This window comes from Roseibium denhamense, assembly GCF_009711415.1.
Taxonomy (GTDB): Bacteria; Pseudomonadota; Alphaproteobacteria; order Rhizobiales; family Stappiaceae; genus Roseibium; species Roseibium denhamense.
Window position 1 is genome coordinate 1 of record NZ_SMLZ01000093.1, and the last position, 57,671, is coordinate 57,671.

Sequence of the window (57,671 nt, forward strand, 5' to 3'; positions counted from 1 at the left end):
TCGTACCGAACTGCCTACCCGTGCATCTTCGCGCCTTTGGAAATCTTGTCCGCGATCTTCTTGTCCGTGTGAAATGCGATGCCAACGACTTTCGCATTCTCCGGACTATGCTCTTTAAAGACCGCCCGGTTGGCACTGTCGTGACCGGTTGAGAACATTTCTTCGATATAAAGGCTCGATTGGACTTGCCGCTGGAGCGTGCGTTGGTGGATTTTCATTAGTTTATCCGCATTGGCAGCCAAAACGATCACGGGCTGGACACTCATCGGATGATAAAGATTGCCGTCCGCATCTTGATAAGGCATTCCGATTATGTCGGGCTTGGCGGCGGAAACGCCGGTGGACAGAAATGCTGTGACGTTGAGCTTCTGCCACATAGCGAGGTCGTCGCGGACTACGATGACAAATTTGGTATCGAACATGAATGAAAATTCCATCATGGGATTTGAGGAAAGGTGCGAGATAGCCAGCCTAAGTGGGGCGGCCGAAAATGGTCTTGAACGTTTGTGCAAAATAAGCGGCGACGGTATTCGCTCGGCGCCTACCGAAGCCGGGATCGAGCGGATCGAAGCGAACTTCCAGGGCAACGGCTTCTCGCCTCATCGGCATGACACCTATGCCATCGGCTTGACACTGCACGGTGTTCAGCGGTTCAAATACCGCGGTTCAGAGCGGGCTTCATGCCCCGGACAGGTAATCGTCATACACCCGGACGAAGTCCATGATGGCGGGGCCGGGACAGAAACCGGCTTGCGTTACCGGATGATGTATATTCCGCCGGAGATGATTGCGCAGGCTCTTGGGCGTAGAACGCTTCCCCACGTATGTAGCCCGGTGCTGACGGATCCAGTGTTTCGAAAAAGCCTGATCGAGGCTTTGCAGGATCTTGAGGCCGAGATGGGCGACTTAAGGGTCTTCGATAGTCTTGCCGAGTTGGCTGCGTGTCTGAACCGGTTTTCAGATGATGCACGACCGATGGGGCGGGCCCTTGATTGGCCGGTATTGAAACTCTGTGCCGATTTTTTGAGAGAACATGCTGCAGATCCGATTGGATCTGCCGATCTGGAGGCAGTCTCGGGTCTGGACCGGTTTTCCCTTTCACGCCAGTTCCGGGCGGCCTTTGGAACAAGCCCGCACCGGTATCTGGTGATGCGCCGTTTGGAGCGGGTAAAGATTGGACTTGCGGACGGCGAATGCCTGGCCGGTGCAGCAACGGCAAATGGTTTTGCAGACCAGAGCCACATGTCCCGTCATTTCAAACAAGCGTTTGGTATGTCACCTGGCAAATGGCGGCAGCTGAACGCCGCCATCGCTTAGAGGCTTTTCGGTCCAAACCTGTTTGACCGGGGGAAACCAGCCGGGGGCAGGCGGCCGGCCTGGCCGCGGTCGCCGAGCCACTCGGAAAGCTCCTCCAGCGAGCGCGTGAAGCTGCGCCCCGAACTGTCGGTCCAGGTGAGACCCTCTTCGCCCTTGAAGACCCTTATGTCGGAGACACTGCCATCGCGGTAGCGCTGCAGGCGCACACCGCGGCCCCGGCCCATCTGTGCGATTTGGGCAAGCGGGAAGACCAGCAGCTTGCGGTTCTCGCCGATAATCGCAACATGGTCCCCGGTCGCATCCACACAGAGCGAGGCTTCGGCCGGTGCGCCCAGATTGAGCACCTGCTTGCCCTTTCGGGTGTTCGCAATGACATCATCCTCACAGACGACAAAACCTCGGGCCTCATTGCTGCTGAGCAGAAGATTGCGCCCCGGCTTGTGAACGAAGGCGCTGACAACATCTTGGGCCTCGTCCATCTCCACCATGAGGCGGATCGGTTCGCCGTGCCCACGCCCTCCGGGAAGCCGGTCTCCCCCAAGGGTGAAGAACTTGCCGCCGGTCGTAAACACGATGATCTTGTCCGTCGTCTCGGCATGGAAGGATAATTTGAGCTTGTCGCCTTGCTTGAAGGAGAGGGTCGACAGGTCAGCCTGATGGCCTTTCAGCGCCCGGATCCAGCCCTTTTCAGAGATGATGACGGTGATCGGTTCCTTTTCAATCATCGCCTGCTGGATGTCGACAAGATCGGCCTCGGGCGCTTCGGACTTGTCGGTGCGCCGTTTGCCAATCTCCGTTTCCGGACCGTATGCTTCTGAAATTTCGCTGATTTCCCGGGAAATCTTGGTCCACTGCCGCGCTTCCGAACCGAGAAGCTTGGTCAACTGATCCTTTTCATCCGAAAGCTTTTCATGCTCTTTTCGGATTTCCAGTTCCTCAAGCTTGCGTAAGGAGCGCAAGCGCATGTTGAGGATTGCTTCGGCCTGAACATCGGTCAGCTCGAACGCCGCGATCAGGGAGCCTTTGGCATCGTCTTCCTCGCGGATGATCCGGATGACCTCATCCAGGTTCAGGTAGGCAATGAGATAGCCTTCCAGAACTTCAAGCCGATGATTGATCTGGCCAAGCCTATGTTCGGACCTGCGGATCAAGACCTCTTTGCGGTGATCAAGCCATTCTCTGAGAACCTGCTTCAGCCCCATCACCATGGGGACCTTGCCCATGGAAAGCACGTTCATGTTGAGCGAAAACCTGTTTTCCAGGTCCGTCAGCTTGAAAAGGGATTCCATCAGGAGGTTGGCATCCACGTTTTTAGAGCGTGGCACCAGAACGATGCGGATGTCTTCAGCGGACTCATCCCTGACATCGTCCAGAAGCGGAAGCTTCCGGGCGGTCAAGAGTTCCGCGATCTTCTCGATCAGCCGCGATTTTTGAACCTGATAGGGGATCTGGGTAACCACAATGGCCCATTGGCCTCGCCCAAGATCCTCTATTTCCCAACGCGCGCGGATGCGGAAGCTGCCCCGTCCGGTCGCATAGGCTTCGCGAATGGAACCTTGGTCCGACACAAGAAGGCCACCTGTTGGGAAATCCGGGCCCTTTATGAATTCTAGCAGAGCATCGACATCGGCATCCGGGTTCTTGATGAGATGAAGACAGGCTTCGCACAGTTCATGGGCGTTGTGCGGCGGAATGGATGTTGCCATGCCAACTGCAATCCCGGACGATCCGTTGCCGAGAAGGTTTGGGAAACCGCCCGGCAGCACAATCGGTTCGCGATCTTCGCCATCGTAAGTCTCACGAAAGTCGACCGCATTTTCGTCCAGACCGTCCAAAAGCCGTTTTGCCGTGTCGGTCATGCGGGCTTCGGTGTACCGCATGGCGGCGGCGTTATCGCCGTCAACATTGCCGAAGTTGCCCTGTCCGTCGATCAGCGGGTACCGCTGGGCAAAATCCTGTGCAAGCCGGACAAGGGCGTCATAAACCGCCTGGTCGCCGTGCGGGTGATACTTACCGATGACGTCACCCACGACACGCGCGCATTTTTTGAAACCCTGGCCTGGATCGAGCTTCAAAAGGCGCATGGCGTAAAGAAGCCGCCTGTGCACAGGCTTCAAGCCATCGCGCACATCGGGAAGGGCCCGGTGCATAATGGTTGACAGCGCATATGCGAGATAGCGCTCTTCCAACGCGTCCTTGAGGTTTACGCCTTCAGTGCCGCTGGGCGGTGGTGTCGTCTCTTTTCCCATAAATGCTAGCTATCGGCTCAGCGGGGCAAAGGCAATTGGCGCTCTTGCCAGACCGGTGCGATCTGGCCGATTTTCAACGGATTTCCGGCAGTTTCCAACAGATTTGCGGATTTTGCCTTGGCCACATGAGCCGCGGAGCAGCGAACAAACCCTACGGACAGAAACTTTCCGGAAGAAGCGATTTAAACGCAAAACCATCAAGATTTAGATGTCCGGTTTAAAGGTCTTGCAACGAGATTTCCGTAAGGGTTGGACCTCTGGGAATTTGATCTTCTTGCGGCTGTTGGGCGGATAAACAATTGCATGAATAGCCAGTCTAAAATCTCTGTTATAAAGTTGTTCAACCGGTTCTTTGTTGATGAACGCAATGATCTCGACCTTGCACGCGCGCAATTCGACTCTGTCGTAAGGCAGCTCCCTTTCCTCCATGGCATTTGTCTTATCGGCGGTTGGATTTTGTCGCTAGGCCATTGGTCGGTCGCACCAATTTGGGCAACACTCTACCTTCCACTTGCCATTACCCTCATTGCCGTGCCGCGCATCATCATGTTGTTGCGCGCGGATTGCACAGAAATGAACGATCTTGATCTGCGGCATTGGCAGGTTCGAACTACGGTTATCGCGGCCCTTGCACCAGTTGTTTATGCAGTTTGGGCTCTTGTGCTCTTCGCCTATGGAGATGTTCAGCAACAGACTTTGGTGGCGTTCACTATCGGCATCATCAACTTGGCCTGTATGTTTTGTATGATGCATTTACGCGTGGCCATGGCCTCCAATTTAGTCGCGTGCAATACAATCTACCTTTCCTTCTTCGTTGTGCACGGTGATCCATATTTTATCTTGTTTGCGGTGTGCAGCCTGCTGGTCAATCTAGCGGCATTCATGGTTTTAACCAGCTACTATAGAGACTTCATCACACTTGTTGAAGCGCGCCGCGACTTGCAAAACACTGCAGTCGCGCTTCGGGAAAAGCAGCGGGAAACCCAAAATCTAAGCGATATGAATCTTCATATCGCCAATCATGACGCGATGACTGGTCTTCCAAATCGCCGTTGTTTCTTTGAGACCCTTGAGGACCGTTTTGTAGCGGCGGTCGAGAATAAGACGCGCATTGCGGTGTGTATCTTCGACCTCGGAGGTTTCAAACCGATCAACGATGTGTACGGGATCGAAATCGGGGACAGCCTCTTGCTTGAAGTGGTCAAGAGGACTTTGCGAGCGATCCCCGAAGATACATTTGTTGCAAGGCTTGCCGGCGACGAATTCGGCATAATCCTTAAGGGTAACCATGACCGGATTGAGCTCAAGGATCTCATGGACAAGGTTGCCTCGATCTTCCAGGTGTCCTTCCCTCTACCCGAGGGCAACGTCAAGCTGGGCGGGTTTGTAGGCGGGGCTTTGATGTCGGAAAGTTCAACAACTGCAACGGAACTTTTCGAGCAGTCCCTTTTCGCGCTGCAATCTGCCAAGAAGAGCGTGACCGAGCGCGTCGTGATGTTTGGCGAAGCTCAAGAAGCGGAAATGCGGCAATCCATTCAAATTACTCGTGCGTTGCAGGCAGACAATTTGGAGGATCAGCTTTCTGTTGCCTTTCAGCCCATCATTGATATCCGCACGCAGACTGTCGCCAGTGTTGAATGCCTGGCGCGTTGGCATAGTCCTGAGCTTGGCAACGTTCCCCCGGCCGTTTTCATACCGGCTGCGGAGCGCTCCGGTCTGATCAACCGTCTGTCTCTGATCATCTTGGACAAGGCCCTTTCGGCCACAAAGACCTGGCCTGAAAATGTGCGATTGTCATTCAATCTGTCTGCCTCAAACCTTTCTTCGAAAGGGTTCATTCTCGAGTTTTTGCAGAAAGTCGAGAATCATAGGTTCGATCCGAGCAGGCTTGATTGCGAGATCACCGAGACAACCGTGATGTGGGATTTCAACGAGGCTTGCCGCGCGATTGATGTTCTGAAAGAGACTGGAATTGGCATTTCCCTGGATGATTTTGGTACAGGCTATTCAAGCCTGTCGCATGTCCACCAGTTGCCATTGGACCGGATCAAGGTCGATCGCAGTTTCGTGACGGGTATTCAGCCCGATTCTGTCGGTTATGGGATTGTAAAATCTCTTCTGGCATTGAGCCGAGACATGGGGATTGCCTGTGTTGTAGAGGGCGTTGAGACTGACCAGGAATTACGAGTTCTGGAGGGGTTGGGCACCTGTCACGTGCAGGGCTACCTGTTTTCAAAGCCCTTGCCGGCGCGTGAGTTGCCGGACTTTTTCCAGTCATTTGATACCTCCGGCGCCCAGGCGTTTCCCTCTGATGCCGCTTGAGTGTTGAGAATTTAGAGGTTGCGCGAATCTCACGCGAAATTCCAGGGAAAAGCGTCCCGGTATTCCTTTTGCAAAGCGGCACAGAGCTGAGACCGTGTGTCCGCGCCAGATGGCTTGCCGTGTTCCTGGCTGTATCGGTCCAGAAAAAAACCCGTCAGGCGGAACCCTTCATCTACATCTTTCCAGGTGAGTTCACTGCCCGCCTGGCGCTGGCCGGGCAGCAGAAAGCTTGGAAGCGGCAAAAGCTTGTCATGGTAGGGTGCGCCCGCATCGCGGCTCACGGCACGGGCGGAGCGCGGCGAGACGTAAGCCAGATCATCCTGCGTTCCGGTGGCCGCACAGGACTGAAAGTCGAGGCCGGCGCCAAGATCCCGCAGCACTTCCAGTTCAAAGCGTATCAGGAGGGCCGCGGACGTATCCGGTTCGGTGATGTGGTTCAAGACAACCTCCAGCGCACCGAAGAGCCGGGGGTAGGGGTGCCGCTCCGGCATCATGCGTAAAAGCACGGCAAGATGCTGAAGACCGGCAAGTCCGATCCCGGACAGCATGAGATCGCCCGCACGCAGGTTGGACGGTTCGATCTGAAACTGGCCAAGATGGTCAGACAGGCGGGCCTTCCAGGTCAAAAACAGTTCGTTTCCGGGCTGTAAAATGGGCCGCTGGCGTTTTGAGCGGCCGCCACGCACCAAGCCGAGATGGCGGCCATGATCCTCGCTCATGACCTCCAGTATCACATCGGCTTCGCCATGTTTGCGGGTGGTCAGCACCACACCGCGGCCTGTCCATTCCACGCCGCTACCTCGTTTGACCAGTCAGCTGAATGATGACGGATTCGGCGCCCGAGGCAATTATTTCGGAAACTCCAGACCCATTTCGCGGTAGCGTTCCGGGTCGTCTGCCCAGTTTTCGCGGACCTTTACAAACAGGAAGAGGTGCACCGGCGCGTCGATGATGTCCGAGATTTCCTGCCGAGCTGCCTGCGATATGGCTTTGACAGTTTGCCCGCGCTTGCCGAGCACGATGCTTTTCTGGCTGTCGCGTTCGACATAGATGGTCTGCTCGATCCGCGCGGAGCCGTCCTTGCGGGCCTCCCATCGTTCGGTTTCCACCGTCGAAATGTAGGGCAGCTCCTGGTGAAGGCGTTCGAAAAGCTTCTCGCGTGTGATTTCAGCCGCCAGAATGCGCAGCGGCAGATCCGAGGGCTGGTCGGCCGGATAAAGCCAAGGGCCGTCGGGAACCTTCCCGGCAAAATGATCAAGGATTGTGCTGGTCCCGTCGCCGGTCAGCGCGGAAACCATGAAGGTTTCTTCAAACTCAATATGGGCATTGGCCGCTTGCGCCAGATCCAGAAGCTTCTCCCGCTTGGCGACATCGGTCTTGTTCAGGATCAGAACCTTCGGGGCCGACTGGCCCTTCAGCCGCTTCAAGATGCTCTCGACTTCCTCATCTATGCCTTTGCGGGCGTCGATCAGAAGCGCAATCAGATCGGCATCCCGAGCGCCGCCCCAGGCCGTGTCCACCATGGCGCGGTCCAGCCGCCGTTTCGGTTTGAAGATCCCGGGCGTGTCGATGAACACCAACTGCGCGGCGCCGTGCATGGCCACCCCCCGGATGATCGACCGGGTTGTCTGCACCTTGTGCGTGACAATGGAAACCTTGGTGCCGACCAACTGGTTGATCAGGGTGGACTTGCCGGCATTCGGTGCGCCGATCAGGGCAATAAAACCGGCCTTTGTGCCGCCTTCAGGTGCCTCAGGCAATGGTGCCGGCAGCGGGATGTCGAACCGGCCGGACGGGGGAATAAACCCGGTTTCGTTATCATCATCCGGGTCGTTGAAATGGGAGTCGTCGCTCACGTGTGGCCTATTCTTTCCAGACGCCTTCCCGGCGCAAAACAGTTTCCGCAGCACTTTGCTCGGCAATGCGTTTGGAGCCGCCGCTGCCTTCGCCTTTTTTCAGACCTTGAACGATGACGGCAACGGTGAAGCTCGGCGCATGATCCGGTCCGCTGCGATCCATAACCTCGTAACGCGGGGTTGGCAGGCTTTTGGATTGCGCCCACTCCTGCAGCGTTGTCTTCGCATCACGCAGCGGCCCGGACCAGGATAGCATACGCGGCTCCCACAATCGCTTGATAAAGCGCTCAGCTGCCGGGAAACCGCCGTCCAGATAGATGGCTGCGATGATCGATTCGCAAATATCGGCAAGCAGGGCGGTTTTTTTCCGCCCGCCGGTCTGGGCTTCCGCCTGGCCAATGCGCATGGCGTCACCAATGCCGAGTTCCTGCGCGATTTCGGCGCAGGTCTCCCGCTTGACCATGTGATTAAAGCGTCTCGCCAGCTCGCCTTCATCCGCCTTCGGATAGTGTTCATGCAGCATGGTGGCGATGGCCAGTCCCAGAACCCGGTCCCCCAGAAATTCCAGACGCTGGTAACTTCCGGAGACCGTCTCTGACGGATCGAGTGCGCTTGCATGGGTCAAAGCAACCCGCAGCAGCTCCAGATCCTGGAACTCGTGGTCCAGAGCCTTTTTCAGCGCCGCAACGGGACTTTCTCTTCTTGGTCTATTCTGCATCCAGCTGACTCATGCCGCTACGCTGCTGCGCAGCGTTCGCTCAAGGGGCCCGCCCGATGCGATTCCAGCGGACATCCGTCGGCCACGACCAAATGTGCCAGGCAGGTGTTTCGTTCTTGATGGAGAAGAAAATCAGGTCGGCGCGCCCGATAAAGTTTTCAAACGGGACGTACCCGACCTTGCCCAGAACGCGGCTGTCGGTGGAGTTGTCCCGGTTGTCGCCCATCATGAAATAATGGCCTTCCGGAACGTTGTATTCACGGGTGTTGTCCAGCCAGCCGTTCGTCGTTTCGTCCAGGGTCTCATAGCTGACCCCATTGGGCAAAGTCTCGCGGAAACGCGGGATACGCACAACGGCGCCGGATGGAAGAGTTTCGATGTAATCATCGATTTGCTCGCGCTCGACGGCCTGGCCATTGATGTAGAGTGCACCATTGCGCATCTGGACCGTGTCGCCGGGCATGCCCACGACCCGCTTGATATAGTCGGTGGCGTTGTCTTCCGGTGTCTTGAAGACCGCAATGTCACCGCGCTCGGGCTCATCGGCCCACACACGGCCTGAAATCGGGGCAAGCCCGAATGGGAACGAATACCGCGAATAGCCGTAGCTGTATTTGGACACAAACAGGTAGTCACCGATGAGTAGGGAATCCATCATCGAGCCGGAGGGGATATTGAACGGCTGAAACAAGAAGGTTCTGACGACCAAAGCGATGACGAGGGCCTGGACGATGATCTTGACCGTCTCGTAGACGCCGCCTTCCTTATCTTGCTTGTTGTCTGTCACGCTCATGTTGTCCCTACGTTGTCCGGTCAGTGGCTTGCTCTGAAAATTTCCAAAGTACCGCCGGACTCATAGCTGCTTGCGGCGGGCGAAGCAATCTGTGGAGGGGCGGATAGCCCCGGCTTTATTTCTGCTGTGCGGAAGGCGGTTGCGGCCAGTCGGCAGGCCATGCGCTTATAACGACAAAAGCTTGCGCCAAAGGGAAATCGTCGGTGATGGTAAGATCGATCGCGGGCGTGAACCCTTCGGGCGTCATGGCTTTCAGTCTTTCTGCTGCCCCGCCCGTTAGCACGATTGTCGGTTTTCCTGACGGCAAATTGACCACGCCCATTTCCCGCCAGGCGACACCCATACGGATGCCGCTGCCGAGCGCCTTCGACACAGCCTCTTTGGCGGCAAAGCGTTTTGCGTAAGAGGCTGCCCGTTCCGCCCTTCGGTCCGACTTGGTCCGCTCGACCTCGGTGAACACGCGATTGGTGAACCGCTCGCCAAACCGCTCAAGCGTCTTTTCAATTCTACGGATATCGATCAGGTCGCTTCCGATGCCAAGGATCATGTCATTTCTGCCCAGAAAAGCCGTCGTGCAAGGCACCTACATGGCCATCTGGACCACATGGTTCAAGCATGCGGGTCATCTTCCATCGCCCGCGCGGGATGGGGAAACAAGCGCCGCTTCTTCTTCTCAATGGTACGTTTGCGCCGCCGCTGATAAACCTCGACGCTTTTGTAAACCGCAAAATAGGAGACGGTAGCGAGCACGAGACCTAGCGGAATTGCGCCGATAAACATGGGTTTCAGCATGGGCCATAGCGCGTCGAACGATTTTTCAAAAAGCCCGTGCTGAAACTGCTGGTGCACTTCCTGCGGACCAGCGTCCGATGTCCGGCCATGCAACACCCACTGGCCAATCTTGAAGGTGACAGCCCAGATGAACGGAAACGTGATCGGATTGCCAATCGAAGTGCCGAGCGCTGCGGCAATCATGTTGCCGCGCATGAGGTAGGCGACCGCAAACGCTGTCAGGAAATGAAAGCCGATCAACGGGGTGCAGGACGCAAAGGCTCCGCATGCAAATCCGATGGCAATCGCATGCGGAGTGGCCGTCAGCCGGAGGACGCGCTTTCCAAGATAACGTGTGGATCGTGACCAGCTGTGCCGCGGCCAGACAGCAACCCGCATGCGCTCAAGGCGCGTGGGACTATGGCGGCGGCGGAACAACATATGTTTGCGGTATCCCGGTTGGGTTAGCTGAGGCCGCGGCTTCCCGGCTTGACGGCCGGAAGAGACGCGAGCTCTGGTGGCAAATTGTCCGGTTCGTATGCCGGAACCTTGTATTCTGTCAGAGCGACCAGTGGAACGCCCGTATCAGCTTCGCCGCCCGACCGATCAATCAGGCAGCAAACAGCCACCACTTCAGCACCAAGAGATTTCAGTGAAGTTACCGTTTCCCGGCAGGACAGGCCTGTGGTTACGATATCTTCGACAATAACCACCCGAGCCCCTTTTGGCATCTCAAACCGGCGCAGGCGGAACTCGCCGTCCTCGCGCTCCACCCACATTGCCGGGACACCAAGGTGCCGTGCCGTTTCATAGCCGGGAATGAGACCGCCGAGCGCGGGGGACACGATATAGTCGATTTGTCCAAGGCCCGCTTGCGCAATCTTGTCCGCCAGCGCCTTGCAAAGCTTCTCGGTCTTGTCCGGATACATGAAAACACGGGCTTTTTGCAGAAAGACCGGGCTCCGCAGGCCGGAGGTCAAAATGAAATGCCCTTCAAGAATGGCGCCTGCTTCTCTGAAAACGGTAAGGACCTCGTCACGGGTCATCTTAAACATCCTTTCATCTCGCACGTACTCAACCGTTTACACGCGAGACGCTTGAAACATTGGGCTTGGTTCGCAACTGATTGATAATCCGGTTGAGGTGTTTCAGGTCCCAGACTTCAAGGTCAATAACCATCTGGTGGAAGTCCGGAGCTCGCTGCACCATTTTCACATTGTCTATGTTTCCGCTGTTCTCACCGATGATTTGCGCAATTGCCGCAAGGGAGCCGGGCTCGTTTGCAGCGGAAATGTCAAGGCGGGCGGGAAACCGTTCCGGGTTGTTGATGTCGATATCCCAGCGCACGTCCACCCATCGTTCGGTCTGGTCATCAAACTCCTTCAACGAAGGAGATTGTATCGGATAGATGGTCAGCCCCTCTGAGGGGGTCAAGATGCCGACAATGCGGTCTCCGGGAACAGCGCCGCCGTCTGGGGCGAAGGACACCGGGATGTCGCCGGACAAGCCGCGGATTGGCAATGCCGGGCCGCTTGCATCACCATCTGGTGAAGAAACGTTCGCGCTCTCGTCCGAAAGTCCACTGGGCGGTATGCGGAACTTGAGGCCGTACCCCTGTTTCAGGCCGAACCAGCCCTCCTCGGATGGCGGGCCTGGAACTGCAACCCGCTCGTCCTGATAGTCCGGGTGGGCGGACTTCAGCACATTTTGCGCTGTGATATCACCGCGGCCGACAGCCGCCAGCAGATCGGCGACACTGCTCACGCTGTGCTCGTTCAAAACTGCTTCCAGCAGGTCCTCAGAATAGACCTTGGACGCCCGGTCAAAGGCGCGTTTTAGAATGTGCTCGCCGAGCGCACCATATTGCTTTCGAACCGATTCCCGCGTCGCCCGCCGTATCGCCGCCCTGGCCTTGCCTGTGACTGCGATGGCTTCCCAGGCAGGCGGGGGTGTTTGCGACTGCGAGCGGATAATGTCGACTTCATCGCCGTTATGAAGTTCCGTTACAAGCGGCATGATCTTGCCGTTGACCTTGCAGCCAACGCATGTGTTGCCGATGCCGGTGTGAACGGCGTAAGCAAAGTCGATTGGCGTGGCGCCGCGCGGCAGCGCGATCAACCGGCCTTTCGGCGTAAAACAGAAAACCTGATCGTGGAAAAGCTCGAGTTTCGTATTCTCAAGAAACTCTTCCGGCGTGTCGCCCTGGGCAAGCAGCTCCGTGGTCCGGCGGAGCCATTCGAAGGCGCGGCAGTCCTCGCTATGACGGGCAATGTTCCGGCCGCCAAACTCGCCGTCCTTATAAAGAGCATGCGCCGCGATGCCGTATTCGGCAATCCGGTCCATGGTGATGGTCCGGATTTGCAGTTCAACACGTTGCCGCGATGGTCCTACAATCGTGGTGTGGATCGACTTGTAGTCGTTCTGCTTGGGCGTTGAGATGTAATCCTTGAACCGGCCTGGCACGGTCGGCCACGTTGTGTGAATAACACCGAGAACCCGGTAACAGGCCTCCATGGTCCCGACCGTGACCCGGAAGCCATAGATGTCTGACAGCTGTTCAAACCCGATCGCCTTGCGCTGCATCTTCCGGAAGATGGAGTAGGGCCGCTTTTCCCGGCCCTTGACCAAAGCTGCCATGCCGCGATCCGAGAGGCGCTCGGTGAGCGTCTGTTCAATGCTTGCAATCAGATCCCGGTTGCGTTCCCGCAGGTCCGCCAGGCGTTCTGTGATCGTCTCGTAGGCTTCGGGATTGAGTGTGCGGAAGGAGATGTCCTCCAGCTCCTCGCGCATGTCATGCATGCCCATGCGGCCGGCAAGTGGCGCATAGATCTCCATGGTCTCTTCAGCAATGCGGCCACGTTTGTGCTCCGGCATATGCCCAAGGGTGCGCATGTTGTGCAGGCGGTCCGCGAGTTTGACCAAAAGCACGCGCACATCATCTGCAATCGCAAGCAGGAGTTTGCGGAAATTCTCCGCCTGCTTGGCCTTCTGCGACACCAGATCCAGCCTTTTGATCTTGGTAAGACCATCCACGAGCTTTCCGATTTCCTCGCCGAACAAGGAATCTATCTCGGTTCGCGTTGCGTCTGTGTCTTCAATCGTGTCGTGGAGCAGGGCGACGGCAATCGTGGCATCGTCCAGCCGTAGATCGGTGAGGATCGCCGCCACTTCGAGGGGATGGGAAAAGTAGGGGTCGCCAGAGGCCCGCATCTGGGAGCCATGCTTTTGCATGGCATAGACATAAGCCTTGTTGAGCAAGGCTTCATCAGCATCTGGATTGTAGCGCGTTACCCGTTCGACGAGTTCGTACTGACGCATCATCGCCGTGATCGTCTCATGCTACCGGCTGGTTGGCTGCGGTAAAGAAATAAAGCACCAGAGCGCGGTCGGTGTCCCGGCGCGCTCTGGCATAATCTACAAGCCGGTTGACGCTTAGATGTCGTCGGTGCGCTCCGGCGGCACGAGGCCTTCCAGGCCCCGCAGAAGGTCTTCCTCGGACATGCGGTCGAATTCGACAGCGCTGTCATCCACATTGTTGACCTGGGTCGCCTGGTTCTGTTGGCCAACGGCAACGACAGGAACGGCCTCAGCCTCAGGCTCATCCACTTCAACATATTTTTGAAGCGAATGAATGAGGTCTTCCTTCATGTCTTCCGGGCTGACGGTCTGCTCGGCGATCTCGCGAAGAGCAACGACAGGGTTTTTGTCGTTGTCCCGATCGATTGTCAGCGGAGAACCGCTCGAAATCATGCGAGCGCGGTGCGCAGCAAGCAGCACCAGCTCAAACCGGTTTTCGACCTTGTCGATGCAGTCCTCGACGGTCACGCGCGCCATACGACGTCTCCATAAGCTTAAATGAACTTGAAAGATCAGCGTATAGAGACCCGGCCGGTAAAAAGCAAGCCCCTGTCAGAATTCGGAAAGGACCATATCTAACACTGGAAATCGCATGGTTTTTGCCGTTCGAGCCAGCTTTTGCGTTGCAGCTGTATCACAGAATGGTGTACGCCCATTGCATGGTCTAAAGAAGAATCTAAATGACCGCAGGGAACAATGAAAACAATAAGCTGTTTGTTGAGGTCAAACAAACTACAACCAAACAGCAACGTATGCGTTAAAGCCAGTTGATTGCGTTGTGATTTCGTTGGTGGGTATTCGAAGTCCGTTTTGCAAATCTGTGATCAGCGCATACTACTTGGAAAGGTTTCAGTAAAGATGTTTGATGCGCGCGAAAAAGTTGCTTTGTTTATTGATGGGGCAAATCTTTATTCGACCGCTAAGGCAATCGGTTTCGATATCGATTACAAGCGGCTCTTAAAAGAGTTCCAAGGGCAGGCATATCTTCTTCGGGCTTATTACTACACCGCTCTTATTGAAGATCAGGAATACTCTTCCATTCGTCCGCTGATCGATTGGCTAGACTATAACGGATACAAGGTTATCACGAAGCCTGTTAAGGAGTTCGTAGACAGCGCCGGTCGCCGTAAGGTCAAAGGCAATATGGACATCGAGTTGGCTGTTGATGCGATGGAGCTTGTTGATTCCGTCGACCATGTGGTCCTGTTTTCCGGCGACGGCGATTTCCGGTCGCTTGTGGAAGCACTCCAGCGCAAGGGCCGCAAGGTTAGTGTCGTCTCAACGCTCAAAACACAGCCCCCAATGATCGCCGATGATCTGCGCAGGCAAGCCGACCATTTCATCGACCTTGCAAGCCTTGCGAACAAGATCGGCCGCGACCCGTCTGAACGTCCCGTCCGTCCTCAGGCACCGTCTCAGATGGATGATGACGAAGACGACGACGATTACTAATACGAGCACGAATTCGACGGCTGCCGATATGCATGACATTCAGCCGACAGAGCCGCCGGTGGATTGCCAGGCCTGTGCGAGGCTCGTTGACTTGAGGCGTCAGCTTCAGGACCAGTTTCCCGATTGGCACAACGCTCCAGTTCCGACCTTCACAGCGCCGGAGCCAAGTCTTCTCGTTGTCGGTCTTGCGCCTGGAATGAAGGGAGCCAATTGCACGGGCCGCCCCTTTACCGGCGATTATGCCGGTGACCTTCTCTACAAGACAATGCTTGAATTCGGCTTTGCGGAAGGCGTTTATCAGGCCCGGCCGGATGACGGGCTCGTTCTGAAAGACGCCATGATTACCAATGCGGTCCGGTGTCTTCCGCCGCAAAACAAGCCGACTGGCGAAGAGATCAAGAATTGCCGCCCGTATTTGCTCGCAACACTTGACGCGAACCCGTCGGTGCGGGCCGTTCTCGCGCTTGGACGGATCGCTCACGATACTTTTTTGACTGCGCTGAACCTGCGTAAAGCTCTTTTCCCCTTCGCTCATGGGGCCGCTCATAAGTTGCCCGGCACGAACCTTACCATGTTCGATAGCTATCACTGCTCACGATACAACACGAATACCGGCCGGTTGACCGAAGACATGTTCCGGTCCGTGTTCAATGGGATCAGGGAGCATATTCCGCACGAGTGATTGCGGGACTTGGGCGTTGGGGCTGGTCCGGTTTACTCGACGGGCACGACCCATCCGTTCGGGCCGAGATGCTCTTGCGGTTTGAAGCGGGACTTGTAGGCCATCTTCTGGGACCCATCGACCCAATATCCCAAATAGACATAGGGAAGCCGCATCTTCTGGGCGCGCACGATATGGTCCAGAATCATGTAGGTCCCAAGCGGCGTATCCTTGAAGGCCGGGTCATAAAAGGAATAGACCATCGACAATCCGTCGGAGAGCTGGTCGCTCAACGCTACGCCGAGCAGGGACCCGTCGCCTATACCCGTTATGAAACTGTCGGGACCGCGCCTGCGGTACTCCAGGACGAGTGTTTCGACATGGGTGTCCTCGACCATCATGGCATAGTCGAGAATGCTCATCTCCGTCATTCCGCCATCCTCGTGGCGGGTCAGGAGATAATCGCGGAACAGATCGTATTGTTCGGCTGAGGGGCTGGCCGGAAGGCGGGCGCCGACAATGTTCGCACCGTCTTTCCACACGCGTTTGAGGGATTTTGTCCATTTGAAATCGTGGGCGCGCACCCTGATCGAAATGCAGGACTGGCAGTTTTCGCAGGCCGGGCGGTAGGCAATGTTCTGACTGCGGCGGAAGCCGCCCTGGGTCAGCACTTCATTGAGGGCAGGGGCGCCATGGCCAACCAGGTGCGTGAAGACTTTCCGCTCCTGTTTGCCCTCAAGATAAGGGCAGGGCGCAGGTGCGGTCAGATAAAATTGCGGATGATCCGTCGGATGCCGTGTCACCTTTTAATCCCGCAGCGCATCAAACCAAGTCTCACAGTCCATAGTACCATGGAGCGACTAGTGAGAACGTCAACCATAAGATAAGAGCAAGCGGGACGCCAGCCCGGACAAAATCAATGAAACGATAGTGTCCGGGGCCCATCACGATGAGGTTCGTTTGGTATCCGATGGGCGTTGCAAATGATGTATTGGCCGCAATGATGAGGCAAACGACGAAAGCTTCGGGGGATTGCCCTATCTGGTCTGCAAGATTGATTGCAACCGGTGTGAACAGAACGGCTGCGGCATTGTTGGATAGGAAGTTCGTGAGGATCATCACAATAAAGAACAAAGCCGACAGAATGACCGGCGCGGAGGCGCCGTCAAGCATAAAGGCGAGGCCAGAGGCGATCGCTGTGGCACCGCCGGTCGATTCGAGGGCAACCGCAGCGGCTAGAGATGCCCCGATCAGCATGAAGATCCTGCTGTCGATTGCGCGCATTGCCTGCCGGATGTTGAGGCAGCCCGAAGCGATCATGGCAAAGGTTCCCGCGACTGCAGTCGAGACGATCGGGACCAGCCCGCTGGCGGCAAGCGCCACGACGCAGGTGAAAATCACCAAGGCTCGGGGCGCATAGCGTTTTCTGGGGACTTCGGTCATCGACCAGTCGAGAAGAAGGACATCGCGGTTGCCGCGCAAGCGCGCAATTTCCGCCTCGCTTCCCGCGACCAGCAAGACGTCGCCAGCCTCCATGCGGATGTCGTTCATAGCCATGCGCGGCATGCGGCTGCGGCGCTGGATGCCCATCACCAGACATCCGGTCTCGGTATAAAAACCCGATTGCGGCAACGTCCGGCCCATGAGCCGCGAGGCCGGGGCGACAACCACTTCGGCGAGACTTATTGTGCCGGGGGCTGGGGGCGCAGCTGTTGCCTCTCTTGCGTTGCCATTTGTGTCTGTGTCCGCCTCCATCAGCGGCTGCCGCCGGGCAAGCGCGTTGGCAAGAGCGGTCCTGGTCGCTGCAACGATAACCGTGTCGCCGGGCTTCAAGGTGACATTCTCAAACGGCGGGAGGAGCGGTTTTTGGCCCCGCTGAACCAGCCGGACGGTCATGTCCTTCAGCTGCGGGAACATGCCCGAGACGGCTTCGACGCCGCTCAGCGGGTGGCCATAGGTAATTTCGATCTGGGCGATAAACTGTTTGCCCGACGTCGACTGAAACTCCTCTGCCATTGTTTTGCGTGGCTTCAGGAACTTTGGCATCACAAACAGCACGTAGATCGAGCCGACCGCGGCCAGGATGAGGCCGATAGGTGTGAAGCTGAAGAATGTCAGTTTCAGATCAGAGCTTTGTGCCGCAAAATTGGCAACCAGCAGGTTCGTCGACGAGCCGATCAGCGTCGTCATACCACCGAGGATCGCAATGAACGAGAGCGGCATCAACACCCGCGACGAGGATTGACCGATCGTGGCCGCAACAGCGGTCAGGATCGGGAGAAACATGACGACCACCGGCGTGTTGTTCAAAAACGCACTTAAAACAGCGACCACGATCAGGATCGGGACGGCTGCGTGTTTGGACCGCCCTCGGGTCCATTTCACAATGGTTTTGGCAGGCGCCTCTAGCGCATCGGTTTGAAACAGGGCCTGTCCGATGATCAACAAGCAGATCACCGTGATTAGCGCGGGATTTGCAAATCCGGCAAGAAACGCGCCCGTCGTGACCCGTGCCCCATCCGCGTCCATGATTGGAATGACGGAAAATATGGCAATGAAGGCAGTCACCGACCCGAGCGCAATCGTCTCAATCGCATAGCGCTCAAGCGCGTACAGGATAACGGTCGATGCGATGACCACGAAGGTCAGTGCCATGGCAATATCAACTGAGTGCATTCACCCGCCTTGTCCCACCGAAGCCGGTCCCAGGAACGCGCACCTTAGAACAGGCGGGCGGAGGATTGAAAGAGCAAAGACTGGCCCGGTTGCCGCTTATGCGGCGCTATCATGTTGATAACCGGGCTTTTTCAGATCCAGAATGCCAATGGACTGAAACAGTGGGCCGAGGTTCACGATTTCCATGAAAAAACGGCACTAACCCAATGGGCTATAAGCCGGAAACCGCGCGCCCGTTTCCCGAAGAAACAAGCTGAGGCAAGTGCCTGAGGCCGTTTAGGCGGGGCGCGCGGAGAATTCGCGGTGATAGGCGGAGTTGATCACCACGGTCCCCAAAATGAGGTCATGAAGCAAGCGCTTGCGGTCCGAAAACAAGGAGACCAGTAGAACCAGCGGCGTGAGAAACGATACTGAGAACCAGAATAGGATCGCATGAACGGCCGCCAGGAGCGGGTAGGGTTTGGCGCCGTACCACAAACGCATTTCCAGCCCCATGGCTCTCATGCCCAGGGTTGAGGCCGACGGGCCGCCAAGCGTCATGGCAACGTAGATCAACGCAACAGCGGTGGGCAGGATTGCATAAAGCAGAAACCCAAGGCCTAGTGTGAACACGCCCAGCACGAAAACGAGGATCCCCGCGCCGAAGGTCAGAAGGGCGATAACGATCAGATCGATCAGAAAGGCAAACATCCGCCGGCTGCGCACTCCGCTGAACAGTTCCGGGTTCAAGGCCGGGTCAAAGGCGTTCTGACGGCTGTGGTTGCTGGCGGTATCTGCTGACATTGTGGTCTTGTCCTCACTCATCTTGCCCATGGATGTAGGAGCGCCGGACGGGTTTCGCAATCTTCTGCCCGTGCTCCCTCATGGTGTCCAAAGGCAGGAGGCTCCTATTGATCGCCTGCAAGCATCTCCGCAACAGCAGGCGCAAAATAGGTCAGGATGCCATCAGCGCCAGCCCTCTTGAACGCCAGAAGGCTCTCAAGCATCGCACGGTCATGATCCAGCCACCCGTTGCCGCTGGCCGCCGCAATCATCGCATACTCGCCGGACACCTGATAAGCGTAGGTTGGGACCTGAAACTGGTCCTTGATGCGCCGGACAATGTCCAGGTAGGGCATGCCCGGTTTCACCATCACCATGTCGGCGCCTTCCGCAATGTCGAGCTCGGCTTCCCGGATCGCCTCATCGGTGTTGGCCGGATCCATCTGGTAGGTCCGTTTGTCCCCCTTCAGCGTGCCGGACGATCCGACCGCATCGCGGAACGGGCCGTAAAAGGCCGAAGCGTATTTCGCGGAATAAGCCATGATCTGCGTATCGCGATGGTTTTGGCTGTCCAGAGCCTGGCGGATTGCGCCAATACGGCCATCCATCATGTCCGACGGCGCAATAACATCGGACCCGGCATCGGCTTGCACAAGAGCCTGCCGGCACAACTGATCGACCGTTTCGTCGTTCAAGATCGTGTCGCCTTGCATCAGGCCGTCGTGTCCATGGCTTGTGTACGGATCGAGCGCGACATCGGTCATTAGGCCGACATTCAGTTGCTCGCTCTTGATTGCCCGCAGCGCGCGGCACGTCAGATTGTCCGGGTTAAGAGCTTCACTGCCGGTCTCGTCGCGCAGATCCGGGTCCGTGTAGGGAAAGATGGCCATCGCCGGTATGCCCAGCTCAGCTGCCCGGTTTGCCTCCCGCACCGCCTCGTCGACGGACAGCCGGAACACGCCGGGCATGGACGGTACCGCCTGGCGCACGTTCTCACCGTCGGTCAGAAAGACCGGCCAAATTAGATCATCAACGGTTAGATGATTTTCACGGACGAGTCGGCGTGTCCAATCCGTTTGCCGGTTCCGGCGCATGCGAGTGCCGGAGAGCAGGGTATCCATATGGGCGGGGGTAATCGGCGGAAGAGCTTTCGACGGCATGAAAAGGCCTGCAAGTCTGATGAGCGCTGTTTGGAGTATCAGCTGGTTGGGATCGCGAAAATCTAGCACGCATGTTCGTTCATTCCAATTGCCTGAAAAATAACTGAAAATAATGAAGAAAAAGAGTTTGTTTGACGTTTGCGTCAAATATGCTTTAGTGCGCGCAATGTCAAAATGTCAGCGCGTGGAACGATCCAGATTCGCGGTGCTGAATACGGTCGGGAGGTTTGCCGTGGATTTCGAACTAACGGAAGATCAGCGCGCCTTTAAGGATATGGCTGCCAGCTTCTCAGATGCAGAGCTCGCGCCCTTCGCCAAGGAGTGGGATGAGGAAAGCCACTTCCCCATCCCCACGATGCGCAAAGCGGCGGAACTCGGTTTTGCGGGCATCTATGTCCGTGAAGATGTCGGCGGGTCCGCGCTGAAAAGGCTCGATGCGGCGCTGATCTTTGAGGAACTGTCCCGGGGCTGCACCTCGACGGCCGCTTATATCTCAATCCACAATATGGTGGCCTGGATCATCGACACTTACGGGTCGGAGGAGCTTCGGCAGAAGTATCTTCCCACGCTGTGCAAAATGGATCTGCTGACCAGCTATTGCTTGACCGAGCCGGGATCCGGCTCTGATGCCGCCAGCTTGCGCACCTCTGCAAAGGATGCCGGAGACCACTACATCCTGAATGGATCGAAAGCCTTCATCTCCGGCGGCGGCGTCAGCGATCTATACGCGGTCATGGCACGGACCGGCGGGGATGGGCCGTCCGGCGTTTCTTGCATCTTGGTTGAGAAGGGCACGCCCGGCCTCAGCTTCGGCGCAAATGAAGTCAAGCTCGGCTGGAAAAGCCAGCCGACCGCGCAAGTGAACTTTCAGGATTGCAAGGTTCCCAAGTCCAATTTGATTGGCGAGGAAGGGCAGGGGTTCAAAATCGCAATGTCCGCGCTTGATGGCGGCCGCTTGAACATTGGCGCCTGTTCCCTCGGGGCCGCGCAGGCGTGCCTCGATCATGCACTTGGGTATGTTAAAGAGCGCAAGCAATTCGGCAAGCCAATCGGCGAGTTTCAAGGCTTGCAGTTCCGCATTGCGGATATGGCAACCGAGCTGGAGGCCGCACGCCTTCTGTTGCACAGAGCGGCAAGCGCTCTCGACGCCAAATCACCGGATGCGACCAAGCTTGCGGCGATGGCAAAAAGGCTTGCAACGGATACAGGCTTCAATGTTGTCAATGAGGCCCTTCAGCTCCATGGCGGTTACGGTTATTTGCGGGACTATCCCATCGAGCGCTTTTTCCGTGATGTGCGCGTCCACCAGATCCTCGAGGGGACGAATGAGGTCATGCGCATGATCATCGCCCGCCAGTTGTTGAAAGACTGATTGAGCCGGCCCCTATTTGGTATTGAAGCGACTCCGGTTTTTGATTTGAGGACTGCCCGTGACCGACCACATCCTTTTTGAACAAAAGGGCCATGCCGGCTTTATTACGTTGAACCGGCCAAAGGCGCTGAATGCACTGAACCACGCCATGGTGACGGAGATGGCGCAGCAGCTTCAGCGCTGGGCCGGAGATCCGGCAATCGCGCATGTTGTGATCAAGGGGGCAGGCGACAAAGCCTTTTGCGCCGGTGGCGATATCCGCAGCATATATGACGCAAGGCAAGCCGGGGAGACAGATGGGCTAAGCAGCTTCTTCCGGGATGAGTATCTGCTCAATGCCCAGATCAAAGCCTATCCAAAACCGTTTGTCGCGCTCATAAACGGAATTGTCATGGGCGGCGGCGTTGGTGTTTCTGTTCATGGCAGTCATCGCATTGGCACTGAAAAAATGACATTTGCCATGCCGGAGACTGGGATCGGATTTTTCCCGGACGTTGGCGGCACATATTTTCTTCCGCGCATGCCGAAACAAACAGGCGTTTACTGTGCCTTGAGCGCCGGACGGATGAAGCAGGCGGATGCACTGGCAACAGGCATCCTGACCCATGCGGTTTCGGAGCAGTCCCTCGGCAAGATTGAAGCGGCGCTTCGGCAGGGCAGCGTGGACGAGGCACTGGAAGCCGTAGCGGTTCTGCCGGAAGAGGGCAGCATGACCGTTCAGGCTGATCTTATTGAACGGTGTTTTTCTAAGCCGGATGTTTTCAGCGTGCTGGAAGCGCTTGAGTCGGAACAGTCGGATTTCGCCCAAAAGGCTGCCGAAACAATCCGCCAGAAGTCGCCAACAAGCGTCCTCTTGGCATTTGAGCAGATGAAACGCGGTCAGTCATTGGCGTTCAATGAATGCATGAAGCTGGAGTACCGGATCGTCAGCGGGATCTTGAAAGGCGATGACTTCTTTGAAGGGGTGCGTGCTGTCATCGTGGACAAGGACCATGCACCGTCCTGGCGGCCGGACACGCTTGAAAAAGTGGACAGCGGCGCGCTTGCATCGTATTTCGAAGCTCCAGATGATGGCGACCTGCCGCTTTCCTAGGAGCTCTTTGCCCGCATGATCACCAGCTTTCAGGACCTGCTTGATTCCCGTCCGCCCTGGAGCACCGTGCTCATTTGGTACCTGCGTGTGATTGCCATCATCCTGATGGCAGGCGGTGTGATCTATTGGGCCCGGATTGTGGGGATCGTGGAATGGCGCGGGCTTTGGTTCTGGGACATGCCTGTGTCTATGCAGGGTGCCATTGTATTCTTCGCAGTACTCGACCTGGTTGCAGCGATCGGCCTTTGGCTCACCGTGACCTGGGGCACCGTCATGTGGATCTTCAGGTGCTTCTGTCAGATTGTGATGCACACGGTTTTCTCGGACCTTTATGGCCGCCGGCCCTATGAGATTGCGTTTTATCTGCTGACCATCGCGATCTTCGTGTTTCTCACCTATCTCATGGAAAAAGAGAACAAGGCCCAGTCCGGCGCGCGCTCAGATTGAAAAGCCGCGCACTTTCGAATTTGCTTCCAGCTTTTCTCCTAACCGACTCTGATGTTTCGGGATTTGGATTTGGTCGTGCATTGAAGCAAAAAAAAATTTACCAGAGAAATTATCGTTTACAGAAGGTTACCTGAATTCAGGTGTTGCAGCGCTGCAGAAGGCGGGTTTGAACGCTCTTCGATTGGCGTTTGGCACGGGTTTCTGCCGCTCGTAAAAATCATACTTAACAAGTATTGAATCCGATCAACAAAACACCCCTCGAGTGTTAACAAACGATTCAGCGTGTCTCTTAAGTGGATCTTAGAATCGCGTCTGTAGATTGCAGATCAAGGCGGGAAGATATCCGTCGAACGACAGGTATTAAAAGAGGCGCAAACAATGATCACCGCAAGTAGGGCAGTCGATGCTGTGGCACAGGCTGAAGGGGAAGAGACGGAACTGAAGCCGCTCTACCTGGAAGCACTGACACTTGTCGAGCGACTGCATCGTCGTCTTCTCGACGTCATTAAAGATGAGTTTGACCGCATGGGACGGTCGGACGTCAACAGCGTTCAGGCGCTTTTGCTGTTCAACATCGGCGATTCCGAGTTGACGGCCGGCGAACTGCGCACCCGCGGCTACTATCTCGGGTCGAACGTGTCCTATAACCTGAAGAAACTGGTCGAGACCGGCTACATCCATCACCAGCGGTCCCGCATGGATCGCCGCTCGGTTCGGGTTAGCCTGACAGACAAGGGTCAGGAAGTGGCGACGATCGTGAACGATCTTTATGAGCGTCACATTCTGTCGGTGGAGCAGGTTGGCGAAATCGGACCGCAGGACTTTGTTGCACTCAACAAGTCGCTGAAGCGTCTTGAGCGTTTCTGGACCGATCAGATCCTGTACCGCCTCTGATAAATTCGCGGCAGATCCAGATGACAAAGCACCGCCCTTGAGGCGGTGCTTTTCTTTTTGCGCCGGGATTTTGCCAAGTCAAAAGTTTAAGCTCACCGTCTCACGCATTTGTGTGCGGCAGGCAAGGCGGCGGGGTTTCTGCCAATAACGGGAAATTGTCCTGAAACCGCCGGTGCTTGCGGCGTAATCGGACATCTTATGGTCACATTGAAATGGCTTTTTGCGGGTCGAAAAATGTTCAAGGTTAAGAAATCTTGCGATTTGTTAACTTGAGCAGGCTAGGAAGGCTTTGACGTCCGGCGCCGGCAGTGAGCAGAAGCTGCTTTATGAGTGTTGTGCGGACGTGCGAATGCAGATCAACGTAGCTTATGGGGTCGGCAATGAACCTATTTTCCGGACGGGCCGGGATCGGATTTCAAGTTCCACGCATGGCAGGTGCGCTTGCAAAGAGCTTTGGTCTCGCGGGGCTGGTACTGCCCTTGACGATGGCGGGCGTGTCCGCACAAACGGCTTTGCAGTCCCTTCAGCAGAACCGCCAGAACGTGGAATGGGCCGATAACTTCGATATTGCCACGGAAAACATCACCGAGGTGAAGTCCTACGCGCCGACACTGTCCCCGGAAACAGCCGATTATATCTCCATTGCCATCGACCGGTATCAGCGGATCGTCCAGGCCGGTGGCTGGGGCGGGGTGACTGCTGGCGGGAAGGCCATGCGGATCGGGGCAAAAGATTCGCGGGTCGTTGAACTGCGCCGCCGCTTGATCGCATCCGGTGATCTTGAGCAGCACGCCGGATTATCCGACACGTTCGATTCATATGTCGATGCTGCCTTGCGCCGTTTTCAGTTGCGCCACGGATTGATACCGGACGGTGTCATGGGCGACAGCACGGTTCAGGCGCTCAACATTCCGGCCCATGTGCGTTTGCGCCAGCTTGAAACGAACCTTATCCGCATGCGGTCCATGTCCGGCTTTCTGGGCGACCGCTACGTGATGGTCAATATTCCGGCCGCCGAGATCGAGGCCGTCGAGGATGGCCGCGTCCGCTCCCGCCATACGGCGGTGGTGGGCAAGATCGACCGGCAAACGCCGATCTTGAACAGCAAGATCTATGAGTTGAACTTCAATCCGTATTGGACGGTTCCCGTATCCATCATCCGCAAGGACCTGATCCCGAAGATGAAGGAGGACCCGCAGTACCTCGCCAAGAACAAGATCCGCATCTTCGACTGGAGCGGAAACGAGCTTCAGTGGCAGCAGATCGACTGGAACACGGATGAAGCCACCCAGTATCGGTTCACTCAGGATCCGGGACAGGAAAACTCGCTTGGATCAGTGCGCATCAACTTTCACAACAAGCATCAGGTCTATCTTCACGACACGCCGTCCAAGACCCTGTTTGGCGAAGACTACCGCTTCCATTCATCCGGCTGTGTTCGTGTGCAAAATGTCCGCGAGCTTGTGACTTGGCTGCTGCAATCGACCACTCCGGACTGGAATCGCGGCAAAGTCGACAGCGTCATCCGCACAGGCGCACGCGAGGATGTCCGGTTGAAGTCCCAGATCCCGCTTTACATGACCTATGTGACTGCCTGGGCAAATTCCGACGGCGTCGTTCATTTCCGTGATGATATCTACAATCGCGACGACCTGGCAGGCACCGGGGAACAGGCCCGGCTTTAAGCAAGGCCATCGTTATAGGGCATTTAGCCCGCACGCATCAAAACGCCGGTCTTGAAGAGGCCGGCGTTTTGTGTGTTTAAAAGGCGGTGTTGAGGAGTTGATGCGCATGAACCGTGATCGGCGGCAGGGCGAGATCTATCTGGAATTCTATCCCGTTGGCGGTCAGGTGAAAGTCACTGCCATTGACGCCGCCACCGCGATCGAAGTGTCCACTTTCGGCCCTGCCTCGGCATCGCAGGAGGACCTCAAACGGATTGCCGTGCGAAAACTGAAACGCCGGATCGAGCAGCTGCGCGCGCAGGGTGACCTCAAGGACGATCCAACCCTGTATTGACCGGGATTGATCAGCCGGCGGACTGTTTCATCAAAGTGTCCAGTTCATCGGAGCAGACGTTGCACTCTGCCGACTGAACCTGGTTTCGCCCGGCGCCTTTCGCCCTGTAGAGGCCATCGTCTGCGCATTTGAACAGCTCATCAATGGCATCCATGTAGGCTCGGCTCTCGGAAGGAGACGGACCGGTAAACGTGGCAACGCCAAAGCTCGCCGTGAGCGTAAAAGCCGTCCCATCGGAGGTGATCTCAATTTCCGACAAGGTCTTGCGGAGGCGGTCGGCGAGTTTGTGCGCGTCTTCGCTGCTTGCATTGGGCATGAGCAGGCCGAATTCCTCGCCGCCCCACCGCGCGACCACATCACTCTGCCGCAAGCTGGCTTCCAGTGTCCTGGCAACCACTCTGAGCGCTTCATCACCGCCCGCATGGCCATAGGCGTCGTTGATCTGCTTGAACCGGTCAATGTCCATCAGGGCAACGCTCAAAGGCGCTTGCGTGCGGACTCGAGATTTCAGCTCATGCGTACACAGTTCCAGGAAATGTCCCCGGTTATAAATCCCGGTCAAATTGTCTGTGATAGCCTGGATCCGGAATTCTTCGGCCAGTTTCTCGCGGGCCGTCACCTCTCCCTCCAATCGTTCCTTCACAGTCAGCAGTTCTTCCTGCATCCGGTCACACAAGCGCACCATCCGCTTCTGTTCCCGGACCGCACGTTTGTATGCAGTGGACAGGGTCTTGATCAGTTCTGTGGTTTCATCGAGGCCATGGAGGATCGTCTCCGCGCGTTCCAATACGCGGTCTTCATTGTCGAAAAGCGTAAAATCTGAGGCCTTTTTATCGCGTTGCGTCATGCAACAGTGCCCTCGGGTGTCAGATTGAAGGTCGCGTGTTCAAAGTCCTCGGCGAAATCCTCTCCCATCTCCTCCATCATGTCATCGTCAGGATCATAGTACCAGTTGATCACGATGCTGTGGCCGCCCTCGGCCGCCTCTTCGAGCATCTGGAAAAGGTTCATGATCGCCTTTGCGCTTGAGGAATTGAAGTAGACGAAGCGGATATTGGCGGTGAACAGTTCGCCCTTGCGGGCGTTCAAGAAGCCCTTCACTTCCTGGAACACTGGTCCGTAAAAGGCGCTTGCGTCTTCCGGATAGCTTTCGCCTGAGATGCCCAGCGTCCGGGACGTTGGATCAAGATGAATTTCGGGCGAACGCGGGGTCGCTTCAACGGTGTAAGGAGCATCATAAGTCATGTCCGGCCTCCTTACACAAATGCTTTCAGGACGAAGAACTTGCGCCCGTCATCGATGTCATAGAAGTCGAACTCGAGGGGTTCGGTCGCCCGTCTTGCAATCTCCAGCAATCCGATGGAGCCGCCTTCACTTTGCTCCTCCGGGTCTTCGCGCAGTTTTGTGCGGTAGTATTTTCTGAGCGTGTCCTCATCCATTGTTGAGATCAGCTGCAATCGTTCGGAAAGCTTGGCGGCCTCGGCCGCTGGAAGCGGATTGCCGCAGATTACGAAGAAACGGTCGTTTTCGTGACCGAAGGCCACGACCCCTGAAGACAAACGGTCCGTGATCGTATCGGAAAGCCAATGCTTTTCATCCGAATAGCGGATGACATTCTGAACCTGTTCCACGAACACTGAAAACACCCTGCGGGCAACTTTGCCGTCGGCGTTTTTCAGTTCCATCTGCTGTTTTACCGCGCTGCCAAGGGAGTGCAGGAGGTTTTCAGAAACCATGCCCGAATAGGCGAACAGCGTGTTGCGGGTGCTGAGTTCCTCACGGAAGTTATAGATGTCTTGAGCCAGCATTTAGATCTCCTAGTTGACCCGCGTCCCGCCGGCGGATGACTTAAGGTGAGGAGAAACGGCCAGGACCGTGTAGTCATCACGTGCCGGTTCATCACCTCGATAGTCCTCAAGAACGGTTTTCAGCTTCGACAATTGTGTTTCAAGATCGGCATAGGCATTGGCCTCAAGCACATCGAAAAGGCGTTTGCGTCCGAATGCGCGCTTCTTGTCGCCGCCGATGTGGTCGGTGGTGCCGTCTGTTGCGAGATAAAACGTATCATCCGGGCCGAGCGTCATCCGATGCACTTTAAAGCTCTCCGGGCGGCGCAGGCTCCGGTAACCAAGCCGGTGGCGGTCGGCGGAGACACGCGTCACACCGTCCTGTGACAGGACGAACAAAGGAATACCCGCACCGACATAGGTGAGGGAGCTGTCTTCATAGTCGAAGATGGCCAAGGCGGCCTCGAAGCCGTCATCGGTTTTGTCGATGCTCAATGTGGCACCTGAGGGATCTTCCTGGCCAAGTCTGCGGCGCACGGTCTTGTCGAGACGCAGCATCAGATCTTCGGGATCCAAAACATCGAGATCATCGAGGAGTTTGGTTAGCTCGGAGGAGACAACCATCGTCAGCAACGCGCCTGGAACGCCATGCCCGGTGCAGTCCGCGACAAAAAAGATGGCCTTGTTGTCCCGCCGGGTCGACCAAACATAATCACCGCTGACGACTTGCAGGGGCTCCCACAGCAGGGCGACATCGCGCATCGAGCTCCGCATATCTGCAAGGTCGGGCAAAACACCTTCCTGGATCTTGCGGGCATACTGAATGCTTTCCAGCAGCTGATCATTCACGGTTTTCAGTTCGGCCTTGTTCGCTTCCGAAGCGGCCAGAGCGTCTTGCAATTGCGACATGGTCCGCTGGATCGTGCGGGCCATCGGCCGGAAGATCAGAAGCACTTCCAATGCGATCAGAAGCAATGTCAGCAGCCACATGTACGTGATGAATTCTGTTAAGGCATTAAGCGATTGCTCGCCTTCCTCCTGAAAGCGCCTGACCAAGGTGTTGAGCTTGCCCGGCAATTCCTGATTTGCCAGCAGCAAGATCTTGTCGAGGTCCGCCTGCTCGGGATACTCCTGCGACGCAATGTTGACAGCTGTGTCGATGTACTTCCGCAGGAGCGTGTCCAGGGGGCGCTCACCACCGAAAAAGGCTTCTCTCAGCTCCGGTGACAGGTCTCCGACCGGATGTTGGGTCGCAATCCCCGGCTCACATTTGATGGCGTCCGCCAATGCCTTGTTGATGAGGTCCAGATTTGTAGATAGCAGCGCAACATGCGCCCGCATCATCTGGTCAGCACATCCTGCCAGCAATGCATGGGCGTCCACATTGTTCACGCGCTGATAGTCCGTCATGTCCTGCGCGATCATGCCGATCCGCTGGCTCAGCATCCTTTGACGGCCGGACAAATTGACTTCCGCGCCAATCCGGTTCTGCTCGGCAATGAAGCGCGTGTCCGCCACCCAGATCGTCGTGACGGTCATAGCAATCAAGCCGAGACCAACACTGTAAGCGATTGTAGGCAGTAACCGGGATGTTTGCAGCAACTGGGTCAGGTTCATGCAATAGATGCCGTTGTTGTTTGTGACGCCGTGTTTTTGAGCAAGTTCTGAATGATGGAACCGGAAAATCATTAAGATAGAGTGGATTTGCGTGAGTGCCCTAGCGGCAACAGTCTGAATTACTCTAGGGGAGTTTCTGTCGGGGCGGAGGGGCGGCGGACTGAGGGGCGTGGCCGTGAGTGGACGTGTCGGTGGATCAGGTGTGTCGCATTCCTGCCGGACCGCGTCGGTATGCCCCTTGGTTCTGCTACATGCCTATGGTACTCCCTCGCATCACAACGGCGCTGCTCTGAGTTGCGTTTCATCGAACGCCTTGCTGCTGCCAGCCAACGACATTCAAAAAAGGATGGTGCGATGTCTTTGATGGAAACGTCCGATCAAGCCCTGCAATCAGGCTTCTTCACCCGCGGAGTTGCGGAAACCGATCCGGAACTGTTCGGCACCATTGAAAAGGAACTCGGCCGGCAGCAGCACGAAATCGAGCTGATTGCATCGGAAAACATCGTCTCCAAGGCCGTTTTGGAAGCGCAGGGCTCTGTTCTCACCAACAAGTATGCGGAAGGCTATCCAGGCAAGCGTTATTACGGCGGTTGCCAATATGTCGACCTGGCGGAAAACCTGGCCATCGAACGGGCGACCAAGCTGTTCGGTTGCGAGTTTGCAAATGTTCAGCCGAGCTCGGGCAGCCAGGCAAACCAATCGGTATTCCTGGCATTGATCAAACCGGGCGACACCATTTTGGGCATGAGCCTCGATGCTGGCGGCCACTTGACCCACGGTGCCAAGCCGAACCTCTCCGGCAAATGGTTCAATGCCGTTCAATATGGCCTGAACGTCGAAACGGGCCTGATCGACTATGATGCGATGGCAGCCCTTGCCCGCGAACACAAGCCGGCCCTGATCATCGCAGGCGGATCTGCCTATTCGCGCACAATTGACTTTGCGAAGTTCCGCGAAGTTGCCGATGAAGTGGGCGCCTACCTCATGGTGGATATGGCGCACTTTGCTGGTCTGGTTGCCGCTGGCGAGCATCCGAGCCCGTTCCCGCATGCCGATGTTGCAACCACCACCACACACAAGACACTGCGTGGCCCACGCGGCGGTATGGTGCTGACCAACAAGGAAGAAATCGCCAAGAAGATCAATTCGGCGGTTTTTCCGGGTCTTCAGGGCGGCCCGCTCATGCATGTTGTTGCGGCAAAGGCAGTCGCTTTCGGGGAAGCCCTGACCGATGATTTCAAAAGTTACGTTAAGTCTGTCCGCGAAAACGCTCAGGTTCTTGCTGAAACACTCCGCTCCGGCGGCCTTGATATTGTCTCCGGCGGCACCGACACGCATTTGATGCTCGTGGATCTGCGTCCGAAGATGCTCAATGGCCGTGATACGGAAAAGGCACTTGGCCGCGCTAACATCACCTGTAACAAGAACGGTGTTCCGAACGATCCGCAAAAACCGATGATCACGTCTGGCATCCGTTTGGGCACACCGGCAGCAACAACCCGTGGCTTCGGCGTGGCCGAATTCCGCGAAGTCGGCCTCTTGATCACGGAAGTGTTGGACGGTTTGAAGTCTTCAAACAGTGAAGAGGGCAACGAGGCTGTTGAAGCCGCGGTCAAAGCCAAGGTAGAAGCACTGACGGCCCGGTTCCCGATCTACTGATACGCCGGGCTCGATCAGGAGCTTTAAAATATGAGATGTCCGTTTTGCGGCGGTGAGGAAACCCAGGTCAAGGACTCCCGCCCGACCGAGGACAACACCACGATCCGCCGCCGCAGGATTTGCAGTACCTGCGGTGGCCGTTTCACGACTTTCGAACGGGTTCAACTCCGTGAACTGATGGTTTTGAAGCGGTCGGGGCGCCGTGTGCCCTTTGACCGCGAAAAGCTCATGCGGTCCGTTCAAATCGCGGTTCGCAAGCGGCCCGTAGATCCGGACCTCATTGAACGCATGGTCAGCGGCATCGTCCGCCAGCTGGAAAGTTCAGGCGAAAGCGAAGTTACGGCCGAAACCGTCGGTAACCACGTCATGGAAGGCCTCAAAGGCATTGACGACGTGGCGTATGTCCGCTTTGCGTCCGTTTACAAGAATTTTCGGGAGGCCAAGGATTTTGAGGCTCTTCTCGATGAATTGAACGTGCCGGATGGCCATCCCCTTAAAGACGACTGATTTCCCCAGTACCCGAGTTTCATGTCTTCCTTAACCGAGATTGATCAGCGCTATATGGCTGCGGCCGAACGCCTGGCCCGACGCGGGCTCGGGCGTGTTTGGCCGAACCCGTCCGTTGCGGCCCTCATTGTTCGCGATGATGCGGGCGGGCAATCCTACATTGCTGGCCGGGGTGTGACATCCCGGCCGGGGATGGCGCATGCTGAGGTCAATGCGCTGACCCAGGCAGGGGAAGCTGCGCGCGGAGCCACCTGCTATGTCACGCTAGAACCCTGTTCCCACTTCGGGCGCACACCGCCTTGCGCAAACGCGCTGATGAATGCCGGTGTTAAACGGGTGGTGATCGGAATGCTGGATCCCAACCCGCGTGTCTCCGGCCGGGGTGTTAGGATGCTGGAGGCGGCCGGGGTCGAGGTCGTGGTCGGTGTGCGCGAGAACACCATCAGGCACCTTTATACAGGTTTCAGCCTGCGGCAGTTGAAGCACCGGCCGGAAGTCTTTTTGAAGATCGCGGTGTCCCGGGACGGCTACATCGGGCGGAAAGGATGCGGCCAGGTTAGAATCTCTGGTGATCTGTCCATGCGCAAGGTTCACGGGTTCCGTGCCGCCTATGATGCGATTTTGGTGGGATCCGGGACCGCGCTGGCTGATGATCCGCAGTTAACCTGCAGGCTGCCGGGGCTGTCCGGACGGTCTCCGGTGCGGGTCGTTGTCGACCGCTGCGCACGTTTGCCGCTGGACTCGAAACTGGTGCGCACCTGCGTTGATGTAGCCGTGTGGCTGTTGTGCGGCAATGATGCGCCCGTGGAGCGGATCGAAGCCCTTGGTGCAGCGGGTGTGAACATCATCCGCGTCCCGGCGACCGAAAGCGGAATTGCGCCTTCGGTTATCTTGAGCGCTCTTGCAACGCGGGGAATTACCCGGGTCATGGTTGAAGGGGGCGCGCGGCTCGCCTCTTCCTTTTTGTCAGCGGAGCTGGTGGACGACTTGTGTGTTGTCACCGGCGATATCGAGATCGGCGCTGGAGGCATATCGGCCCTGCATGGTCTTGAACTTGCAAATGTCATGTCGGGTCCCACATTCGAGCGGGTCGGCGCCGGCCTGTTCGGGCCGGATCGCTACATCTACCTCAGACGGCGCGGAGCGTAAGAATGTTCACAGGTATTGTCACCGATCTGGCCGAAATCCTCTCGATCGAAGATATCCCGGCCGGCAAGCGCACCCGCATCCGCACCATTTACGACACGGATACATTCGATATCGGAGCGTCCATTTCATGCTCGGGTGTTTGTCATACGGTCACGGCGAAGGCCAATGATCCGGCGGGAAACTGGTTTGAAGTGGAATCGGCCGCTGAGACGCTTGCAATTACCAGCGTTTCGGATTGGAAAGCCGGTCAGAAGCTGAACCTTGAACGGTCTTTGACCATGGGTGCGGAACTGGGCGGCCATCTTGTGCTCGGCCATGTCGACGGTCTGGCACGTGTCGTGAAACGGCAGGATCATCCGGATTCCGTCTATTTCCAATTCGAAGCTCCGGCGGAATTCGCACCCTTCATCGCAAAGAAGGGGTCGGTCGCCCTGGATGGCACATCGCTGACAGTCAACGATGTCGATGGTTGCCTGTTCTCTGTGTTTCTGATCCCGCACACGCTTGATGTGACCACATGGTCCGACCGGCACGAGGGTGACAGCATCAACCTCGAGGTGGATATGATGGCCCGCTATGCCGCGCGGCTTGCGGAATTCTCCAAGACCGGGTAGGGGACGGTCCCAACACTTTCGAAAAGAGCTACACCGTTTCGTCCTTTCTTACAGGCGGTTGTTTACCAGGCTTTGGATTAAAGCCCTGGCATCATCATTCCTGAACGAATGAGACTGGACAAAGGGCAGGGGACATGGTTCCTGTCGCGGCCTTACAAGGATCTATTGATATGAGCGCAGCACCGAAAATTCTGATCATTGAGGCCCGGTTCTACGAAGATCTGGCGGATGCGCTCGCCGATGGTGCGATCAAGACCCTTGAAGCGGCCGGTGCGAGCTATGAGCGCATTGCCGTGCCGGGTGTCCTGGAAATCCCGGCCGCCCTGTCCATGGCCATGACCGCCATGGAAACCAATGGCGAGCTTTATGACGGGTTCGTCCTGCTTGGCGTCGTCATTCGCGGGGAAACCACGCACTATGACGTGGTGGCCAATGAATCAAACCGTGTCGTCATGGATCTTATCGTTGACGCGGACCTTGCGGTCGGCAACGGGATCTTGACCGTCGAGAATTCCGAACAGGCATGGGCGCGCGCGAAAGTTGATGACAAGAACAAGGGCGGTGCGGCTGCACAGGCAGCCCTGGACATGATCGCCCTGCGCGAACGGCTTGGAGTATAAATACATGACCGGAAAGGCCGACCCGGACAAACCGGCTAAAAATATCCGCCCGGCAAACAAACGTGGTGTTGCCCGTTTGGCAGCGGTTCAAGCGCTCTACCAGATGGAACTGAGCGGCGCGCCGCTGACAAGCGTAATCAGCGAATTCACCGCTTTCCGGCTGGGCAAGGAAATGGATGGCGAGCAATACCGCGACGCGGATGAACAATGGTTCAAGAGCATCGTTGCAGGCGTCGTCGAAGATCAGAAGTTGGTCGACCCGTTTATCCATACCGCCTTGAAAGAAGATTGGCCGCTTAAGCGGATCGACAGCCTTCTGCGGGCCATTTTGCGCTCGGGCTCTTTCGAGCTTCTGCGCCGCAAGGATGTTCCTGCGAAGGTGATCATCTCCGAATATATCGACGTGGCAAAAGCCTTCTTCGAGGATGACGAACCGGGTCTTGTTAACGGCGTTCTCGACCGGCTGGCGCATGAGCTGCGCAATGCCGAGTTCGATGCTGGACAGGCGGACGGGTCTGCCTGAGCATGACGGATGACCGGCCGGGTGAGTTTGAGCTGATCAAACAGTTCTTTGCGCCGCTGGCCAAAGATCCGGGCAGTTTGGGACTGACGGACGATGCGGCGGTTTTATCCCCGCGTTCAGGTCAGGATCTGGTGCTGACCAAGGATGTTTTGGCTGCCGGCATTCACTTTTTTGCAGATGATGCGCCGGAGGCCATCGCGGCCAAGGCGCTGCGGGTCAACCTGTCAGACCTTGCGGCAAAAGGTGCAAAGGCACGCGGCTATCTGCTTGGGCTTGCGCTCCCGTCCGATTGGACAACGGATTGGTTGGCGCGGTTTTGCAATGGGCTTGCGGCAGATCAGACAGCTTACGACGTCCAGTTGCTCGGCGGTGATACGATCCGCTCCGGAAATGGCCTTCAGGTCTCCATCACGGCCATTGGCGAAGTGGCTTCAGGCACGGCTGTGCGCCGGAGCGGCGCCAAACCTGGAGATGTGGTTTTTGTCTCCGGTCAGATCGGGGATGCCGCAGCGGGCCTGAAAGCACGGCTTGATGCAAAGTTTGTCAAGGCGAACGACCTGACCGTTGCCGAAGAAAAACACATATTGGCCCGCTACCTGTTGCCGCGCCCCAGAGTGCGGCTGGCGGCTTGTATCGCAGAGTTCGCGTCGGCAGCACTAGATGTATCGGACGGCCTTTTTGCCGATGCCGCGCATATGGCAAAGGCATCCGGAGTGGAATTGGTGCTTGATCCATCGCTCATTCCCTTGTCCGCGGCCCTTCATCACCTGCAGATCAAAAGTCCGGCGGATTTTGCAAGCTGCCTGAACGGCGGGGATGACTATGAAATCCTCGCTGCCGTTCCGGCTGAGGCTGCTGCGGCCTTCGAAGCCTCCGCCCGCAAAGCAGAGTGTCCCGTCACAGAAATCGGAACGGTCCGCGAAGGTCGGGGCGAGGTCTGTCTGACGGCCGGAGGCACCTCCATGGACAGCGTCCTGGAAACCGGGTTCCGCCACTTCTAAGGGCTTGCCGGAGTTTCGCGCTTAACGAATGCGTGTTATCGGTAAGATCTCTCCTTAGCCGACCACCACATACTGAGCCCGGAACTGTCTCATGACGATTGCAACGTCTCACCTGATCGTCGACGATCGTCTGGCCAAGCAGAATGCTGTTCTTCTTGGTCTGGCCCAGGCAATCGGTGGGGCATCCGCATCAATCGTCATCGCCACGGGGCCGCTTGTCGGCTACATGATGCTCGACGAGGACAAGTCGCTAGCAACAGTTCCGGTGTCCGCGATGGTTCTCGGAACCGCGTTCGGCACAATTCCGGCCGGCATGATCATGCGGCGGTTTGGCCGCCGGGCGGGCTTTTGCAGTGCGGCACTGTTGGGGGCATTAGCGGGGCTGCTGGCATCCTTTGCCGTGTTCCAGAACCACTTCCTGCTGTTTTCGCTGGCATGTGGTCTGGGCGGATTTGCCGGGGCCTTCGTGCAGCAATACAGATTTGCCGCAGCCGATACCGCAAGCGACGATTTCAAGCCGAAGGCAATTTCCTGGGTTTTGGCGGGCGGTGTTCTTGCGGGTATCGTCGGTCCCCAGACGGTCATTGCCACCAAGGATATGTTTGCTCCGATCCTTTTTGCCGGGACCTATCTGGCGCAGGCTGGTCTGTCTCTCGTGGCTCTGTGTCTCCTCGCGTTCGTCAGGATCCCCAAACCGCCACGGCAAACCCACAAGCAAGCGGGCGGCCGTCCGCTTTCGGTCATCATGCGCCAGCCCCGCTTCATCGTCTCGGCGGCCTGCGGGATTTGTTCCTACGCGCTGATGAGCCTCGTCATGACCGCAACGCCGCTTGCAATGATCGGCTGTGGTTTGAGCGAGACGGATGCAGCGCTCGGAATTCAGTGGCATGTCTTGGCCATGTTCGGGCCAAGTTTCTTCACCGGAAGCCTGATTGCAAGGTTCGGCAAGGAGCGGATTGTTTCGATTGGTCTTGCGCTTCTGGCTGCCTGTTCGGTGGTGGCTTTGATGGGGCTGGAACTTGCCCATTTCTGGAGCGCGCTGGTGCTGCTGGGGCTCGGCTGGAACTTCGGTTTCATCGGCGCCACCGCCATGCTGACTGACACCTACCGTCCCGAAGAACGAAATCTCGTCCAGGCAACCAATGATTTTCTTGTCTTTGGGTTCGTCGCGGCGGCTTCCTTTTCCTCCGGTGCCATTTTGAATCTGTTCGGCTGGGCAACCGTCAACATTCTCGTATTTCCCTTTGTGGTCCTGTGCCTTGGCCTGCTGGCATGGCTCGTCATGGCTGAACAGCGTTCAGATACAACTGCTTAAAGTATCTTTGAAAAGTCATTTCGTCGGCGCAGCATAAATTACTGCGGCGCATCATAGTATGCCCTTGGGGAATGTCCTGATTAAACAATGGAAGTGCTTGACGGGACGCGCCGACATGCTGCTATCGTGAATACTCCTCACGTGGCGGTAGCGTTGCGCGGGGATATCAGGCGTAAAAAAGAACAATAAAATACATCGCCGCAGTTTTGGGAGGAAGCATGATCGAGCTTGTTGTCATAGTTATTTGTGGCCTTTTGTCCATTGCCTACGGGGCGTGGGCCATTCAATCCGTCATGGCGGCCGATGCCGGTAATGCCCGGATGCAGGAAATCGCCGAAGCAATTCAGGAAGGGGCAAGCGCCTATCTAAACCGCCAATACACAACGATCGCGATTGTCGGCACGGTCGTGTTCGTTCTTGCTTGGATTTTGCTTTCCGGACCTGCGGCAATCGGTTTTGCGATTGGCGCGGTTCTGTCCGGTGCCGCCGGTTACATAGGAATGATGGTGTCCGTGAGGGCAAATGTGCGGACCGCCCAGGCAGCGAGCCAAAGCCTGGGAGCAGGACTGGAAATTGCTTTCAAGGCCGGTGCTGTCACCGGCCTTTTGGTTGCCGGCCTCGCGCTTTTGGGAGTTGCCGTCTATTACGCGATCCTGACCGGGATGATGGGATATGAGCCAACCAGCAGAACCGTCATCGACGCACTTGTCGCACTTGGGTTCGGAGCATCCCTGATTTCCATCTTTGCGCGCTTGGGCGGGGGTATCTTTACAAAGGGTGCCGATGTCGGCGGCGACCTGGTTGGGAAGGTAGAGGCCGGTATTCCGGAGGATGATCCGCGCAATCCGGCGACCATTGCCGACAACGTCGGGGACAATGTTGGCGACTGTGCCGGAATGGCAGCCGACCTGTTCGAGACCTATGCGGTCACCGTCGTCGCAACAATGGTGCTTGCCTCCATCTTCTTCACCGGCGCGCAGGCGCTGGAGCTCATGATGCTGCCGCTCCTGATTGGTGCAAGCTGTGTGGTCACGTCGATCATCGGGACGTTCTTTGTGAAGCTCGGGGTCAATAACTCGATCATGGGTGCGCTCTACAAGGGCTTTATCGCAACCGCGGTTCTGTCCGCGGTCGCGCTCGCCATCATTGTGTTTGGCTGGGTGGGCGCTGGAACCCAATACACCACGTCGGGTGACGTCAGCTTTAACGGGTTTGATCTGTTTGTCTGCGGCCTGATCGGGCTGGTTGTCACCGGCCTTATCATCTGGGTCACGGAGTATTACACGGGCACGGATTACCGGCCGGTGAAATCGATTGCCCAGGCATCGGTGACAGGCCATGGCACGAACGTCATTCAAGGTCTGGCGGTATCGTTGGAGGCAACCGCGCTTCCAGCCATCATCATCATTGCCGGTATCTTGCTGACTTACAGCTTTGCGGGTCTGTTCGGGATTGCGATTGCTGTGACCACAATGCTGGCGCTTGCGGGTATGGTGGTGGCCCTCGACGCATTCGGTCCTGTAACCGATAATGCGGGCGGCATTGCTGAGATGGCCGATCTTCCGGCCGAGGTGCGCACCACGACGGATGCCCTGGATGCGGTTGGCAACACAACAAAAGCAGTGACCAAAGGCTATGCGATCGGCTCTGCCGGTCTGGGGGCTTTGGTCCTGTTCGCAGCCTATACCGAAGATCTGAAGTTCTTTTCCGCACAGGCGCAGGAAGGGTCGATCTTCTTCGGGATTGATGTCGACACTCTGTTCTCGCTCTCAAACCCTTATGTGGTTGCCGGCCTGCTGTTCGGTGGTTTGCTGCCCTATCTCTTTGGCGGCATTTCCATGACGGCCGTCGGCCGGGCAGCGGGGGCGGTTGTCGAGGAGGTTCGGCGGCAGTTCAAGGAAAAGCCCGGTATCATGCAAGGCACGGAACGGCCTGATTATGGCCGGGCGGTCGACATGCTCACCAAGGCCGCCATCAAGGAGATGATCATTCCATCCCTGCTGCCGGTCTTGTCTCCAGTCGTCGTGTTCTTTGTCGTGCGCGCTGTGGCAACACCGGCAGATGCCTTTGCAGCGCTTGGCGCCATGCTGCTCGGTGTTATCGTTACCGGTCTCTTCGTGGCCATCTCGATGACGGCCGGTGGCGGTGCCTGGGACAATGCCAAGAAGTCTTTTGAGGACGGCTTTACCGACAAGGATGGCGTTACCCACCAGAAGGGCAGCGAGGCGCACAAGGCATCGGTGACGGGCGATACCGTTGGTGACCCTTACAAGGATACTGCCGGGCCGGCGGTCAATCCGATGATCAAGATCACCAATATTGTTGCCCTGTTACTGTTGGCGATCCTGGCGCACTAACAGTCTCCAGAGGAAATCTCCCTCAGACAGAAACGCGCCGTTCCTGTCTGAGTGGGAGATGCTCCAAGACAAGAAAACCCCGGCCATGCGGCCGGGGTTTTTGCTTGCTGCAGGAAGTGTGCTCTCGCCTAGAGACCAAGGCTCGGGTTTGCCGCGCCGCGCAGGATCTGGGTCAGGAAGCCGTAATCGGCGCCGCCGGTGCGGGTCTTGCGGGTGACGATATCGACAATCCTGCCGTCCTCGAGGGTGTAATTGCCCATGTCCTGGACAAAGCCATCGTCATCGAAATAGACCGCGACAACACGCTGCTCGACAATGTCCGGCGCGAAGAAGGCCGTCGTCGCGGTTTTCTGCGAGATATAATAATAAGCATCACCGTTGAGGCTCGACGTGGTCGACGGAGACCCGAGGACAAGTTCGACTTGCTCACGGCTCGAACCCACCTGGACCTGGCTCATCATGTTGTTCGTGATGACATGTCCATGCGTATAGGTGCTGGTGAAACAGCCGCCGAGCGGCAGCGTTGCCAGAAGCGGAAGGATCAGGGCGCCTGCCTTGACGTTCATCTAAGAATTCCCATTTCGCCAGAAGCAGCTGGCTGCTTGTCGATTTCGTTGCTTGGCAAAGTCACTAACGTGGGTTAGGGCACATGGCAACACCTGTCTTTTGAGGAGAGCGCATGCTTTTCGGCCTGTTCCGCCGCCGGTCCCGTGATGCCGAGCACCGTGTATATTGTGAAATCGTGGCTCAAGCGCGGCAGCCGGTCTTCTATACCGACTTTGTTGTGCCGGACACGATTGATGGCCGTTTCGACATGATCGTGGCCCACGCAGTTCTCTATTTCAGGCGGATGCGCGGCGAAGACAAGAAAACGTCCGAGTTCGCACAGAACGTTTTTGACCTGTTTTTTCAGGATATGGATGCATCCCTGCGGGAAATGGGCGTCTCCGATACGCGGGTTCCTAAGAAGGTAAAAGTGATGGGAGAGGCCTTCTATGGGCGTGCGGACGCCTACATGCCGTTCATTGATGCAGACGACATGGAAAGTCTCGCAGAAGCGGTCGGCCGGAACATCTACACAGATAATCCGGAGCCGATTGCACAAAAACGCCTTGCGCAGTATTTGCTGCAGGCGGCCAAGGATTTGGAAGCCCAGTCAACTGATGACCTTCTTGCAGGGACCATTCATTGGCCCGACCCCGATACATTTAAGACCGCAGCGGTTTGACAGGCTCTGATTGAGCTTAGGACGATAGATGAACACCTCAACTTTTCCGTATTCCAACAAGGTCACAGCCGCATCGGTCGTGGATGCTGATGTCAAACGCACGTTTGAGCCCGATGCAAAAGACCGTCAGAAAATCGCCGACGCCTACGAGCTGAATGCCATACCGGCCTTGTGCGCAGACCTGATCTTGAAACCCTACCGTAAAAACGGATTGCGGGTTGTAGGAACTGTCAAGGCAACGCTGAACCAGACATGTGTGGTCTCCCTTGAACCATTCGACAGTGATCTTGTTCTGGACATTGACCGCACCTTCGAGGCCCACTCGTCACGCCCCCGCAAAATCAGGGATCTGAATGAGGAGGGCGAGATCGAGATCGATCTGGAGTCGCTTGATCCTCCTGACGTTATGATGGACGGCGTCCTCGATGTTGGGGCCGTTATCTGCGAAGAGCTGGCTCTTGCGCTGGATTCGTTTCCCCGCAAGCCAGGCGCGGAATTTGAAGGGGGAGACGAGGCGGACGCCTATGAGACATCGCCGAAAACCGAAGTGCCGTCTGCGTTTGCAGCGCTGGCCGCTCTCAAGGAGCCAAACAAGAGGTAGCAACCCGTTTTGTGCCACGAAACTGGGCCGCGATCCGGGTTTTGGCACGGTTTTCAACGGCAGCCTATTCATCTGGCAGGAAAACGGTTGTCTCGGCAGGCAAAACCGTTATGTTCGCGCCCGTCCGGGCACCTCATGGCCCGTTCAAATATCTTGTTAGGCACCGGCCGCAGACGCCGGGAGAGCGTGTGTCAAAAGACTAGCGAATGGCGAAAACGATACCGATATCTCTGGACGTCATGGGCGGCGACCACGGAGCCAATGTGGTCATTCCAGGCGCAGAAATCGCGCTTGTCCGCCACCCTGATATCCATTTCCTTCTTTATGGAAACGAGCAGGTTGTCCGGCCGTTGCTAGAGCAGCATCCACGGGTAAGGGACGCATCGACCTTTCATCATTGTGATGTTGCCATCGCCATGGATACCAAACCGAGCCAGGCTTTGCGCCAGGGCCGCTGGAAGTCCTCCATGTGGAAGTCCATCGAGGCGGTCAAGACAGGTGAAGCGTCCGTGGCCGTGTCTGCCGGCAACACCGGCGCGCTGATGGCCATGTCCAAATTCTGCTTGCGGACAATGGCGAATATCGAGCGCCCAGCAATCGCAGCCATCTGGCCGACGTTGCGCGGTGAATCCGTCGTGCTGGACGTTGGTGCCACCATCGGCGCGGATGCACAGCAGCTCATCGATTTTTCCATTCTTGGCGGTGCCATGGCGCGCGCCGTATTTGGCATCGAACGCCCGACGGTTGGCTTGCTCAATATCGGTGTTGAAGAGGTCAAGGGGCTCGAAGAGGTCCGCACCGCCGGCCGTTTGCTACGCGATACACCGCTGCGGTCGCTGCAATATGCCGGCTTTGTCGAGGGCGATGACCTTGGCAAGGGAACGGTCGACGTGGTCGTGACCGAAGGGTTTGCCGGTAACATTGCACTGAAGACAGCCGAGGGAACGGCGAAGCAAATCGGCAGTTACCTCAGATCGGCCATGAACCGGACTTTCATGTCGAAGATCGGCTACCTATTTGCGAAGGGCGCTTTCGATCTGCTGCGCGAGAAAATGGACCCGCGCAAAGTCAACGGCGGTGTGTTCCTAGGCCTGAATGGCATCGTGATCAAGAGCCACGGTGGAACGGATGCTGAAGGGTATGCATCAGCAATTGATCTGGCCTACGACATGGTCAAAAACGAACTGACACACAAGATCGCCCAGGATCTTGTGCATTATCATCGCGGCCGCTATGCCGAAGCCGCGCCGACATCGGAAGGTGATTTGTGAGCGTCATCCGTTCAAAGGTAATTGGCTGCGGGAGTTTCCTGCCAAAAAAAGTACTAACAAATAATGACTTGGCGGAGATGGTCGATACTTCGGACGAGTGGGTCGTCCAGCGGACGGGCATCAAGCAGCGCCATATTGCGGCCGAGGGTGAACTGACTTCGGACCTGGCGCTTGGCGCCGCACAAAATGCTCTGGCGTCTGCCGGGATCGATGCCTCGGATGTCGACACGATCATTTTGGCAACCGCAACGCCGGACAACACGTTTCCGGCCACCGCGGTAACGGTTCAGGCGCGTCTTGGTATTACCCATGGTGCGGCATTCGACGTTCATGCCGTATGTTCCGGTTTCGTCTTCGCAATGACGACGGCGGACGCCTATATCAAGGCGGGGCTGTCCAAGCGCTGTCTTGTGATTGGCGCCGAAACCTTCTCACGCATTCTTGACTGGCAGGACCGGACGACCTGTGTCCTGTTCGGAGATGGGGCCGGGGCCGTGGTGCTTGAGGCATCGCAGGGAGCGGGGACAACCGCCGATACGGGGATCCTGACCTCCCATCTGCGGTCTGACGGACGGCACAAGGACAAGCTTTTTGTCGATGGCGGCCCATCCTCGACGCAAACGGTCGGACACCTGCGCATGGAAGGCCGGGAAGTCTTCAAACATGCCGTTGGGATGATCACCGATGTGATTGAGGACGCCTATAAGGCAACGGGGACTTCGTCAGAAGATCTGGATTGGTTCATCCCGCACCAGGCCAACAAGCGGATTATTGACGCAAGTGCCAAGAAGCTCGGTATTGATCCGGCCAAGGTCGTAACGACGGTCCAATGGCATGGAAATACCTCGGCGGCCTCGATCCCGCTGGCGCTTGATATTGCGGTGAAGGACGGACGTGTCAAAAAGAACGATCTTATCATGCTGGAAGCCATGGGTGGCGGCTTCACCTGGGGATCGGTTCTTCTTCGCTGGTAAGCCCTGATTTCTTTCAGACGAACAAATATGAACTTGGTGAATAGTTCCGGTTGACCGGCTCGCCGTGAGGCAATACCGTACGCTCTGCATTCGAGTTCTTGTGCAAAATCAGCCAGATCGTGGCGTCCTTGAGGAGGGGTTATGGGCAATCGGACTATCACCCGCGCGGATTTGTGCGAAGCTGTTTATCAAAAAGTCGGCCTCTCACGGACAGAGTCATCTGAATTGGTAGAGCGTGTGCTGTCGGAAATTTCCGACTGTCTTGTGACCGGAGAATCGGTAAAATTATCAAGCTTCGGTTCTTTCGTGGTCCGCTCCAAGGGTGAGCGTATCGGCCGGAACCCGAAGACCGGTGAAGAAGTGCCGATCCTTCCGCGCCGGGTCATGGTTTTCAAGCCCTCGAATGTCTTGAAGCAGCGTATCAATGACGCTTTGGCGGGACGGGGCGCTAAATAAACAAAGTCCATATGAGTTCTCAGGAAAAAAGCCCAGACGCGTTCCGCACAATCAGCGAAGTGGCAGACGATCTTGATCTGCCGCAGCACGTCCTGAGGTTCTGGGAGACACGGTTTTCGCAGATCAAACCCCTGAAACGGGGGGGCGGGCGCAGATATTACCGTCCGGATGACGTTGAGCTGCTCAAGGGCATACGGCATCTCCTTTACGAAGAAGGGTACACCATCAAAGGTGTTCAGCGGATCCTGAAGGAACAGGGGCCGCGCTTCGTCATGCAAATCTGGCAGGAGGACCAGTCTTCGCTTCAGGCCGTGTCACAGTCTGAAAAGACAAGTACTCCCGGCGTCGCAACACCCCTTGAGGATGCAAAAGATCATTCTTCGGCTGACGCCGCCGCCAGCCGGTCAACGCCCTTGCCTAAAGGGGTGCTTCCAGATGATGCGCCAGAGGCGGGAGAGGGGCAGGCATCCGGCTTCAGCATCCTGGGCCGGTTCCGGACAGAAAAGCCAGTTACCGCTGGGCCCGCGTCTGAAAAACCGGTTTCCAAGGAAGATGTCCGCCGCCTGCAGGCAACACTGTTTGAGCTGCTTGAATGCAAACGCACCCTTGATCAGGCACGCTGACATATTCTCAAACCAGCCCCTGATGTTCTGACCTGAAAAATGACGCCATTTCCGCGCGAGCGATTTGCCCGCGTGGTGCGCGGACAGTTACTCCAGGCCCATGCAGGACGCATAGAAGGTTGTTGTCGCCGGCCAATCAGAAAACACGCCCCTAACACCAACATCCTGCGCCAGGACATGCAGCACCTCGAATACGGCGCCATCGTCCTTGATGGCGTCCGTGACGGTCTGGAAGTACCAGCCACCGCCATTGGTGAGCGGGCCGGAGCGTTCCAGCGTCCAGGTGATGATGGATAAACCCGCGTCCTTGGCTGCCTTAGCATAAGCTGATGGAACGATCTGACCCTTCTCAAGGCTCAACAATACGAACAACGGTGGTGCGATGTAATTGACCCCCATGGCTTTAAGCTCATCCATGCTGGGAGAAAAGGTCGAAGGATCAGAGGAATCGAGGTTGCGCCGTCCATCCAGATAGACGGCTTGCTTGCCGAATTCTGGTTCATTTTCAATCCAGTAGAGCACATCCTGCAGATCGAAGGACTGAGGGAAGACGTCCGCCGGGGAGACACCCGCAGCCTTGTACTCATCAATCAGCTTTTGCGCATAGTCCTGCTGGGTGAACCCATCAAAAGGCATGTCCACCTTCGGCGCCTTGAGTTCTGGCGTAAACTTGACACCGAAATCCTTGAACAGGGCAATCGACTGCGCGTGGGTCAACAGCGTCCCCGTTTGACCGTAAAGCTCGGTTCTCCAGGGGGCTGTTCCTTGAAGATACTGTTCAACCGTTTTTGCGGATTTGTCGGCGCTGTCCATTTTTCCGCGAAGCGCCTTGAATTCGGCGAGCGTAATGTCGGAGGTGCGGCATTCTGCGGATGCCGGAGTTTCCCCGATGGAGGGTTTGAAACCGGCTGTGCATTTGCCCGCCAGATCTGTCACGAGAATGTTGGTCGTCGTATGCAGGTCGGATTGAGAGTGCCGACAGACCAGTTCCTTGTCCTTTGTGAACGTAACATCGCATTCCTGCACGCCTGGGCCCATGACGTGCGCAGCGCGATAGCTTTCTTCCGTATGTTCGGGAAATTGCAGCGGTGCCCCGCGATGGGCGATGGAAAAACCCGTCCGGCGGGCTGGTTCTCCGATGCAGGACAACAATTTGTCCTTGAGCGGACCATCCGTCATCTGCTCAACCAGATAGGCTGGCCGCGGCCCCAGTTCCGGTACGTCCCCGCTCGCATGCGCTGGAAGCAATTGGCCGAGACTGATGGTTAAAACGGCAAGGCAGATCAAACGCATGGGATTTCCTGAAGTGCGGGACACGTGGTTCTTGTAGCCAGCCGGTTTTCCAAGAGGGCTAGGCTGCGGGCGTTTGTTTTGTTTAGGCGGTCTTCCAGGTGATTGGAAGCGATACTGGTCCTCGAACCGACAAACCACGTTTGTAGGCAATATCATGTGAGGCCAATTCGATTCTGCTGAACCGCTTGAGCAATGTCGAAAAAATGATGTCCATATCGAGCCTAGCGAGGTGATTGCCAAGGCAGAAGTGAGCACCGCGGCCGAAGGCTATGTGCCAGTTTGGTGAACGGCCCACATCAAACGTATCAGCGTTTGGAAACTGCTTCGGATCCCGGTTGGCGGATCCATAAAGAACGCCGAATTTGGTGCCGCGCTCAAATTTCCGGCCGCACACATCCATGTCTTCGACCGCATACCGGTGAAAGAAGGGAAGTGGGGATTCGTACCGGAACATTTCCTGGACAGCCGTTTTCATCAGGCTTTGATCCTCCCGCAACCGGCTCATCTGATCTGGGAATTTCAGGAGGGCATGCATGCCGCTTCCCAGAACATCAATTGTCGAGCCATGACCGGCCATGAGGATCAGCATGGCCGTTGAAATGAACTCGTCCTCGTTCATGTTTCCGGCACGCTCGGCTTCGATCATGGTGGAAATCAGATCGTCTTGCGGAGCCGCTTGCCGCTGGCGCTTCAGTTCGCTGAGATAGAGGTAGAACTCTGTCGTGTTCTTTTCGGCGAGTGCCTTGCGTTCGTCTGACCGGTCGATGTCGAAATACTGGACGATGTTCTCTGACCAAATGCGAAGCTGAGGACAGTCCTCATCCGGCACGCCCAGAACCCGTCCAATGATATGGCCCGGCACATGGGCTGCCAGATCCTCGATGAAGTCGATTTCGGTCCGTCCGGAAAGACGGTCGACAAGCCCGTCGACGTAGGTCTGGATCTCGTCCCTCAACTTGTTGACCATCACCGGTGTGAACAGCTTGAAGACCTGCTTGCGCAACCGGTCGTGGATGTCGCCGTCGCTGTCCAGCAGGGAGAACTGAACAAAGCGGGCATGGTGGGGCATGTCGTGCCAGTTTTCAGCCCGCTTTTGTGCGGCGATTTCCTCTGAAGTCGCAACATGTTCCATTGACCGGACCATCTTGCCGTTCAGGACGATTTCCGAGACGTCTTCAAACCGCGCAGCTAACCAAACATTAAAATCTTCAAAGTAGGTCAGGCCCTCTTCAGCGCGCAGCTGCTCGTAAAACGGGTAGGGATCTTGGGCAAAGGCCTCGGACAACGGATCAAAGGAGAGGGCTGTGGATGGGGGCATATGGGGGCTCTTGCGGTGGCTGGCGATCAGCTAGCATTGGTCATGTGATTCTTGCCAAGGCTCTGAATTTGGCTGGTAAAACGCAAGCAAAAACTCAAGTCATCGCGCCGATAAGCACAGTTTCGGATACTGTCCGGCGTTTTGAGGACGGGTATTGGGGATTATGAGGAAATGCCTGTTCTGACAATATCGAGACGGCCCGCGTCTTCTTAACGTTCTTTAACCATTCGGCCCCAAGGGGCTCAAATTTCGGCTAGGAAAAATCGGGCGACAGATGCGAGTGCCACCCTCCTTACAGACTGAATACCAAGCGTTCCTGAGCGAAAGCGGCTTTGACAATCCTTGTCCGCAAAGCCTTCTGATGGAGCTCGCATCCCTCAGCATGGACGTCTACTTGAAAGAAATCTCGTGGCTGTCTGACTTCATCGGACGGGTCCAAAAAATAAAGACCGCTGCTGCATAGGGAAACGGACGTTTTTCTTGGGAACGATCAAAACTGATCTCATGGCAAACCTGAACGAATGAATGCAGACCAGCGGGTAAGCCTGCTGAAACACTAAGCCAGTCAGACGCAAATAACGATCCTGCTCGGCGTCAAGGGCAGGGCCCTTTTTAGGCCAGCCTCCCGCCCCAGTCCTGATGTCCTGAACCGCCTCAAACAGCGCCGTCTCACCCGAGAAATACGATCATTCACAGACGGGCAAATTCCGAAACCTGCTCTGTCAACGCGTTCCAGTCGGTGAATTCCCGCGTTTCCTCAAGGTCTTCGTTCACATGGGCCGCAAGGTCGCCTTCAAGCAAAGCGGACTTTTCAAACCAGTCATAAAGACCCGGCTTCACCGCGCCCGCGATCAAAACGGTTTGCGCCGGTTTCCAATGGGCGGCTTCAAGGAACGTGTCTGCATAACCCTTGGCCTCATCTGCCGTATCCGGGAAAGCTGCGGCAAGACTTACGGAGATGAGCATGCCCGGTTTGGCGCCAAGTTGCTCGCGGTTTGCAAAGACAAACAGTTGAAGATCGGCCTGGTGTTGTCCCGAATGTACGGAGCCGGCAACGATCACCCTGTCATACTCGCTCACGGAAAGACCGCCGGATAAGTCGCTCACATTGTGAAAACGGACCTCGTGACCTTCTTGAGACAGGATCTTCGCGATGAATTTGGCGATCTTGTCCGTTTGGCCCTCGGTGGTTGCATAGGCAATCAGGTAATTCACGCGTGCCCCCATCTGCTTGCACTCGATAGCGGAACGCTAGCATAGGCCGGTTCGGCCGCACGTCCGCATTTTCACGTGTTTCTTCTGAGGAACCTTGCGGCAAATTGACATGGCATCCGGCACGGTTTTGTCGCGAATTGTAACCCGCAGGAACGAGTGGCCTTTATGGGTCACTTGGGATTGGGCGAAAAATTGCGCGGACTGGCCGTTTTGAATGGCCTTGAAGGATATTTTAGGCCGCATTGAAGTTCTCTTGGGGCAGGCTTGATTGGCTCAGTGTGTGGTTTTTGGCGGAACGGACGACAATGGGCTTTAAAAACAGTCCGAATGCGGCTCCAGACACGGAACATCTCAGAGCCCGAAATCGGCAAATACCGTGTCTTGGTAAACATCTGAACTCGACATGCGGAATGCCTTGGTTATGGTCGAAAAGGTTCGGATGCCGTCCCGCTGGTCGTGAAGTCGGCCTAAGGGTTGGCTTTCCAAATGCCAAAAAACCCGCATGCGGGCAGGGATGCGCGGGAGCAAGTTAGGGGGCGAGAGGTATGTTGATCTGTGATTGAAACGCTCCTCTTCACCGCTGCGCGCATACAGACGCTCAGTCAGAGTCAAGTTCTCACCAATGCAACAGGGTTCTTTTACAAGCGGGATGACCGGCTTTTTCTTGTAAGCAGCCGCCACGTCTTTATTGATGAGGCTAACCAGCATTTTCCAGATTCATTGCAGATCGAACTTCATACATCTGCAGATAATGTTGCACAGACTGTCAGCTTCCTGATTCCCCTTTACAGGGACGGCAGATCTTTGTGGCGCCAAGGAATGGACAGCGGTGGTCAGATAGACGTGGCACTGATCGAACTGGATCGGCACTTTCTTCCCGTCCCCTGTATTCTCCATGCTTTCAGCGAAGCGCATTTGATCAATCCATCGGTCAGTCAGCCAGAAGTCGGTGAACCACTTCTCATTCCTGGATATCCTCTTGGATTTTCAGACACTTTACATGCTTTGCCGGTTGTCCGGCACGCCATAATCGCTTCATCGTTCGGCATGCGCTTTCAGGGTCAAGGCTACTTTCTCACAGATGCGCGAACACATCGTGGCAGCAGCGGTGCACCCGTTCTGATGCGCTCGCCCAACGGTCATGTCGGAGATGGCGAACTGAATTGCTATCTACTGGGCATCCATTCGGCGCGGCTCGACGTTGTGACCCGAGATGTAACGGTGGACGAAGCACTTGGCCTCAATTGCGCTTGGTATGCCGATATCTTGATAACTCTGACGGATGAAACGTCTCCGTCACTTAAAGGTAGCGGCTAAATCTTGGGGGCAGGTTCAAATGAAACCGATGCCATCCGTTCGTGCGCGCTACAAAACGGGATCGGATTGCACCGGTCCTGTTCGACCCTGCCGCTAAGTAACATTCACGTATGAATTTGGAATTTGTTGGTCGGGCAGGCCGGATTTGAACCGACGACCCCTTCACCCCCAGTGAAGTGCGCTACCAGGCTGCGCTACTGCCCGAACAGACCCTACCTAACTTGTTCGAAGACCATGCGCAAGCAGCTTGTTGGGGGCGGACCTATGGTTTTACCCAAGCGATCAAGCGCGGGCTAGCTCAGGCTGGTGACCCAAATCAGCGGGCGGTAATTCGGGATCGTATTGCCGCCCAAAGCTGACCGGGCATCTTTGGGCGTTTCGTCCTAAACGCCCGATACCTTTGTTTGCCACCACCGCCTCTGCTCCAGCTTGTTGGCGGCAATAAGCCCCCAGGCGAGACCGTAGAGCAGGTACATATGCCGCCAGTGATCGGTATCGATGACAAGCGAAAGCATGAGATGCGCCGTGAAAACGGCGAATACGCTTTGGGCAAACGCGGTCCACGGCCTGGATTTGAAGACCAAGGGCACAAACGCGACCAGTGTCCAGATCGCAAGGAAAATGTAGACGGTCCCGCCCAGCCACCCATAGGTGGTGAAACCCTTCAGGTAGACGTTGTGTTCGTCTTCAGGAAAATACTTGTTGAACTCAAGAGGTCCGATCCCGAATGGGTGCTCCATGACCATTTGAAAGCCGAGGAAATAGCGCGTGAACCGGCCGGTGCGGCCAGTGTCATATTCCTGCACCAGCTGTGCCCGTTGGGTGAACATGTCTGCAACGGCATCAATGGACAGGGCTGCCGCCAGCAGGCCGAAAAGGGCAAGAATGCCGCCCGCGCCCAGAAGAACCAGCCGCGCCCGCCTCAGGGCCGTGCGCTCTGTCACCAGTGCCAAGAAGTAAATGATCAGCGTTGAGGCAATCAGCAGTCCCCAGGCGCCCCTGGAAAAACTGAGGAAAATACCGAGTATGAGAATGGCCAGAGGGACCAGCAGGATCAGGTTTCCCAGCACCGAGTCCCGCATAAGCTTTTGAACCAGCAGCAGGGTCGGGAGAACCAGAAAAGGTCCGAACACGTTCGGGTCCTGGAACGTGCCACGTGCCCGGTCGTAGAGCGTGAAGTAGTCCGCGCCGGGGAAGAGCTCGAAATAGCCCGCCACACCGATGGTGGCGACAAGGACGGCGCAGGCAATATATCCGTTTTGCAAAACCCTGTAGCGCCATGGGTCTTCCGCAAGGATCGCGGCATAGAAGATCGAGGTGATGGCGAGAAAACCGGACACGGCAATATACATGGCCGCATCCCCCATTTCCTGGGCGAGCGGAATGGAAAGAATGCCGCCTGCAATATAGAGCATCATCATGATGATCAGCGGGCCGAACTCCCGCCGCAGCTTCAGGCCGGCAAGAAGCCAGACGACCGACAGAAACACCATGTAGAGCTCATAGGGAGCCGGTTCCCTGATGACGAAGCCGGACAGGAACGCGGCAATCCACAAGGATCCGTTCCCCAGCGACTTGACCGGGAGGCAATAGTGCGGCGCCGCAGACGGCGTGCCGCGATAGATGCCATCCCAGGTGGTCAATAGGCGTTCTCCGTGTTCAACAGCCGGAAGGGTGTCAGAAACAGGATCTTCAGGTCAAACAGAACAGACCAGTTCTCGATGTAATAGACATCGCACTCGACCCGCTTCTGGATCTTCTCCGGAGTGTCGACCTCTCCCCGCCATCCGTTGATCTGTGCCCAGCCCGTGACACCCGGCTTGACCTTGTGGCGGGCGAAGTATCCGTCAACGACGTCATCCCAGGCCTTGTTGTTGGTATGGGCATTGACGGCATGGGGCCTTGGCCCCACCAGCGACAGGCTTCCGGCCAGAACATTGAAGAGTTGCGGCAGCTCATCAATGGAGGTTTTCCGGATGAAGCGGCCGACCCGTGTCACGCGCGGATCGCCTTTGGTGACGACCTTCTTGGCGTCCGCATCGCACATGTCGGTATACATCGACCGGAACTTCAGGATTTCGATGATTTCATTGTTGAACCCGTACCGTCTTTGGCGGAACAGGACTGGGCCCTTGCTGTCGAGGCGCACGGCAATGGCGGCTGCGATCATCAACGGGAACAGGCCGACAATGGCCAGAGAGGCAAAGACCAGGTCAAACACACGCTTGGCGACCATATCCCAGTCGGCAATCGGTTTATCAACCACATCGACAAAGGGCACTGTCCCGATAAAGGTTGCGCCACGGTTCCGGAACCGGACTTTGTCTGTGTGGGCGGACAAGCGGATGTCGACCGGAAGCACCCAAAGCTTCTTCAAGAGTTCAAGAACACGGTTTTCCGCACGCAAGGGAATACAGACAATCAGCATGTCGATGCGGGCCAGCCGCGCGAATTCGACAAGCGCGCTGATGTCGCCCAACTTTGGGTAACCGGCGACCACCGCCGGTGAGCGGTCATTCGACCGGTCGTCGAAGATCCCGCAAATTCGGATGTCATTGTCCGCTTGGGCTTCCAGGTCGTGGATGAGCTCCTGTGCCGCTGTTCCCCCGCCGACAATAATGGCTCTGCGCTCGAGCCGGCCTGTTTTCATCCAGTGCCGCACCAGCTGGTACACCACAAGACGGTTGAGACAGAGCGCGGTCAGGCTGATTGCATACCAGGCCCCGATCCAGCTTTCCGAGAATTGCATTCCAATGCCGGTCGTCGTCCTCAAGACCGCAAACATTGCAAACACGAGGGTCCAGCCCGCCGCGACACGTCCGAGCTGAGCAAGACCCTGGCGCATGACCGGAACCTGGTAGACGTCGGCTGCCTGGAAGAAGGCGAGGGCAAACAGAACAGCAAGGCCGACTGCGAACCCATGCGGCCAGGAAATCGACGTGATTTCCGGCAAAGTGAGCACGGCGGCCAAGGCTGAGATAATGATAATCGAGACATCCACCAGGCGGAGCGTTCCTCCCAGTACGGGAAGGGAGACGCCTTTCCCGCCAAGTCCCTGTGCAATCTCAAGAGCGTCCGGCGAAAGCAGATTGTTGGCGGCTGCCGGAGGGTCTTGGTCCGATAGAAACTGTGACGGGTGCCTAAGATGTTTCTCCAAGCGCTGACGCAGTTGCGGTCCCCCGTAAAGAGGTGCGACCGGTTCCTGCGTTTCAGTCGGTTTGAAGGCGCGTTCGTTCATTAACGGTTACCCGTCCTTGCAAAAGCGGTAGGGGCACCGGCAATGTCATTGCCAAGCGTCTTTGTGCCAAGAGCCTGGCCGTCAATCGGTTTCAGTCCGTGAAGTTCTTGATAGAGCGTGGTGATCCGGTCGCTCATCAGCTCGACGGAAAACGTTTCAGCTAAACAGGATCTCAGCTCCTTGGCATGAGCTTCCTGCGCCTTGGGATTAGCCAGAGCCTCTTCCATCGCAATGGTCAGCTTTCCGATATGACCGGGTTCGATCAGCCTGTTGGCGTAACGGCCAAAGATCTCTGGAACGCCGCCAACGCGGGTTGCGATCAATGGGCGTTCGGCGGCAACCGTTTCCAAAATGATGTAGGGCATCGCCTCTGCACGCGAGGGAACAACAACGGTACGAGCCATTTCAAAGGCCTCGCGGGCGCGCATAGGCCCTTCAAAACGGACGGAGCCCGAAAGATCCAGCTTGTCGACCATTGTCTTGTAGCGCTCGGCATCCGGCCCTTCACCAACGATAACTGCCTGAGGTGCTTTGCCGGTTTTCAAACGGATATTGTAAAGCGCTTCAATGAACAGATCCGGCCCCTTCAAATCCCGAAGCATGCCGATGTAGAGAAAATCGGCCGCATCCGCGCGGGGTTCAACCTTGTTGAACTCAGCTGGCGTCAGGCCGTTATAGACGATCCGGGTCAAGGCACGCGGGCGTCCGACTTTGCTTTCATAGGCGGCATTCTCGTAATCGGATACGAAGATGAGACCATCTGTAAGCGGTCTGAGAAAACGTTCGATTGTGTGGTAGATGCGCCCTTCAAGGCGATGCGGGTCATAATGCAGGCTGCCGCCATGAGGGCAGTAGACACGGGCTGTCTTCTTTCCGCGCAGCCGCAGGACCGTGCCGATTAAACGCGCATATGCGCCCCCCTTGGCCCCGTGCCCGTGCAAAATGTCGGGTTTCAGGTCGCGGATATGCTTATAAAGTGCCCAGGTGGCGGACAGGTCCTGAATGGTCAGCTGGCGCTTCATGGGAAAGCGCTCGACACCAAGACTTAGGTGCGGTTTCAGCTCCTCGAGCTGCTGAAGGTCGAAGGCGCTGCCTGTAATGCTGTCACAAATCAGGCCGACATCATGTCCTGCCGCGGCTTGCGCGGTCGCCAAATCGCGGACGTGGCGGAGAATGCCACCCACTGGCGCACGGACACAATGCACGATCCTCATCGGGGTCGGTGTCATGGTGCAGTTTCCCTGTTGTCGCCCTCAGGTTTCTTCGTGAACCTGTGGGGCCCCATGACTGCACCCTAACAAATGGAAATGAGTCCACAGTTAACTTGCCGGACGCCTAAAAATAGCGCTCGCGCACGTAGATTGTGTCTCCGGGACGGACCGGGTCCGATATAGGCACACGTCCGTTTAGAATTTCGCCGTTGATCTGACGGGTCACATCCACGTCCGCCTGCTGTGCTCTTGAGCTGAAACCGCCTGCTGTCGCGATTGCATTTTGAACGGTCATGCCGGCAACATAGTTGTATTGGCCTGCATTTTGCACCTCACCCATCACAAAGATGGGGCGGTATGTGTCGATCTCGACGGAAACATCCGGATCGCGGATGAAGCCCTGGCGGAGTTTCGCTGCGATTTCCGAGGCAAGGCCTTGCTGGGTTTTGCCGCGCGCAGCCACGTTTCCGATCAGCGGGAACGAAATATAGCCTGCTTGATCAACGATGTAGGTGTTCGAAAGGTCATCTTGACCGAACACGATAATGCGCAGCCTGTCGCTGGAATCCAGACGATAAGGCTGTGTCAGCGTTTCATGAAACGCTGTCGGCGGCTGCCGGTACCCGCTGCATGCAACCAGGCCCAGGCACAGGCCCAGAACAAGAAGCGCTCGAATTCGCATCAACGACTCTCCTACAATCCAGCGCAGAATCGCAGGACATGGTTAATCGAGCGTGAAGAGCGGGGAGAGGTTGTTTGTGACCTGTCAGAAATACGCATGCAGAAATTAACACATGCGTTAATCCGGCTGGCGGGGCTTTAACGGATCGCTTACCCTAATTCGACATAGTTTGCCAGAACTTCGGAGTTTCGAGAAATGAACGCTGGTCGGCAGACGACACCAGATGACGACTTGGCCCTGGATTTGGGAGGGCTGATCCGGGCGATTTTGCGGTCGCTCGGTTGGCTGCTGCCTTTGACCCTATTCGTGGCGGTGGGTGTTTTCTTCGGCTTGCAGCTGATGGCGCCCAAGTATCTTGGGGAAACGCGCGTTCTTATCGAAAGCACGGACAACAAGTTTCCGGGTGCTTCCCGCGGGGCCGAGGAAGAGCGGGCCGTGCTGGACAATGAAGGTGTTGCCAGCCAGGTGCAGCTGCTGATGTCCGCGGATTTGGCACGCCGTGTCGCCCGCAAACTGGAACTGGCCAGAGTTCCGGAGTTCGGTGCGCGCGGACAGGGGGGGCTGGTATCCCGCCTTATGTCATTGGCAGGTGTCGGAGGCTCATCAGCCGGCAACACAGAAGAAGAGCGCGTTCTCAAGCACTATTATGAGAACCTCGACATCTACCGTCTCGATGAATCCCGTGTGATTGCGGTTGATTATTCGGCGGAAGATCCGCTTTTGGCGGCCGAAGTCGCAAATACAATCGTTGATGAATACCTGGCCGTCCAATCGGCGGCGAAGCGCGAAACGACGGAATTGGCATCGTCGGCGCTCGAGCCTCAGATCGAAGAGTTGCGCAAGGAAGTGCAATCGGCCCGCAAGGCTGTTGCCGATTTCCGTGCCCGTGCGGATCTTCTGGTCGGGGCCGACAATATTCCTTTGAACCAGCAGCAACTGGCGGAAACCAGCAGCAACTATTCCGCTGCGCAAGCGGACAAGGCCGAGGCGCAGGCCAAGGCGGACCTGATTCGCGAGTTGCTTGATAGTGGCGGTTCGCTGGAGACGGCCAGTGACGTGCTCAATTCGCAACTTATCCAAAGATTGCGGGAGCAGCAGGTCGCCATCCAGTCCAACATCGCGGAACTGTCGATCACCCTCCTGCCGAACCACCCTCAGCTAAAAGCACTGCAATCGCAACTGAGTGACTACAACCGCCAGATTCGGTCTGAAGCCCGAAAGATTCTTGAAGGCCTGGAAAATGACGCGAAGGTCGCCAACCAGCAGGCGCTGGCGCTGGAGACCAGTTTGAATGAACTCAAGACCGCTGCTGCCAAGTCCAATGCCGATCAGGCCCGTTTGAGCGAGTTGGAGCGGGAGGCGGATGCGAAAGCGGATCAGCTTGACCAGTTACTGGCCAGCTTCCGGGAGGCCGATTCCAGATTGCGGGCACAAGTGTTGCCCGCAGATGCCCGCATCGTTTCAAGGGCCAGCGTTCCCGTTGAACCGTCTTCTCCGAAGGTCATCGCCAGCACAATTGTTGCCGCCCTTGCGACACTGGTGCTGGGGATCGCCTTCGTCATCATGAGGGAGTTCTTGAGCGGGAACGCGCTGCATCCGATGTCGGCAATGCAACCGGAGCGCCGGTATGACACAAAGCCGGGCAATGGAAACGCAGACCCTTCGCTCAACGCATCCTGGCCGCAAGGGTACGGCAATTCCTATGCGGCCTACACATTTGACGGTTTGCGGGCAAACGCTTCTGAACCGCAGCCGGAATCGGCATTGAATTCCAGCCGGGCAGAAGAGCCGCTCGATATGGACCTGCCAGAAAAGCCTGAGACTGCAGAGCCCATACCTTCGGAATTGGCTGAGGATCTCCGCCCCTCGCATGATGATCTGGATCAGGACATGGTGGAGCGGGAAGCGTTCAGCGCGGCGGCCGCGCCCACGCATGAAGAGGATGTTGATGCGATTGGGCGGATCGTGGTGTTGAGTGTTGATGATGAAACACTGTCACACGAAATGGCGTTTGGTCTTGCGCGCCGGGCGGCCGGTCAGGGCCGGTCCACGCTGATCATGGAAGTCTTTCCCGAGCAGTCTAACAAGCAGGCTGCGGAAGGGTTTTCAGATGTGGTTGCTGGCCGGGCGCCCTTTGCCAAAGTCGTTTACCGCGACGCCGGTTCGAAAGCCCATATCATTGAGGCTGGCAGAATAACGATTTCGGATGGAATGGTCGATGCGGATCGGTTCAAAAAGGCTTTGGATGCGATCCGCAGCACCTATGAGACGGTTGTCGTGGATCTCGGGGCGATTGACGGCAGTCTGGCAAGCGCGCGCATGTTGAGTTTTGCGGATAGGGTCCTGATCGCAGCGAGCGCCCCGGACAACTCGCATGAGCTTGAAAGTGCCGCGAACCTTCTTGCGCATAACACCGGTGCGCGGGTCGAGGTTGTGATTGCAGGCGGTGAGGGCCCAGGGCCGCGCCGCAACGATGATGGCCACGCGGCCTGAACAGTCGAACCTTGACGAAACCGAGGTTTGGCGGCTGTGAAATCGCAGACAATTGAACGTCAAGCACTGTGAGGTTTTAAGTGCCGAGTGTCATTAGTCGCCTTTGAAAGAACGGAAGCTTCTTCAACTGCCGTTTCGCCATTTGCGGAGCCTGCGGATCATCAGCCATAACACGGCCGACGAGCGGATTGAGGCTTTCAATCGGATTTTCTGAAGCTCAATCCAAGCCCATGCCTGCCCGCGCAAGGTTATGGGAAGGACGCTGTTCTTGAGAGTAACCGGCTCCGCCCAACCGGCTTTATAGCGCTCTTGCCCCAGTCCGAGATCGAGTCTGTGCAGGTGTTTGGACGCGCAAGCATAGGCCACCAGCTGCTTCAGCAGGACAAGCCCCGGACTATGAGGCAGTGTTTCGTCATGCGCCACACTGTTGCTGTAAGCATAGAGGCAGCCGCGATGTTCATGGCAAAGATAGGTGGCCCGAATAACGCCGTTCGTTTCCAGCCACCAGATATCCATACTGCGCGGTGCACCTTCTAGACCGGCCAGTTGTCCCAAGAAGCGCTGCGAGGGCGCTGTGCCGAACGCATTGGGGATGCCGGTCTCCCGGGCACGTATCGCGCGCTGGTCCAAAAAAGCTGCAAGGCCGGCGTCCATGTCCTCCAAAGAGGATGCTTTTATGATTT

55 protein-coding genes and 1 tRNA gene (1 of these 56 running past the window's edge) are annotated in these 57,671 nt (G+C 56.7%); 27 read left to right on the plus strand and 29 right to left on the minus strand.

Features of this window, described 5'->3' with window-relative positions; all coding sequences use genetic code 11:
* Positions 1-14: 14 nt before the first annotated feature.
* On the minus strand, positions 15-422 hold the full coding sequence (locus E1180_RS04565) for a DUF2000 family protein (RefSeq protein WP_155189900.1): 408 nt from the start codon (positions 420-422) through the stop codon (positions 15-17).
* On the opposite strand from E1180_RS04565, the gene E1180_RS04570 reads away from it, so the two are divergent.
* Complete coding sequence (locus E1180_RS04570) at positions 421-1,317, plus strand: AraC family transcriptional regulator (protein ID WP_244313959.1); 897 nt, start codon at positions 421-423, stop codon at positions 1,315-1,317. The genes E1180_RS04565 and E1180_RS04570 overlap by 2 nt on opposite strands.
* Here E1180_RS04570 and parC read toward each other — a convergent pair.
* Positions 1,314-3,566, minus strand: a complete 2,253-nt coding sequence (gene parC / locus E1180_RS04575; RefSeq protein WP_155189902.1) for a DNA topoisomerase IV subunit A — start codon at positions 3,564-3,566, stop codon at positions 1,314-1,316. The two genes, E1180_RS04570 and parC, sit on opposite strands and share 4 nt — an antisense overlap.
* Positions 3,567-3,815: 249 nt before the next feature.
* Between parC and E1180_RS04580 the strand changes: the two genes are divergently transcribed.
* Complete coding sequence (locus E1180_RS04580; RefSeq protein ID WP_155189903.1) at positions 3,816-5,888, plus strand: putative bifunctional diguanylate cyclase/phosphodiesterase; 2,073 nt, start codon at positions 3,816-3,818, stop codon at positions 5,886-5,888.
* Positions 5,889-5,917: 29 nt separating this feature from the next.
* Here the strand turns inward: E1180_RS04580 and recO are convergent, their stop codons facing one another.
* The 9 genes from recO to rpoZ form a co-directional block, all read right to left on the minus strand.
* On the minus strand, positions 5,918-6,679 hold the full coding sequence (gene recO, locus E1180_RS04585; protein WP_208996937.1) for a DNA repair protein RecO: 762 nt from the start codon (positions 6,677-6,679) through the stop codon (positions 5,918-5,920).
* Positions 6,680-6,736: 57 nt separating this feature from the next.
* Complete coding sequence (era, locus tag E1180_RS04590; protein ID WP_283404491.1) at positions 6,737-7,666, minus strand: GTPase Era; 930 nt, start codon at positions 7,664-7,666, stop codon at positions 6,737-6,739.
* 85 nt (positions 7,667-7,751) lie between these two features.
* Positions 7,752-8,462 (minus strand): ribonuclease III, encoded by a 711-nt coding sequence (gene rnc, locus E1180_RS04595; protein ID WP_155189905.1) that lies wholly within the window; start codon positions 8,460-8,462, stop codon positions 7,752-7,754.
* A gap of 40 nt (positions 8,463-8,502) precedes the next feature.
* Positions 8,503-9,255: a signal peptidase I gene (gene lepB, locus E1180_RS04600; RefSeq protein ID WP_155189906.1), complete on the minus strand. Its 753-nt coding sequence runs from the start codon at positions 9,253-9,255 to the stop codon at positions 8,503-8,505.
* Between the two features lie 115 nt (positions 9,256-9,370).
* A complete protein-coding gene (gene acpS / locus E1180_RS04605) occupies positions 9,371-9,802 on the minus strand; it encodes a holo-ACP synthase (protein WP_155189907.1) in 432 nt (143 codons plus the stop codon).
* Positions 9,803-9,864: 62 nt separating this feature from the next.
* On the minus strand, positions 9,865-10,467 hold the full coding sequence (locus tag E1180_RS04610) for a DUF2062 domain-containing protein (protein ID WP_155189908.1): 603 nt from the start codon (positions 10,465-10,467) through the stop codon (positions 9,865-9,867).
* A 23-nt stretch (positions 10,468-10,490) separates the two neighbouring features.
* Positions 10,491-11,072, minus strand: a complete 582-nt coding sequence (pyrE, locus tag E1180_RS04615) for an orotate phosphoribosyltransferase (protein WP_155189909.1) — start codon at positions 11,070-11,072, stop codon at positions 10,491-10,493.
* 28 nt (positions 11,073-11,100) lie between these two features.
* Positions 11,101-13,347, minus strand: coding sequence for a RelA/SpoT family protein (locus E1180_RS04620; RefSeq protein WP_155189910.1), 2,247 nt, complete (start codon positions 13,345-13,347; stop codon positions 11,101-11,103).
* 111 nt (positions 13,348-13,458) lie between these two features.
* Positions 13,459-13,860: a DNA-directed RNA polymerase subunit omega gene (gene rpoZ, locus E1180_RS04625; RefSeq protein ID WP_155189911.1), complete on the minus strand. Its 402-nt coding sequence runs from the start codon at positions 13,858-13,860 to the stop codon at positions 13,459-13,461.
* A gap of 381 nt (positions 13,861-14,241) precedes the next feature.
* Between rpoZ and E1180_RS04630 the strand changes: the two genes are divergently transcribed.
* Positions 14,242-14,835, plus strand: coding sequence for a LabA-like NYN domain-containing protein (locus tag E1180_RS04630; protein ID WP_155189912.1), 594 nt, complete (start codon positions 14,242-14,244; stop codon positions 14,833-14,835).
* Positions 14,810-15,517, plus strand: a complete 708-nt coding sequence (locus E1180_RS04635) for a uracil-DNA glycosylase (RefSeq protein WP_425280893.1) — start codon at positions 14,810-14,812, stop codon at positions 15,515-15,517. The genes E1180_RS04630 and E1180_RS04635 overlap by 26 nt, the downstream gene beginning before the upstream one ends.
* 32 nt (positions 15,518-15,549) lie before the next feature.
* Here E1180_RS04635 and E1180_RS04640 read toward each other — a convergent pair whose 3' ends face one another.
* The 4 genes from E1180_RS04640 to hemB all read right to left on the minus strand — a co-directional run bounded on the left by E1180_RS04640 (position 15,550) and on the right by hemB (position 20,055).
* Positions 15,550-16,299 (minus strand): arginyltransferase, encoded by a 750-nt coding sequence (locus tag E1180_RS04640; RefSeq protein WP_283404468.1) that lies wholly within the window; start codon positions 16,297-16,299, stop codon positions 15,550-15,552.
* A 31-nt stretch (positions 16,300-16,330) separates the two neighbouring features.
* Entirely contained in the window at positions 16,331-18,172 is a 1,842-nt protein-coding gene (locus tag E1180_RS04645; protein ID WP_155189913.1) for an SLC13 family permease, read from the minus strand.
* A gap of 276 nt (positions 18,173-18,448) precedes the next feature.
* Positions 18,449-18,955 (minus strand): RDD family protein, encoded by a 507-nt coding sequence (locus E1180_RS04650; RefSeq protein ID WP_155189914.1) that lies wholly within the window; start codon positions 18,953-18,955, stop codon positions 18,449-18,451.
* Positions 18,956-19,059: 104 nt separating this feature from the next.
* Positions 19,060-20,055: a porphobilinogen synthase gene (gene hemB / locus E1180_RS04655; RefSeq protein ID WP_244313962.1), complete on the minus strand. Its 996-nt coding sequence runs from the start codon at positions 20,053-20,055 to the stop codon at positions 19,060-19,062.
* A 271-nt stretch (positions 20,056-20,326) separates the two neighbouring features.
* Here hemB and E1180_RS04660 point away from each other — a divergent pair, with 271 nt between their 5' ends.
* The 6 genes from E1180_RS04660 (at position 20,327) to E1180_RS04685 (ending at position 25,919) form a co-directional block, all read left to right on the plus strand.
* Complete coding sequence (locus E1180_RS04660; protein ID WP_283404467.1) at positions 20,327-21,466, plus strand: isobutyryl-CoA dehydrogenase; 1,140 nt, start codon at positions 20,327-20,329, stop codon at positions 21,464-21,466.
* Between the two features lie 58 nt (positions 21,467-21,524).
* Positions 21,525-22,559 carry an enoyl-CoA hydratase/isomerase family protein gene (locus tag E1180_RS04665; RefSeq protein WP_283404466.1) on the plus strand — a complete coding sequence of 345 codons (1,035 nt, stop codon included), beginning with the start codon at positions 21,525-21,527 and terminating at the stop codon, positions 22,557-22,559.
* Positions 22,560-22,574: 15 nt separating this feature from the next.
* On the plus strand, positions 22,575-23,006 hold the full coding sequence (locus tag E1180_RS04670; protein ID WP_155189918.1) for a DUF6163 family protein: 432 nt from the start codon (positions 22,575-22,577) through the stop codon (positions 23,004-23,006).
* Between the two features lie 378 nt (positions 23,007-23,384).
* A complete protein-coding gene (gene ldtR / locus E1180_RS04675; RefSeq protein ID WP_155189919.1) occupies positions 23,385-23,900 on the plus strand; it encodes a transcriptional regulator LdtR in 516 nt (171 codons plus the stop codon).
* Between the two features lie 485 nt (positions 23,901-24,385).
* Positions 24,386-25,585, plus strand: coding sequence for a L,D-transpeptidase family protein (locus E1180_RS04680; RefSeq protein ID WP_425280898.1), 1,200 nt, complete (start codon positions 24,386-24,388; stop codon positions 25,583-25,585).
* Positions 25,586-25,691: 106 nt separating this feature from the next.
* Positions 25,692-25,919, plus strand: a complete 228-nt coding sequence (locus E1180_RS04685; protein WP_155189920.1) for a DUF6898 family protein — start codon at positions 25,692-25,694, stop codon at positions 25,917-25,919.
* Positions 25,920-25,929: 10 nt separating this feature from the next.
* Here the strand turns inward: E1180_RS04685 and E1180_RS04690 are convergent, their stop codons facing one another.
* The 4 genes from E1180_RS04690 to E1180_RS04705 are packed head-to-tail and all read right to left on the minus strand — an operon-like array spanning position 25,930 to position 29,323.
* Positions 25,930-26,766, minus strand: coding sequence for a GGDEF domain-containing protein (locus E1180_RS04690; RefSeq protein ID WP_155189921.1), 837 nt, complete (start codon positions 26,764-26,766; stop codon positions 25,930-25,932).
* Positions 26,763-27,164: a DUF1987 domain-containing protein gene (locus tag E1180_RS04695; protein WP_155189922.1), complete on the minus strand. Its 402-nt coding sequence runs from the start codon at positions 27,162-27,164 to the stop codon at positions 26,763-26,765. Before E1180_RS04695 ends, E1180_RS04690 begins: the two co-directional genes overlap by 4 nt.
* Before the next feature lie 11 nt (positions 27,165-27,175).
* Positions 27,176-27,727: a SiaB family protein kinase gene (locus E1180_RS04700; protein WP_155189923.1), complete on the minus strand. Its 552-nt coding sequence runs from the start codon at positions 27,725-27,727 to the stop codon at positions 27,176-27,178.
* 9 nt (positions 27,728-27,736) lie between these two features.
* Positions 27,737-29,323, minus strand: coding sequence for a SpoIIE family protein phosphatase (locus E1180_RS04705; protein WP_196220527.1), 1,587 nt, complete (start codon positions 29,321-29,323; stop codon positions 27,737-27,739).
* Positions 29,324-29,686: 363 nt separating this feature from the next.
* On the opposite strand from E1180_RS04705, the gene glyA reads away from it, so the two are divergent.
* From glyA to E1180_RS04750, 9 genes are all read left to right on the plus strand, one after another.
* The gene (gene glyA / locus E1180_RS04710; protein ID WP_155189956.1) at positions 29,687-30,982 is read left to right on the plus strand and encodes a serine hydroxymethyltransferase; all 1,296 of its coding nucleotides are present in this window, start codon (positions 29,687-29,689) and stop codon (positions 30,980-30,982) included.
* Between the two features lie 30 nt (positions 30,983-31,012).
* Positions 31,013-31,489, plus strand: coding sequence for a transcriptional regulator NrdR (gene nrdR, locus E1180_RS04715; RefSeq protein WP_155189925.1), 477 nt, complete (start codon positions 31,013-31,015; stop codon positions 31,487-31,489).
* A gap of 21 nt (positions 31,490-31,510) precedes the next feature.
* Positions 31,511-32,638 carry a bifunctional diaminohydroxyphosphoribosylaminopyrimidine deaminase/5-amino-6-(5-phosphoribosylamino)uracil reductase RibD gene (gene ribD / locus E1180_RS04720; protein ID WP_155189926.1) on the plus strand — a complete coding sequence of 376 codons (1,128 nt, stop codon included), beginning with the start codon at positions 31,511-31,513 and terminating at the stop codon, positions 32,636-32,638.
* A 2-nt stretch (positions 32,639-32,640) separates the two neighbouring features.
* Positions 32,641-33,252, plus strand: a complete 612-nt coding sequence (locus tag E1180_RS04725; RefSeq protein WP_155189927.1) for a riboflavin synthase — start codon at positions 32,641-32,643, stop codon at positions 33,250-33,252.
* A gap of 170 nt (positions 33,253-33,422) precedes the next feature.
* The gene (gene ribH, locus E1180_RS04730; protein ID WP_155189928.1) at positions 33,423-33,872 is read left to right on the plus strand and encodes a 6,7-dimethyl-8-ribityllumazine synthase; all 450 of its coding nucleotides are present in this window, start codon (positions 33,423-33,425) and stop codon (positions 33,870-33,872) included.
* A gap of 4 nt (positions 33,873-33,876) precedes the next feature.
* Positions 33,877-34,395: a transcription antitermination factor NusB gene (gene nusB, locus E1180_RS04735; RefSeq protein WP_155189929.1), complete on the plus strand. Its 519-nt coding sequence runs from the start codon at positions 33,877-33,879 to the stop codon at positions 34,393-34,395.
* A 2-nt stretch (positions 34,396-34,397) separates the two neighbouring features.
* Positions 34,398-35,396, plus strand: coding sequence for a thiamine-phosphate kinase (thiL, locus tag E1180_RS04740; RefSeq protein ID WP_155189930.1), 999 nt, complete (start codon positions 34,398-34,400; stop codon positions 35,394-35,396).
* Between the two features lie 91 nt (positions 35,397-35,487).
* Positions 35,488-36,711, plus strand: coding sequence for an MFS transporter (locus tag E1180_RS04745; RefSeq protein ID WP_155189931.1), 1,224 nt, complete (start codon positions 35,488-35,490; stop codon positions 36,709-36,711).
* 218 nt (positions 36,712-36,929) lie between these two features.
* Positions 36,930-39,068: a sodium-translocating pyrophosphatase gene (locus tag E1180_RS04750; RefSeq protein ID WP_155189932.1), complete on the plus strand. Its 2,139-nt coding sequence runs from the start codon at positions 36,930-36,932 to the stop codon at positions 39,066-39,068.
* Positions 39,069-39,196: 128 nt separating this feature from the next.
* Here the strand turns inward: E1180_RS04750 and E1180_RS04755 are convergent, their stop codons facing one another.
* Positions 39,197-39,634 (minus strand): outer membrane protein assembly factor BamE, encoded by a 438-nt coding sequence (locus E1180_RS04755; RefSeq protein ID WP_155189933.1) that lies wholly within the window; start codon positions 39,632-39,634, stop codon positions 39,197-39,199.
* A gap of 113 nt (positions 39,635-39,747) precedes the next feature.
* Here E1180_RS04755 and E1180_RS04760 point away from each other — a divergent pair, with 113 nt between their 5' ends.
* The 6 genes from E1180_RS04760 (at position 39,748) to E1180_RS04785 (ending at position 44,221) form a co-directional block, all read left to right on the plus strand.
* The gene (locus E1180_RS04760) at positions 39,748-40,296 is read left to right on the plus strand and encodes a ubiquinol-cytochrome C chaperone family protein (protein ID WP_155189934.1); all 549 of its coding nucleotides are present in this window, start codon (positions 39,748-39,750) and stop codon (positions 40,294-40,296) included.
* A gap of 28 nt (positions 40,297-40,324) precedes the next feature.
* Positions 40,325-40,897 (plus strand): DUF177 domain-containing protein, encoded by a 573-nt coding sequence (locus tag E1180_RS04765; protein ID WP_155189935.1) that lies wholly within the window; start codon positions 40,325-40,327, stop codon positions 40,895-40,897.
* 206 nt (positions 40,898-41,103) lie between these two features.
* Positions 41,104-42,168, plus strand: coding sequence for a phosphate acyltransferase PlsX (gene plsX, locus E1180_RS04770; protein ID WP_155189936.1), 1,065 nt, complete (start codon positions 41,104-41,106; stop codon positions 42,166-42,168).
* On the plus strand, positions 42,165-43,142 hold the full coding sequence (locus E1180_RS04775) for a beta-ketoacyl-ACP synthase III (protein WP_283404465.1): 978 nt from the start codon (positions 42,165-42,167) through the stop codon (positions 43,140-43,142). The genes plsX and E1180_RS04775 overlap by 4 nt, the downstream gene beginning before the upstream one ends.
* A 141-nt stretch (positions 43,143-43,283) precedes the next feature.
* Positions 43,284-43,598 carry an integration host factor subunit alpha gene (locus tag E1180_RS04780; protein WP_155189937.1) on the plus strand — a complete coding sequence of 105 codons (315 nt, stop codon included), beginning with the start codon at positions 43,284-43,286 and terminating at the stop codon, positions 43,596-43,598.
* Between the two features lie 11 nt (positions 43,599-43,609).
* The gene (locus E1180_RS04785) at positions 43,610-44,221 is read left to right on the plus strand and encodes a MerR family transcriptional regulator (protein ID WP_155189938.1); all 612 of its coding nucleotides are present in this window, start codon (positions 43,610-43,612) and stop codon (positions 44,219-44,221) included.
* 87 nt (positions 44,222-44,308) lie between these two features.
* Here the strand turns inward: E1180_RS04785 and E1180_RS04790 are convergent, their stop codons facing one another.
* The 3 genes from E1180_RS04790 to E1180_RS04800 all read right to left on the minus strand — a co-directional run bounded on the left by E1180_RS04790 (position 44,309) and on the right by E1180_RS04800 (position 48,047).
* On the minus strand, positions 44,309-45,514 hold the full coding sequence (locus E1180_RS04790; RefSeq protein WP_155189939.1) for a glycerophosphodiester phosphodiesterase family protein: 1,206 nt from the start codon (positions 45,512-45,514) through the stop codon (positions 44,309-44,311).
* A gap of 82 nt (positions 45,515-45,596) precedes the next feature.
* On the minus strand, positions 45,597-46,832 hold the full coding sequence (locus E1180_RS04795; RefSeq protein ID WP_155189940.1) for a cytochrome P450: 1,236 nt from the start codon (positions 46,830-46,832) through the stop codon (positions 45,597-45,599).
* A gap of 690 nt (positions 46,833-47,522) precedes the next feature.
* A complete protein-coding gene (locus E1180_RS04800) occupies positions 47,523-48,047 on the minus strand; it encodes a flavodoxin domain-containing protein (protein ID WP_196220528.1) in 525 nt (174 codons plus the stop codon).
* 555 nt (positions 48,048-48,602) lie between these two features.
* Here E1180_RS04800 and E1180_RS04805 point away from each other — a divergent pair.
* Positions 48,603-49,364 (plus strand): S1 family peptidase, encoded by a 762-nt coding sequence (locus tag E1180_RS04805; RefSeq protein ID WP_283404464.1) that lies wholly within the window; start codon positions 48,603-48,605, stop codon positions 49,362-49,364.
* A gap of 127 nt (positions 49,365-49,491) precedes the next feature.
* Here the strand turns inward: E1180_RS04805 and E1180_RS04810 are convergent.
* The 5 genes from E1180_RS04810 to E1180_RS04830 all read right to left on the minus strand — a co-directional run bounded on the left by E1180_RS04810 (position 49,492) and on the right by E1180_RS04830 (position 54,495).
* Positions 49,492-49,568: transfer RNA gene (locus E1180_RS04810), tRNA-Pro, on the minus strand.
* A gap of 179 nt (positions 49,569-49,747) precedes the next feature.
* The gene (locus tag E1180_RS04815) at positions 49,748-51,007 is read right to left on the minus strand and encodes an O-antigen ligase family protein (RefSeq protein WP_208996939.1); all 1,260 of its coding nucleotides are present in this window, start codon (positions 51,005-51,007) and stop codon (positions 49,748-49,750) included.
* The gene (locus tag E1180_RS04820; protein ID WP_155189942.1) at positions 51,004-52,602 is read right to left on the minus strand and encodes an undecaprenyl-phosphate glucose phosphotransferase; all 1,599 of its coding nucleotides are present in this window, start codon (positions 52,600-52,602) and stop codon (positions 51,004-51,006) included. The genes E1180_RS04815 and E1180_RS04820 overlap by 4 nt, the downstream gene beginning before the upstream one ends.
* Complete coding sequence (locus tag E1180_RS04825; protein WP_244313960.1) at positions 52,602-53,831, minus strand: glycosyltransferase family 4 protein; 1,230 nt, start codon at positions 53,829-53,831, stop codon at positions 52,602-52,604. The genes E1180_RS04820 and E1180_RS04825 overlap by 1 nt, the downstream gene beginning before the upstream one ends.
* A 106-nt stretch (positions 53,832-53,937) precedes the next feature.
* A complete protein-coding gene (locus E1180_RS04830) occupies positions 53,938-54,495 on the minus strand; it encodes a polysaccharide biosynthesis/export family protein (RefSeq protein WP_155189943.1) in 558 nt (185 codons plus the stop codon).
* A 195-nt stretch (positions 54,496-54,690) separates the two neighbouring features.
* Here E1180_RS04830 and E1180_RS04835 point away from each other — a divergent pair, with 195 nt between their 5' ends.
* A complete protein-coding gene (locus E1180_RS04835) occupies positions 54,691-56,988 on the plus strand; it encodes an exopolysaccharide transport family protein (protein WP_155189944.1) in 2,298 nt (765 codons plus the stop codon).
* Positions 56,989-57,111: 123 nt separating this feature from the next.
* Here E1180_RS04835 and E1180_RS04840 read toward each other — a convergent pair whose 3' ends face one another.
* Positions 57,112-57,671, minus strand: the 3' portion of a protein-coding gene (locus tag E1180_RS04840) for a GNAT family N-acetyltransferase (protein WP_155189945.1). 424 nt of this gene lie beyond the right edge of the window; only the last 560 of its 984 coding nucleotides appear in the window; its start codon lies beyond the right edge, outside the window; it ends in the stop codon at positions 57,112-57,114.

Coding starts and splice junctions, on each gene's coding strand:
- E1180_RS04570 (WP_244313959.1), top strand. CDS start 421: ATGAATGAAAATTCCATCATGGGATTTGAGGAAAGGTGCGAGATAGCC.
- E1180_RS04565 (WP_155189900.1), bottom strand. CDS start 422: ATGTTCGATACCAAATTTGTCATCGTAGTCCGCGACGACCTCGCTATG.
- parC (WP_155189902.1), bottom strand. CDS start 3,566: ATGGGAAAAGAGACGACACCACCGCCCAGCGGCACTGAAGGCGTAAAC.
- rnc (WP_155189905.1), bottom strand. CDS start 8,462: ATGCAGAATAGACCAAGAAGAGAAAGTCCCGTTGCGGCGCTGAAAAAG.
- lepB (WP_155189906.1), bottom strand. CDS start 9,255: ATGAGCGTGACAGACAACAAGCAAGATAAGGAAGGCGGCGTCTACGAG.
- acpS (WP_155189907.1), bottom strand. CDS start 9,802: ATGATCCTTGGCATCGGAAGCGACCTGATCGATATCCGTAGAATTGAA.
- E1180_RS04610 (WP_155189908.1), bottom strand. CDS start 10,467: ATGTTGTTCCGCCGCCGCCATAGTCCCACGCGCCTTGAGCGCATGCGG.
- pyrE (WP_155189909.1), bottom strand. CDS start 11,072: ATGACCCGTGACGAGGTCCTTACCGTTTTCAGAGAAGCAGGCGCCATT.
- E1180_RS04620 (WP_155189910.1), bottom strand. CDS start 13,347: ATGATGCGTCAGTACGAACTCGTCGAACGGGTAACGCGCTACAATCCA.
- rpoZ (WP_155189911.1), bottom strand. CDS start 13,860: ATGGCGCGCGTGACCGTCGAGGACTGCATCGACAAGGTCGAAAACCGG.
- E1180_RS04630 (WP_155189912.1), top strand. CDS start 14,242: ATGTTTGATGCGCGCGAAAAAGTTGCTTTGTTTATTGATGGGGCAAAT.
- E1180_RS04635 (WP_425280893.1), top strand. CDS start 14,810: ATGACGAAGACGACGACGATTACTAATACGAGCACGAATTCGACGGCT.
- E1180_RS04645 (WP_155189913.1), bottom strand. CDS start 18,172: ATGCACTCAGTTGATATTGCCATGGCACTGACCTTCGTGGTCATCGCA.
- E1180_RS04650 (WP_155189914.1), bottom strand. CDS start 18,955: ATGTCAGCAGATACCGCCAGCAACCACAGCCGTCAGAACGCCTTTGAC.
- hemB (WP_244313962.1), bottom strand. CDS start 20,055: ATGGATACCCTGCTCTCCGGCACTCGCATGCGCCGGAACCGGCAAACG.
- E1180_RS04670 (WP_155189918.1), top strand. CDS start 22,575: ATGATCACCAGCTTTCAGGACCTGCTTGATTCCCGTCCGCCCTGGAGC.
- ldtR (WP_155189919.1), top strand. CDS start 23,385: ATGATCACCGCAAGTAGGGCAGTCGATGCTGTGGCACAGGCTGAAGGG.
- E1180_RS04680 (WP_425280898.1), top strand. CDS start 24,386: ATGGCGGGCGTGTCCGCACAAACGGCTTTGCAGTCCCTTCAGCAGAAC.
- E1180_RS04685 (WP_155189920.1), top strand. CDS start 25,692: ATGAACCGTGATCGGCGGCAGGGCGAGATCTATCTGGAATTCTATCCC.
- E1180_RS04690 (WP_155189921.1), bottom strand. CDS start 26,766: ATGACGCAACGCGATAAAAAGGCCTCAGATTTTACGCTTTTCGACAAT.
- E1180_RS04695 (WP_155189922.1), bottom strand. CDS start 27,164: ATGACTTATGATGCTCCTTACACCGTTGAAGCGACCCCGCGTTCGCCC.
- E1180_RS04700 (WP_155189923.1), bottom strand. CDS start 27,727: ATGCTGGCTCAAGACATCTATAACTTCCGTGAGGAACTCAGCACCCGC.
- E1180_RS04705 (WP_196220527.1), bottom strand. CDS start 29,323: ATGAACCTGACCCAGTTGCTGCAAACATCCCGGTTACTGCCTACAATC.
- glyA (WP_155189956.1), top strand. CDS start 29,687: ATGGAAACGTCCGATCAAGCCCTGCAATCAGGCTTCTTCACCCGCGGA.
- nrdR (WP_155189925.1), top strand. CDS start 31,013: ATGAGATGTCCGTTTTGCGGCGGTGAGGAAACCCAGGTCAAGGACTCC.
- ribD (WP_155189926.1), top strand. CDS start 31,511: ATGTCTTCCTTAACCGAGATTGATCAGCGCTATATGGCTGCGGCCGAA.
- E1180_RS04725 (WP_155189927.1), top strand. CDS start 32,641: ATGTTCACAGGTATTGTCACCGATCTGGCCGAAATCCTCTCGATCGAA.
- ribH (WP_155189928.1), top strand. CDS start 33,423: ATGAGCGCAGCACCGAAAATTCTGATCATTGAGGCCCGGTTCTACGAA.
- nusB (WP_155189929.1), top strand. CDS start 33,877: ATGACCGGAAAGGCCGACCCGGACAAACCGGCTAAAAATATCCGCCCG.
- thiL (WP_155189930.1), top strand. CDS start 34,398: ATGACGGATGACCGGCCGGGTGAGTTTGAGCTGATCAAACAGTTCTTT.
- E1180_RS04745 (WP_155189931.1), top strand. CDS start 35,488: ATGACGATTGCAACGTCTCACCTGATCGTCGACGATCGTCTGGCCAAG.
- E1180_RS04750 (WP_155189932.1), top strand. CDS start 36,930: ATGATCGAGCTTGTTGTCATAGTTATTTGTGGCCTTTTGTCCATTGCC.
- E1180_RS04755 (WP_155189933.1), bottom strand. CDS start 39,634: ATGAACGTCAAGGCAGGCGCCCTGATCCTTCCGCTTCTGGCAACGCTG.
- E1180_RS04760 (WP_155189934.1), top strand. CDS start 39,748: ATGCTTTTCGGCCTGTTCCGCCGCCGGTCCCGTGATGCCGAGCACCGT.
- E1180_RS04765 (WP_155189935.1), top strand. CDS start 40,325: ATGAACACCTCAACTTTTCCGTATTCCAACAAGGTCACAGCCGCATCG.
- plsX (WP_155189936.1), top strand. CDS start 41,104: ATGGCGAAAACGATACCGATATCTCTGGACGTCATGGGCGGCGACCAC.
- E1180_RS04780 (WP_155189937.1), top strand. CDS start 43,284: ATGGGCAATCGGACTATCACCCGCGCGGATTTGTGCGAAGCTGTTTAT.
- E1180_RS04785 (WP_155189938.1), top strand. CDS start 43,610: ATGAGTTCTCAGGAAAAAAGCCCAGACGCGTTCCGCACAATCAGCGAA.
- E1180_RS04790 (WP_155189939.1), bottom strand. CDS start 45,514: ATGCGTTTGATCTGCCTTGCCGTTTTAACCATCAGTCTCGGCCAATTG.
- E1180_RS04795 (WP_155189940.1), bottom strand. CDS start 46,832: ATGCCCCCATCCACAGCCCTCTCCTTTGATCCGTTGTCCGAGGCCTTT.
- E1180_RS04820 (WP_155189942.1), bottom strand. CDS start 52,602: ATGAACGAACGCGCCTTCAAACCGACTGAAACGCAGGAACCGGTCGCA.
- E1180_RS04825 (WP_244313960.1), bottom strand. CDS start 53,831: ATGACACCGACCCCGATGAGGATCGTGCATTGTGTCCGTGCGCCAGTG.
- E1180_RS04830 (WP_155189943.1), bottom strand. CDS start 54,495: ATGCGAATTCGAGCGCTTCTTGTTCTGGGCCTGTGCCTGGGCCTGGTT.
- E1180_RS04835 (WP_155189944.1), top strand. CDS start 54,691: ATGAACGCTGGTCGGCAGACGACACCAGATGACGACTTGGCCCTGGAT.